The organism is Sulfitobacter sp. CB2047 (genome assembly GCF_000735125.2).
Classification (GTDB): domain Bacteria; phylum Pseudomonadota; class Alphaproteobacteria; order Rhodobacterales; family Rhodobacteraceae; genus Sulfitobacter; species Sulfitobacter pontiacus.
Genome location: NZ_CP072613.1, coordinates 457,989 through 515,659, shown reverse-complemented (window position 1 = coordinate 515,659; position 57,671 = coordinate 457,989). Strand labels below are relative to the sequence as shown.

At 59.4% G+C, this 57,671-nt stretch carries 52 protein-coding genes (1 of these 52 only partly in view); 25 read left to right on the top strand and 27 right to left on the bottom strand.

Annotated features, from left to right (window positions below):
• Nucleotides 1-520: the 3' portion of a TIGR00730 family Rossman fold protein gene (locus IV89_RS02440; RefSeq protein WP_037942873.1), read on the top strand. It extends 329 nt beyond the left edge of the window; the window shows 520 of its 849 coding nt (coding positions 330-849); its start codon lies off the left edge, out of view; it ends in the stop codon at nt 518-520.
• A gap of 15 nt (nt 521-535) precedes the next feature.
• On the opposite strand, the gene IV89_RS02435 is transcribed toward IV89_RS02440, so the two are convergent.
• The 3 genes from IV89_RS02435 to IV89_RS02425 all read right to left on the bottom strand — a co-directional run bounded on the left by IV89_RS02435 (nt 536) and on the right by IV89_RS02425 (nt 2,837).
• The gene (locus IV89_RS02435) at nt 536-748 is read right to left on the bottom strand and encodes a hypothetical protein (protein WP_005850541.1); all 213 of its coding nucleotides are present in this window, start codon (nt 746-748) and stop codon (nt 536-538) included.
• 190 nt (nt 749-938) lie between these two features.
• A complete protein-coding gene (rlmN, locus tag IV89_RS02430; protein WP_037942562.1) occupies nt 939-2,114 on the bottom strand; it encodes a 23S rRNA (adenine(2503)-C(2))-methyltransferase RlmN in 1,176 nt (391 codons plus the stop codon).
• A gap of 192 nt (nt 2,115-2,306) precedes the next feature.
• The gene (locus IV89_RS02425; protein ID WP_005850544.1) at nt 2,307-2,837 is read right to left on the bottom strand and encodes an invasion associated locus B family protein; all 531 of its coding nucleotides are present in this window, start codon (nt 2,835-2,837) and stop codon (nt 2,307-2,309) included.
• A 179-nt stretch (nt 2,838-3,016) separates the two neighbouring features.
• On the opposite strand from IV89_RS02425, the gene IV89_RS02420 reads away from it, so the two are divergent.
• Nucleotides 3,017-3,997, top strand: a complete 981-nt coding sequence (locus tag IV89_RS02420; RefSeq protein ID WP_037942559.1) for an asparaginase — start codon at nt 3,017-3,019, stop codon at nt 3,995-3,997.
• Between the two features lie 62 nt (nt 3,998-4,059).
• Here the strand turns inward: IV89_RS02420 and serB are convergent, their stop codons facing one another.
• Entirely contained in the window at nt 4,060-4,935 is an 876-nt protein-coding gene (serB, locus tag IV89_RS02415; RefSeq protein WP_005850546.1) for a phosphoserine phosphatase SerB, read from the bottom strand.
• Nucleotides 4,936-5,187: 252 nt separating this feature from the next.
• Here serB and pcaF point away from each other — a divergent pair, with 252 nt between their 5' ends.
• From pcaF to IV89_RS02340, 15 genes are all read left to right on the top strand, one after another.
• Nucleotides 5,188-6,390, top strand: coding sequence for a 3-oxoadipyl-CoA thiolase (gene pcaF, locus IV89_RS02410; protein ID WP_037942557.1), 1,203 nt, complete (start codon nt 5,188-5,190; stop codon nt 6,388-6,390).
• Between the two features lie 30 nt (nt 6,391-6,420).
• A complete protein-coding gene (gene paaA, locus IV89_RS02405) occupies nt 6,421-7,413 on the top strand; it encodes a 1,2-phenylacetyl-CoA epoxidase subunit PaaA (protein WP_037942555.1) in 993 nt (330 codons plus the stop codon).
• Nucleotides 7,414-7,418: 5 nt separating this feature from the next.
• Nucleotides 7,419-7,763, top strand: coding sequence for a 1,2-phenylacetyl-CoA epoxidase subunit PaaB (paaB, locus tag IV89_RS02400; RefSeq protein ID WP_005850550.1), 345 nt, complete (start codon nt 7,419-7,421; stop codon nt 7,761-7,763).
• 53 nt (nt 7,764-7,816) lie between these two features.
• Entirely contained in the window at nt 7,817-8,539 is a 723-nt protein-coding gene (gene paaC / locus IV89_RS02395; RefSeq protein WP_037942553.1) for a 1,2-phenylacetyl-CoA epoxidase subunit PaaC, read from the top strand.
• Nucleotides 8,533-9,000 (top strand): 1,2-phenylacetyl-CoA epoxidase subunit PaaD, encoded by a 468-nt coding sequence (gene paaD, locus IV89_RS02390; RefSeq protein WP_037942552.1) that lies wholly within the window; start codon nt 8,533-8,535, stop codon nt 8,998-9,000. Before paaC ends, paaD begins: the two co-directional genes overlap by 7 nt.
• A gap of 3 nt (nt 9,001-9,003) precedes the next feature.
• Nucleotides 9,004-10,068, top strand: coding sequence for a 2Fe-2S iron-sulfur cluster-binding protein (locus IV89_RS02385; RefSeq protein WP_037942551.1), 1,065 nt, complete (start codon nt 9,004-9,006; stop codon nt 10,066-10,068).
• 10 nt (nt 10,069-10,078) lie between these two features.
• On the top strand, nt 10,079-12,103 hold the full coding sequence (gene paaZ, locus IV89_RS02380) for a phenylacetic acid degradation bifunctional protein PaaZ (protein WP_037942549.1): 2,025 nt from the start codon (nt 10,079-10,081) through the stop codon (nt 12,101-12,103).
• Nucleotides 12,093-12,863 (top strand): PaaX family transcriptional regulator C-terminal domain-containing protein, encoded by a 771-nt coding sequence (locus IV89_RS02375; protein WP_037942547.1) that lies wholly within the window; start codon nt 12,093-12,095, stop codon nt 12,861-12,863. Before paaZ ends, IV89_RS02375 begins: the two co-directional genes overlap by 11 nt.
• 55 nt (nt 12,864-12,918) lie before the next feature.
• Nucleotides 12,919-13,533: a ribonuclease D gene (locus IV89_RS02370; protein WP_005850559.1), complete on the top strand. Its 615-nt coding sequence runs from the start codon at nt 12,919-12,921 to the stop codon at nt 13,531-13,533.
• Nucleotides 13,530-14,492: a KpsF/GutQ family sugar-phosphate isomerase gene (locus IV89_RS02365; protein WP_037942545.1), complete on the top strand. Its 963-nt coding sequence runs from the start codon at nt 13,530-13,532 to the stop codon at nt 14,490-14,492. Before IV89_RS02370 ends, IV89_RS02365 begins: the two co-directional genes overlap by 4 nt.
• A 6-nt stretch (nt 14,493-14,498) precedes the next feature.
• Nucleotides 14,499-15,107 (top strand): hypothetical protein, encoded by a 609-nt coding sequence (locus IV89_RS02360; RefSeq protein WP_037942544.1) that lies wholly within the window; start codon nt 14,499-14,501, stop codon nt 15,105-15,107.
• Nucleotides 15,104-15,598, top strand: a complete 495-nt coding sequence (locus IV89_RS02355) for an LptA/OstA family protein (protein ID WP_005850563.1) — start codon at nt 15,104-15,106, stop codon at nt 15,596-15,598. Before IV89_RS02360 ends, IV89_RS02355 begins: the two co-directional genes overlap by 4 nt.
• Complete coding sequence (gene lptB, locus IV89_RS02350; protein ID WP_005850564.1) at nt 15,598-16,356, top strand: LPS export ABC transporter ATP-binding protein; 759 nt, start codon at nt 15,598-15,600, stop codon at nt 16,354-16,356. The genes IV89_RS02355 and lptB overlap by 1 nt, the downstream gene beginning before the upstream one ends.
• Nucleotides 16,357-16,605: 249 nt before the next feature.
• Entirely contained in the window at nt 16,606-17,172 is a 567-nt protein-coding gene (gene raiA, locus IV89_RS02345) for a ribosome-associated translation inhibitor RaiA (protein WP_005850565.1), read from the top strand.
• Nucleotides 17,173-17,214: 42 nt separating this feature from the next.
• Nucleotides 17,215-17,679: a PTS sugar transporter subunit IIA gene (locus tag IV89_RS02340; protein ID WP_005850566.1), complete on the top strand. Its 465-nt coding sequence runs from the start codon at nt 17,215-17,217 to the stop codon at nt 17,677-17,679.
• A gap of 6 nt (nt 17,680-17,685) precedes the next feature.
• On the opposite strand, the gene IV89_RS02335 is transcribed toward IV89_RS02340, so the two are convergent.
• The 8 genes from IV89_RS02335 to cysQ form a co-directional block, all read right to left on the bottom strand.
• Entirely contained in the window at nt 17,686-19,113 is a 1,428-nt protein-coding gene (locus IV89_RS02335; protein WP_037942543.1) for a nodulation protein NodH, read from the bottom strand.
• 2 nt (nt 19,114-19,115) lie between these two features.
• Nucleotides 19,116-20,813 carry a beta-1,6-N-acetylglucosaminyltransferase gene (locus IV89_RS02330; RefSeq protein WP_005850570.1) on the bottom strand — a complete coding sequence of 566 codons (1,698 nt, stop codon included), beginning with the start codon at nt 20,811-20,813 and terminating at the stop codon, nt 19,116-19,118.
• Entirely contained in the window at nt 20,810-21,796 is a 987-nt protein-coding gene (locus IV89_RS02325; protein ID WP_037942542.1) for a glycosyltransferase family 2 protein, read from the bottom strand. The genes IV89_RS02330 and IV89_RS02325 overlap by 4 nt, the downstream gene beginning before the upstream one ends.
• A 172-nt stretch (nt 21,797-21,968) precedes the next feature.
• A complete protein-coding gene (locus tag IV89_RS02320; RefSeq protein WP_037942539.1) occupies nt 21,969-23,006 on the bottom strand; it encodes a glycosyltransferase family 2 protein in 1,038 nt (345 codons plus the stop codon).
• Nucleotides 23,003-23,986, bottom strand: a complete 984-nt coding sequence (gene galE, locus IV89_RS02315; protein ID WP_037942536.1) for a UDP-glucose 4-epimerase GalE — start codon at nt 23,984-23,986, stop codon at nt 23,003-23,005. The genes IV89_RS02320 and galE overlap by 4 nt, the downstream gene beginning before the upstream one ends.
• A 24-nt stretch (nt 23,987-24,010) precedes the next feature.
• Nucleotides 24,011-24,910 carry a UTP--glucose-1-phosphate uridylyltransferase GalU gene (gene galU / locus IV89_RS02310; RefSeq protein ID WP_037942532.1) on the bottom strand — a complete coding sequence of 300 codons (900 nt, stop codon included), beginning with the start codon at nt 24,908-24,910 and terminating at the stop codon, nt 24,011-24,013.
• Nucleotides 24,911-25,191: 281 nt separating this feature from the next.
• Complete coding sequence (locus tag IV89_RS02305) at nt 25,192-25,992, bottom strand: manno-octulosonate cytidylyltransferase (RefSeq protein WP_005850579.1); 801 nt, start codon at nt 25,990-25,992, stop codon at nt 25,192-25,194.
• The gene (cysQ, locus tag IV89_RS02300; RefSeq protein ID WP_037942530.1) at nt 25,992-26,789 is read right to left on the bottom strand and encodes a 3'(2'),5'-bisphosphate nucleotidase CysQ; all 798 of its coding nucleotides are present in this window, start codon (nt 26,787-26,789) and stop codon (nt 25,992-25,994) included. Before cysQ ends, IV89_RS02305 begins: the two co-directional genes overlap by 1 nt.
• A gap of 112 nt (nt 26,790-26,901) precedes the next feature.
• Here cysQ and IV89_RS02295 point away from each other — a divergent pair, with 112 nt between their 5' ends.
• A complete protein-coding gene (locus IV89_RS02295; protein WP_005850582.1) occupies nt 26,902-27,726 on the top strand; it encodes an ABC transporter permease in 825 nt (274 codons plus the stop codon).
• A 2-nt stretch (nt 27,727-27,728) separates the two neighbouring features.
• Here IV89_RS02295 and IV89_RS02290 read toward each other — a convergent pair whose 3' ends face one another.
• Nucleotides 27,729-28,331 (bottom strand): alpha-ketoglutarate-dependent dioxygenase AlkB, encoded by a 603-nt coding sequence (locus tag IV89_RS02290; protein WP_037942528.1) that lies wholly within the window; start codon nt 28,329-28,331, stop codon nt 27,729-27,731.
• A gap of 208 nt (nt 28,332-28,539) precedes the next feature.
• Here IV89_RS02290 and dnaK point away from each other — a divergent pair, with 208 nt between their 5' ends.
• From dnaK to IV89_RS02270, 4 genes are all read left to right on the top strand, one after another.
• Nucleotides 28,540-30,447 (top strand): molecular chaperone DnaK, encoded by a 1,908-nt coding sequence (gene dnaK / locus IV89_RS02285; protein WP_005850585.1) that lies wholly within the window; start codon nt 28,540-28,542, stop codon nt 30,445-30,447.
• Nucleotides 30,448-30,524: 77 nt separating this feature from the next.
• A complete protein-coding gene (dnaJ, locus tag IV89_RS02280; RefSeq protein WP_005850586.1) occupies nt 30,525-31,682 on the top strand; it encodes a molecular chaperone DnaJ in 1,158 nt (385 codons plus the stop codon).
• A 105-nt stretch (nt 31,683-31,787) separates the two neighbouring features.
• The gene (gene radC / locus IV89_RS02275; RefSeq protein ID WP_005850587.1) at nt 31,788-32,549 is read left to right on the top strand and encodes a DNA repair protein RadC; all 762 of its coding nucleotides are present in this window, start codon (nt 31,788-31,790) and stop codon (nt 32,547-32,549) included.
• Between the two features lie 64 nt (nt 32,550-32,613).
• Nucleotides 32,614-33,201 (top strand): hemerythrin domain-containing protein, encoded by a 588-nt coding sequence (locus tag IV89_RS02270; RefSeq protein ID WP_037942526.1) that lies wholly within the window; start codon nt 32,614-32,616, stop codon nt 33,199-33,201.
• 3 nt (nt 33,202-33,204) lie between these two features.
• On the opposite strand, the gene IV89_RS02265 is transcribed toward IV89_RS02270, so the two are convergent.
• The 7 genes from IV89_RS02265 to IV89_RS02235 form a co-directional block, all read right to left on the bottom strand.
• Nucleotides 33,205-34,767: a phosphate ABC transporter substrate-binding/OmpA family protein gene (locus tag IV89_RS02265; RefSeq protein WP_037942523.1), complete on the bottom strand. Its 1,563-nt coding sequence runs from the start codon at nt 34,765-34,767 to the stop codon at nt 33,205-33,207.
• An 18-nt stretch (nt 34,768-34,785) separates the two neighbouring features.
• Nucleotides 34,786-35,799 (bottom strand): hypothetical protein, encoded by a 1,014-nt coding sequence (locus IV89_RS02260; RefSeq protein ID WP_009825634.1) that lies wholly within the window; start codon nt 35,797-35,799, stop codon nt 34,786-34,788.
• Between the two features lie 112 nt (nt 35,800-35,911).
• Entirely contained in the window at nt 35,912-38,044 is a 2,133-nt protein-coding gene (locus IV89_RS02255; RefSeq protein WP_181358623.1) for a polysaccharide biosynthesis tyrosine autokinase, read from the bottom strand.
• Nucleotides 38,045-38,269: 225 nt separating this feature from the next.
• Complete coding sequence (locus IV89_RS02250) at nt 38,270-38,833, bottom strand: PqiC family protein (protein WP_005850596.1); 564 nt, start codon at nt 38,831-38,833, stop codon at nt 38,270-38,272.
• A 3-nt stretch (nt 38,834-38,836) separates the two neighbouring features.
• Nucleotides 38,837-40,921: an MlaD family protein gene (locus IV89_RS02245; protein ID WP_235183731.1), complete on the bottom strand. Its 2,085-nt coding sequence runs from the start codon at nt 40,919-40,921 to the stop codon at nt 38,837-38,839.
• Nucleotides 40,914-41,519, bottom strand: coding sequence for a paraquat-inducible protein A (locus IV89_RS02240; protein WP_009825638.1), 606 nt, complete (start codon nt 41,517-41,519; stop codon nt 40,914-40,916). Before IV89_RS02240 ends, IV89_RS02245 begins: the two co-directional genes overlap by 8 nt.
• Nucleotides 41,520-41,530: 11 nt before the next feature.
• Nucleotides 41,531-42,178, bottom strand: a complete 648-nt coding sequence (locus IV89_RS02235) for a paraquat-inducible protein A (RefSeq protein WP_005850602.1) — start codon at nt 42,176-42,178, stop codon at nt 41,531-41,533.
• Nucleotides 42,179-42,344: 166 nt separating this feature from the next.
• On the opposite strand from IV89_RS02235, the gene IV89_RS02230 reads away from it, so the two are divergent.
• The gene (locus IV89_RS02230) at nt 42,345-42,905 is read left to right on the top strand and encodes a type 1 glutamine amidotransferase domain-containing protein (protein ID WP_037942519.1); all 561 of its coding nucleotides are present in this window, start codon (nt 42,345-42,347) and stop codon (nt 42,903-42,905) included.
• Nucleotides 42,906-42,970: 65 nt separating this feature from the next.
• On the opposite strand, the gene IV89_RS02225 is transcribed toward IV89_RS02230, so the two are convergent.
• The 6 genes from IV89_RS02225 to IV89_RS02200 all read right to left on the bottom strand — a co-directional run bounded on the left by IV89_RS02225 (nt 42,971) and on the right by IV89_RS02200 (nt 53,395).
• The gene (locus tag IV89_RS02225; RefSeq protein ID WP_037942517.1) at nt 42,971-43,945 is read right to left on the bottom strand and encodes a C45 family peptidase; all 975 of its coding nucleotides are present in this window, start codon (nt 43,943-43,945) and stop codon (nt 42,971-42,973) included.
• Nucleotides 43,946-43,963: 18 nt separating this feature from the next.
• Nucleotides 43,964-45,424 carry a biotin carboxylase gene (locus IV89_RS02220; protein ID WP_005850608.1) on the bottom strand — a complete coding sequence of 487 codons (1,461 nt, stop codon included), beginning with the start codon at nt 45,422-45,424 and terminating at the stop codon, nt 43,964-43,966.
• Between the two features lie 23 nt (nt 45,425-45,447).
• Nucleotides 45,448-48,186 carry an aminotransferase class I/II-fold pyridoxal phosphate-dependent enzyme gene (locus IV89_RS02215; protein WP_005850610.1) on the bottom strand — a complete coding sequence of 913 codons (2,739 nt, stop codon included), beginning with the start codon at nt 48,184-48,186 and terminating at the stop codon, nt 45,448-45,450.
• An 83-nt stretch (nt 48,187-48,269) separates the two neighbouring features.
• Nucleotides 48,270-49,376, bottom strand: coding sequence for a carbon-nitrogen hydrolase family protein (locus tag IV89_RS02210; protein WP_009825643.1), 1,107 nt, complete (start codon nt 49,374-49,376; stop codon nt 48,270-48,272).
• A 167-nt stretch (nt 49,377-49,543) separates the two neighbouring features.
• The gene (locus IV89_RS02205; protein ID WP_005850614.1) at nt 49,544-52,312 is read right to left on the bottom strand and encodes a TRAP transporter permease; all 2,769 of its coding nucleotides are present in this window, start codon (nt 52,310-52,312) and stop codon (nt 49,544-49,546) included.
• Between the two features lie 123 nt (nt 52,313-52,435).
• Entirely contained in the window at nt 52,436-53,395 is a 960-nt protein-coding gene (locus IV89_RS02200) for a TAXI family TRAP transporter solute-binding subunit (protein WP_005850616.1), read from the bottom strand.
• A gap of 445 nt (nt 53,396-53,840) precedes the next feature.
• Between IV89_RS02200 and IV89_RS02195 the strand changes: the two genes are divergently transcribed.
• A complete protein-coding gene (locus IV89_RS02195; protein WP_037942513.1) occupies nt 53,841-55,457 on the top strand; it encodes an FMN-binding glutamate synthase family protein in 1,617 nt (538 codons plus the stop codon).
• Nucleotides 55,458-55,527: 70 nt separating this feature from the next.
• Here IV89_RS02195 and gabT read toward each other — a convergent pair whose 3' ends face one another.
• Nucleotides 55,528-56,922, bottom strand: coding sequence for a 4-aminobutyrate--2-oxoglutarate transaminase (gene gabT, locus IV89_RS02190; protein ID WP_200875465.1), 1,395 nt, complete (start codon nt 56,920-56,922; stop codon nt 55,528-55,530).
• A gap of 178 nt (nt 56,923-57,100) precedes the next feature.
• Here gabT and IV89_RS02185 point away from each other — a divergent pair, with 178 nt between their 5' ends.
• On the top strand, nt 57,101-57,652 hold the full coding sequence (locus IV89_RS02185; RefSeq protein ID WP_009825647.1) for a cupin domain-containing protein: 552 nt from the start codon (nt 57,101-57,103) through the stop codon (nt 57,650-57,652).
• The last annotated feature ends 19 nt before the right edge of the window (nt 57,653-57,671 follow it).

The following is a 57,671-nucleotide window of genomic DNA, read 5'->3' as shown; positions in this document are numbered from 1 at the left end:
GCTGATGACGCTGAAATCGATGGAGAGTGACGGGCAAGATAACGTGATCGTCACTGGCGGTGGCCCCGGCGTGATGGAGGCAGGCAACCGCGGTGCCGTCGACGCCGGCGGGCAATCGATCGGGCTGAACATCGTTCTACCCTTCGAACAGGCCCCGAATGAATATGTCACACCGGAGCTGTGCTTTAACTTTCACTACTTCGCGATCCGCAAGATGCATTTCCTGATGCGCGCACGGGCGATCTGTGTCTTCCCCGGCGGCTTTGGCACGCTGGACGAGATGTTCGAAACGCTGACCCTGATCCAGACAGGCCGGATGAGCCGTGTGCCGTTCCTGCTGTTCGGCCGTGCCTTCTGGGAAAAGATCATCAACTGGGATGCGCTGGCAGACGCGGGCACGATCTCTGATCAGGATCTGGACCTGTTCCAATTCGTTGAAACCGCCGACGAGGCGATGAAGCTGATCGAGAACTGGGATACAGCCCCCGCCCGAGAGGAAGTCCCCGGGCGTTCAAAATAAAAGGTTCCGGTCAGATCAGGCGCAAAGATCGGCCGGAAGCACACAGACCTCAACGTGATGCGGCAGCGTTTCCAGAACGGACCCGTGGTCCGTGTCACGCACCCCATAGCCATAGCCGGCCAGACGATGTTTCCATTCGCGGTAGGACAAGGCGCTTTCGCGTTCGCGGGTCACAAGCGCCAGTACATCGGCAGTGATAAAGGCGTCGTTCTTGATAATAACAGTCATCGCAGTATCGCTCCTGATTGTGTTGTCGATGGAAACAATATTCTGGGCGATCATGACTTAATTTCTGCTTAAATGTGGCGGGCCCAAGGTCATTTCAGGGTGACCCCGCCACAATCAAACCCCTTCAAATGCAAACAGCCGCCCCAATCGGGACGGCTGCATCGTGGATTTCACGTTGAATTGAGGGCGGTTACATCCCCGCGTCAGCCTCGATCTGCTTGCGGGACTTGCGTTCGCGTTCTGTCGCCGATTTCAACTGACCGCAGGCCGCCATGATATCTTCACCCCGCGGTTTACGCACGGGCGAGGCGTAGCCTGCCTGGTACACGATCTCGGAGAACGCGCGAATGCGGTTGTTCGACGACCGCTTATACGGCGCGCCGGGCCATTCGTTGAACGGGATCAGGTTGATCTTGGCGGGGATACCGCGGATCAATTCAATCAGACGATGCGCATCGGCGTCTGAATCGTTCACACCATCCAGCATGACATATTCAAACGTGATCCGTTCAGAGTTGCTGACCTTGGGGTAGGCCCGCAGCGCCTCGATCAGCTCGGCGATGTTCCAGCGCTTGTTGATCGGCACCAGCTTGTTGCGCACCTCGTCCGTGGTGGCGTGGAAAGATACAGCCAGCTGGCAGCCAATCTCTTCGGCGGTGCGCGCGATCTCTGGCACAACACCGGAGGTCGACAAGGTGATCCGGCGGCGCGACAGCTGGATCCCCTCGGGGTCCATCGCGATCTTCATCGCGTCGCGCACATTCTCGAAGTTATAAAGCGGCTCGCCCATGCCCATCAGCACGATGTTGGACAACAGCCGCGGCGCATCGGTCAGCGTACCGGGCACGGGCCATTCGCCCAGATCATCCCGCGCCACCATCACCTGCCCGATAATCTCGGCCGCGGTCAGGTTGCGCACCAGCTTTTGCGTGCCAGTGTGACAGAAGGAACAGGTCAGCGTGCAGCCGACCTGAGAGCTGACGCACAAGGTGCCGCGCCCCTCTTCGGGGATATACACCACCTCGACCTCATGGCCGCCCGCAATACGCACCAGATATTTGCGCGTGCCGTCTTCGGACACCTGTTTGGTCACGACCTCGGGCACCTCGATCACGAACTTCTCGGCCAGCTCGGCACGGAAGGCTTTCGACAGGTTGGTCATATCGGCAAAATCGCGGGTGCCCCATTGATAGATCCATTGCCAGATCTGACCCACACGCATCTTCGCCTGTTTCTCCGGCGTGCCTTCCGCGATCAACGCGGCGCGCATGGCATCACGGGTCAACCCGACAAGGTTCACCGGCCCCTCCGCCTGCTTACGCGGAATGGTCATGACATCTTGAGTAATCGGCGCGGTCGCAGACATGGGGATTCTCCGGTGTGCAGGGGTTTGAGCGCTCTATATAGGGATTTTTCCCTAAATCAAAAGGAAACGCCGCATTGCTGGGCCGGGCTGAGTGCATAGCTTCGCCCGTCATGGCCGATTTATCGACCAAACCCTTGGTGTGAAAAAGCCCCGCCAATGGCAGGGCTTTGCGATCAGTTCAGGCGGAAAAACCTAGCCGCCGCAGCGTTTGGCCGCATCTTCAACCGCAGCTGTGAACCCCAGAAGCGAGAACGTGTCCTCGGTCTGCGTCCCACGCCCGGAACGGCCCGTCAGCTTGGCATCCGCGCCACGTTTCATCGCGGCGATGATCTTGTTGTCGTCCTCGGTGGTCGCAGGCCAAGCCCATTCGCCTTCGGTGAACAGCTCGAACGTGGTGCCGCCGATGTTCATGTTGACCGTCGACCCCGAAGCAAAGGGATAGCCGCCGGTAAAGGCCACCTGCCCCTTGGCCCCCGCGCTTGGACGGTAAAAGACCATCAGCAGGGTCTGGCCACGGTTCACCGCCACAACGCGACCATCACGGGAGTTTACGGATTCTTTCGGCGTGGACACGCCCCAGCATTCGGTCGGGTTGTCTTCGACGAATACGCTCCAGTCCGTCTCTGCTGCCACGCGGTTCGTGCTTTGCGCTTGCGCGAAAACGCTGCCTGCGCTCAGACCCGCCAGCGCCGCCGCAAAACCAATCGTCCTAAAGTTCATCATCTACCTGGGCCTCCAGCCGCCATTAACCTCAACATCACCACAATTCCCCAATGGCAGCCCTTCGGGAGGCGCTCTTGATCAAAGGAACTGTATTTCTCTCGTCAACAAGCATAATAACGGCAAACAGGCGACACACGAAACCCTGATTGGCAGGAATTCGCCAACGAAAAGGATAATTCATGACCCAAGCAGCCCCCTTTGCTGAAATCTGGCGTGGCCCGTTTCTGGAAAGCGTGCATTCGGGTCATGCGGTGGTCTGTGACAGCAGCGGTCAGATCCTGCAGGCTTGGGGCGATCCCGACACGGTGATCCTGCCGCGCTCCTCTGCCAAGATGATCCAAGCGCTGCCCCTGATCCAGTCCGGTGCCGCCGATGCCTATGGCCTTGGGCCCCAACATCTGGCGCTGGCCTGCGCGTCCCATCAGGCGGCGGATTTGCATGTGGGCATCATCTCTGACTGGCTCAAGACGTTGGGGCTGGACGACAGCGCCTTTCGCTGCGGCACGGCACTTCCCGGTGACGAGGCCGCCCGCAATGCACTGGTGTGTTCCGGCACGCAGCCTTGCCAGATCCACCATGAATGTTCCGGCAAACACGCAGGGTTCCTGACCGTAAACACCCATATGGGCGGCGGTGCGGATTACGAAAAGCCGGACCACCCCGTGCAACGCGCCTGTCTCGAGGCGTTCGAGCGTGTGACCGGCACCACCTCGCCCGGCTTCGGGATCGACGGCTGCTCTGTCCCGAATTTTGCAACTACGCTACATGGTATGGCCCGCGCCATGGCGCATTTCGCCGCTGCTCCTGATGGGTCGGCCGAGGCGCGGCTGCATCAGGCCATGCGCCTGCACCCCGACCTTGTCGCCGGCGAGACCCGCGCCTGCACCAATCTGATGCGCGCGATGAACGGCAAGGTCGCGCTCAAAACCGGGGCCGAGGGGTTCTTCATCGCGATCCTGCCGGATCAGAACATCGGCGTGGCTCTCAAGGCGGCCTGTGGCACCAAACGCGCGGCCGAATGCGCGATCACCTCGATCCTGGTCAAACTCGGCGCGCTCGATCCGAACCACCCCGAAGCGTTGAAATACCGCAATGCCCCGATAGAAAACCGGCGCGGCATCATCACGGGCACGCTCAAACCTGCCGCTGGCTTTGCGTAACGTCGTTTCCAAATGGTTAAAAATCCCGGGGTATGGGGCAGCGCCCCATGCAGTTTGCGCGCCTAGATGACGAATTCGTCCTTGGCGTACCCCTGCACATAAAGCAGCGCCGTCAGGTCGCCAAAGTTGATCCGCACGTCACATTCCGCCGCCACGGCGGGCTTGGCGTGCAGCGCCACCCCCATGCCCGCGCGCGCCAGCATGCCCAGATCGTTTGCCCCGTCTCCCACGGCAATCACGTCATCCTCTGACAGCCCCAGGCGCGCGGTGATCTGTTCCAGCGCATCGACCTTGGCCTGTTTGCCCAATATCGGCACGCCAACGTCGCCCGTCAGCACGCCATCCGATGCGATCAGCGTATTCGCGCGGTTCTCGTCAAAGCCAAGCGCCTCTGCCACGGCGGCGGTGAACGCCGTGAAACCGCCCGACACAAGCGCCGCATAGGCCCCATTTGCCTTCATCGTGGCGATCAGGGTCTTGCCGCCGGGCATATGGGTGATCCGTTCGGCCAGCACGCGGGTGATCACCGCCTCGTCCAGCCCCTTTAACAGACCAACCCGTTCGCGCAGGGCAGCGTTGAAATCAAGCTCTCCGTTCATGGCGCGGGCGGTGATATCTTTGACGCGGTCCCCGACCCCGGCTTCATCTGCCAGCTCGTCGATACACTCCTGCTGGATCATGGTGCTGTCCATGTCCGCCAGCAGCATCTTCTTGCGGCGGCCTTCCGACGGGGTGATCACCAGATCGACCCCCATCCCCTGACATTCGGCCCAGACATCCCAGCGATTGCCCGGCATCCGCTTCATGTCAAAGCCCGCCGCCTCGTCCGGAGCAAGCCAGACAGCATCCCCGCCGCCCCATGCGTTGCGCACAGCATCGACCAGCGACGCCTCAAGCTGCGGGCGTTGAGGGGAGGTTAGCAGGGTCACACTATGCATGGGTCAGGTCCGTTCGGGTCAAATCAGTCTGGGGCGCATCTTGCGCATTGTTTTAACGGGGTTTCCACCCCTGTTCCAGCGCTCCTGCGGGGGAAGGTTGCGCGCCTTGCCAAAGCGGCCCGAACAGACCTCCTTGCGCGTTATCCTGTCCGCCCTTATGTTACAAAATATGAAAACTGAAAAATGTCAGGTAACATTTAAGTTGCGTCGAATCGCGACTATCCCTACGCTCGTCAACCAAGGGAGACTTTCATGGACGCTTTTATTTGTGACGCGCAGCGCACACCCATCGGCCGCTTTGGCGGCGCATTGTCATCGGTCCGCGCCGATGATCTGGCAGCGGCACCGATTGCCGCACTGATGGCCCGCAATCCTGATCTGGATTGGTCCAAAATCGATGACGTGATCTTTGGCTGTGCCAACCAGGCCGGCGAAGACAATCGTAACGTGGCCCGTATGGCGGCCCTGCTGGCCGGCCTGCCGGTCGATGTGCCCGGTGCAACGATCAACCGTCTGTGTGCCTCTGGCATGGATGCGGTCGGCGTCGCGGCCCGCGCGATCAAGGCCGGCGACATGGATCTGGCGATTGCCGGCGGTGTCGAAAGCATGACTCGCGCGCCCTTCGTGATGCCCAAGGCGGAAACCGCCTTCTCGCGCAACAACGCTGTCTATGATACCACCATTGGCTGGCGCTTTGTGAACCCCAAGATGAAGGCGCAATACGGCGTCGAATCCATGCCTGAAACCGGCGATAACGTGGCTACGGATTATGATATCAGCCGCGAAGATCAGGACGCCTTTGCCAAGCGCAGTCAGGACCGCTGGGAAGCCGCGGACAAGGCCGGTGTTTTCGCCGACGAGATCACCCCCGTGTCGATCCCGCAGCGCAAGGGCGACCCGATTGTCTTTGACCGCGACGAACACCCGCGCCCCGGCACCACGATGGAAGCGCTGACCAAGCTGCGCCCGATCAACGGCCCCGACCTGACCGTGACTGCGGGCAATGCCTCTGGCGTCAACGACGGCGCGGCGGCGATACTGATGGCCTCTGAAGCGGCGGCGTCGCAGCACGGGTTGACCCCGATTGCACGCGTTGTCGGGATCTCTGCCGCCGGTGTTGAACCGCGCGTCATGGGCATCGGCCCTGTTCCTGCCAGCCAGAAAGTTCTGGCCCGCGCAGGTCTGACCATCGACCAGATGGATGTGATCGAACTGAACGAAGCATTCGCGTCGCAAGGGATCGCCACATTGCGCGCGCTTGGCGTGGCGGATGATGCGCCTCATGTGAATGCCAACGGCGGCGCGATTGCCATCGGTCACCCGCTGGGGATGTCCGGTGCCCGTCTGGTCATGACCGCAGCCCTGCAGTTGAAACGCACAGGCGGCCGCTATGCGCTGTGCACCATGTGTGTCGGCGTCGGCCAAGGCGTCGCCATCATCCTCGAACGCGCTTAACGCAATTATCCCCCTGAAAGGATCTGAACGATGTATGCACAGATGATCAAATCCACCGGCCAAGGTGTCAAATCTCTCGAAGAGATGGATCCGCAGGAACGCGCCTTTCAGGAACGGATAAATGCGGGCGGCAAGATCGAACCGAAAGACTGGATGCCGGAGGGGTATCGCAAGAACCTGATCCGGCAGATCGGCCAGCACGCGCATTCGGAAATCGTGGGCCAGTTGCCAGAAGGCAACTGGATCACCCGCGCCCCGACGCTGGAGCGTAAGGCGATCCTGCTCGCCAAGGTGCAGGACGAGGCAGGCCACGGTCTGTATCTCTATTGTGCCGCCGAAACACTGGGGGTCAGCCGTGACCAGCTGACCCGCGACCTTCTGTCGGGCAAAATGAAATACAGCTCTATCTTCAATTATCCGACCCTGACATGGGCCGATATGGGGGCTGTCGGCTGGCTCGTGGATGGGGCCGCGATCATGAACCAAGTGCCGTTGCAACGCACATCCTACGGCCCCTATGCCCGCGCGATGGTGCGTATCTGCAAAGAGGAATCGTTCCACCAGCGCCAGGGCTACGACATCATGATGAAGATGGCGAAGGGCACAGACGCGCAGCGCAAGATGGCGCAGGACGCGCTCAACCGCTTCTGGGGTCCCGCGCTGATGATGTTCGGCCCGTCGGACGAAAACTCTGTCCATTCGGCGCAATCGATGGCGTGGAAGATCAAGATGAACTCCAACGACGAACTGCGTCAGAAGTTCGTCGATGAATGTGTCCCGCAGGCCGAATATCTGGGCCTCAGCGTTCCCGACCCCGATCTGAAGTGGAACGAGGAACGCGGGCATTACGACTTTACCCAGCCCGATTGGGACGAATTCTTTGACGTGCTCAAGGGCAATGGCCCCTGCAATACCGAACGGCTCGCCGCGCGCAACAAGGCGTGGGACGACGGCGCGTGGGTGCGGGACGGTTTGATGGCACATGCGGCGAAGAAACGCGCCGCGAAACTGGCAGCGGAGTAAGCAAGATGAGCAGCCCAGAAGCAAAACCCTACCCCGGCACCCAAGCGGTCGACCACGGCAAGGCGCGCGCCGATGAATGGCCCCTGTTCGAGATTTTCATTCGCGGCCAGCACGGGCTGAGCCATCGCCACGTCGGGTCGCTTCACGCCGCTGACGCCGAAATGGCGATCAAGAATGCCCGCGATGTTTATACGCGCCGCAACGAAGGCGTGAGCATCTGGGTCGTCGAGGCCGCCCATATCGCCGCCTCCTCGCCCGAGGAAAAAGGCCCGCTGTACGAGCCCGCCAACGACAAAGTCTACCGCCACCCCACCTTCTTTGACATTCCAGACGAAGTGGGGGCGATGTGAGCACGGCAAATATAGACCCTAACAAAGGCGATTTGTTCGAATTTTTATGCCGGATGGGGGATAACACCCTTGTTCTGGGACACCGCGTCTCGGAATGGTGCGGCCACGCCCCCGTGCTGGAGGAAGACATCGCGCTGGCGAATACCGCGCTGGATCTGATCGGCCAGACCACGCTTTGGCTGGATCTGGCGGGTAAGGTCGAAGACGCGGGTCGCGATGCGGATCGGCTTGCCTTTCACCGTGACGTCTGGGATTTCCGCAATCTGTTGTTGGTCGAACAGCCCAACGGCGATTTCGGCCAGACGATCATGCGCCAGTTCCTGTTTGACGCATGGCACCTGTCGCAGCTGACCGCCCTGATGGAAAGCAGCGATGCACAGATCGCCGCCATCGCGGAAAAGTCGAGCAAAGAGGTGACCTACCATCTGGAGCGCGCGACAGACACGGTGATCGGCCTTGGCGACGGCACCGAGGAAAGCCACCGCCGCATGCAGAACGCGCTGGACCTGTTGTGGCCCTATGTCGGGGAAATGTTCGTTGCAGACGCCGTGGACGAGGCTATGGTCGCAGCAGGCATTGCACCCGATCCTGCCTCCCTGCGCCCCGCCTATGATACCTTGGTGAACGATGTCTTCACCGCCGCCACGCTGACACGGCCCGAAAGCGACTTCGGGCATCGTGGCGGCAAATCCGGTAAGCGCCATTCGGAACATCTGGGGCATATGCTGACGCAGATGCAATGGCTGCAACGCGCCTACCCGGATGCGACATGGTAGTCGAAAAGCCTTCGTTAGAGACGGTTTGGGGCTGGCTTCACGCCGTGCCGGACCCCGAGATTCCGGTAATCTCGCTGACCGATCTGGGGATCATCCGCGATGTGCAATGGCAGGATGACACGCTAGAGGTCACAGTGACGCCGACCTACTCCGGCTGCCCCGCGACGACGATTATCAACCTTGATATCGAAGCGGCATTGCGCGGGCATGGGATCGAAAAACTGGCTCTAAAGCGGCAACTTTCGCCTGCCTGGACCTCTGACTGGATGACCGACGCAGGCCGCGCCAAGCTGGAAAGCTACGGCATCGCCCCGCCCCAACCCGCAGGTGGCCCCGAACGCTGCCCCCGGTGCCAATCGACGCATCTGGAAAAGATCAGCCAGTTCGGATCGACCCCCTGCAAGGCGCAATGGCGCTGCACCGACTGTCTGGAACCCTTCGATTATTTTAAGTGTATCTGACCCATGAGCCAATTTCTCCCCTTATTAGTGACTGATATTCACCGCACCATCCGTGACGCGGTGGTATTGACCCTACAACCCGAAGACCCACAGGCGTTTGCCTTCAAACAGGGTCAGTATCTGACCTTCAAACAGGATTTCGACGGGACCGAGCTGCGCCGCAACTATTCGATTTGCGCCGGTCTGGACGACGGCGTGCTGCAAGTGGGGATCAAGCGGGTCGATGGCGGTGCCTTCTCTACTTTTGCGAACGAGGTATTGAAGGTCGGGGATACGCTGCATGCCATGCCCCCCCAAGGCACGTTTTCCGCCGTGTTAGAACCTAATCGCGCGCGGAATTACCTTGGCTTTGCCGGCGGGTCGGGGATCACGCCCGTGCTGTCGATCCTCAAGACGGTGCTGAAACGCGAGCCCAAATCGACCTTTACGCTGGTCTATGCCAACCGCGCTGTGAACACGATCATGTTCCGCGAAGAGCTGGAGGATCTCAAGAACCGCTATATGGGCCGGTTGAGCGTCATTCACATGCTGGAAAGCGGGCAGGACATCGACCTGTTCACCGGCCGTGTAGACCAGAATAAATGCGCCGAGTTGTTCAAGACCTGGATCGACGTGTCGGACATGGACATGGCCTTTATCTGCGGGCCGGAGCCGATGATGCTGGCCATCGCGGATGCCCTGAAAACCCACGGGTTAGAGCCTGATCAGATCAAGTTCGAACTGTTCAGCGAAAGCCAGCAGGGCCGTCTGGCGAAACAGGAAATGGCCAAGCGCAGCGAAGGTCAGGCGCAAACGCAGGTGACCGTGAAAATCGACGGCGCGCAGCACAGCTTTACCATGGCCAAGGGGCAGTCGGTGCTGGATGCCGCGCTAGAGAATAACCTTGATGCGCCCTTTGCCTGCAAGGCGGGGGTCTGTTCGACCTGCATGTGCAAGGTCACCGAAGGCGAGGTCGAAATGCTGTCGAACCACGCGCTGGAGGACTACGAAGTCGAACGCGGATACCGGCTGAGCTGCCAAAGCTATCCGCTGAGCGACACGCTTTTCATTGACTACGACCATCACTAAGGGGCCCAATATGCGCGATATCCAAAGCTTTGCCGCCGGACAATGGATCAACCCCGGTGCCGGTGCACGCAACATCGCAAGTGCGATCACCGGCGATGTGATCGCCCAAGCCGGCAATGACGCGCTGCAGGTTCAGAAGATGCTGGCCTATGCCCGTGACATCGGCGGCCCTGCCCTACGCAAGCTGACCTTTCACGACCGTGCCCGGATGCTCAAGTCCGTCGCGCTCTACCTCAATGACCATAAACAGAGCCTGTACGAGCTGTCGTTCGACACAGGTGGCACACAGGCTGACCACATGATCGATGTGGATGGCGGGATCGGCACGATGCAGGTCTACGCCGCCAAAGGTCGCCGCGAAATGCCGGATGATCAGGTCTATCTTGACGGTCCCGTCGAACAGCTGGGCCGCGCGGGTCAGTTCATGGGCCGCCACATCTGCACACCGCTGCAGGGCGTTGCGGTGCATATCAACGCTTTCAACTTCCCCGTTTGGGGCATGTTGGAAAAGCTCGCCCCGACGCTGCTGGCCGGGGTGCCTGCCATCGTCAAACCCGCCACCGCCACCTGTCAGGTGACCGAGGCCTGTTTCCGCCTGATGATCCAATCCGGTATTCTGCCAGACGGCGCGATCCAATTGGTGACGGGGGGCTTGGGCGATATGCTGGACCACCTCGATTGTCAGGATGTCGTCAGCTTTACCGGCTCTGCCGAAACCGCGCTGAAACTGCGCAGCAACCCTGTGTTGGTCGAACGCTCCGTCCGGTTCGCGTCTGAACAGGATAGCCTCAATGCCTCTGTGTTAGGGTCTGATGCGGGCCCCGGCACGCCCGAGTTTGATCTGTTTGTGAAAGAGGTCCAGCGCGAGATGACGGCCAAGGCGGGGCAGAAATGTACCGCCATCCGCCGGATCATGGTACCGCAACCCCATGTGGACGCGCTGATCGCCGCGCTGTCGGACCGGCTGGCCAAAGTCACCATTGGCGATCCCCGTCTTGAAGGCACGAAAATGGGCGCGCTTGTTTCGCAATCGCAGCGCCGCGACGTGCTGGAGAAAGCCGCCCTGATCGGGACAGAGGCGACGCGAGTCTTTGGCGACCCCGATGCCTTTGCGGTCGAGGGTGCGGATGCCCAGAAAGGTGCCTTTGTCCCGCCGATGCTGTTCCACTGCGCCGATCCCGATGCCGCCACGCATGTGCACGACACCGAGGCGTTTGGCCCTGTGTCCACCATCATGCCTTACCGCGACACCGATCACGCCATCGCGCTGCTAAACAAAGGCAAAGGGTCGCTGGTCGCCTCCATCATCACCCGCGACGGCAAGACCGCACGCGACATGGTGATGGGCGCAGGCGCGTTTCACGGGCGGCTCTATTTCAACAACCGCGACTCGATGGCCGAGGCGACGGGCCACGGTGCCCCCCTGCCCCATATGGTCCACGGGGGTCCGGGGCGTGCAGGCGGCGGCGAGGAACTGGGCGGCGTGCGCGGTGTCATGCATTACATGCAGCGCACCGCCATTCAGGGCAGCCCCGATATTCTGACCGCCATCGGCAAGCAATGGGTGCCCGGCGCGACCGAGATTTCGGACCGCGACCACCCGTTCACCCGCCGCTTTGGCGCGCTGGATCTGGGCGAGACGTTCAATTCTGCCAGCCGCACCGTGTCGCTGGAGGATATCGAGACGTTCGCCCATTTCACCGGTGATACGTTTTACGCGCATATGGATGACGCCGCCGCCAAGGCGAACCCGTTCTTTCCGGGCCGTGTTGCCCATGGCTATCTGTTGCTGAGCTTTGCCGCAGGGCTGTTCGTGCAGCCTGACCCCGGCCCTGTGCTGGCGAATACCGGGCTGGACAACCTGCGCTTTATGGCACCGGTGCAGGCGGGCGACAGCATCAAGGTCCGGCTCAGCGTCAAGGCAAAGACGCCTCGCAATGACGACTACGGTGAGGTACGCTGGCACGTGACCCTGACCAATCAGGATGATGCCGCCGTGGCCGAGTATGAATTGCTGACGATGAATGCCTATTGACGACTTTGACCTTGCGATCGCCCCTCTGAAAGACCTTGGCGGCCAGCGCGTCTGGTCTTTGATGATCAGTCTCTTTGGTGATCTGGCCCGACAGGAAGGGCAGATCATCGGCGGGCCGGTGCTGTCGGCGATCATGTCGGCGATGGACGTCCGCCCCGAGGCCGCGCGTGTGGCTCTGCATCGTTTGCGCAAGGACAAATGGATCGCCTCCGAGAAACACGGGCGGATCAGCCATCACAGCCTGACACCCCAAGGCCGCGCCCAAAGTCAGGCGGCCAGTGGCCGGATCTACGCCACGCCTGACGATCTGCCCGAGCACTGGCTAATGGTCGTGACAGATGACGCCGAGACCGGCCCGCTGGAAAAGGCGGGATTCACCACGTTGATGCCGCGCCTATATGTCGGGGACGCCGCCCTGCCTGTGCCGAAAGATGCCGCCACGCTGCCCGGTCAGGCTGCCCCCGACTGGATGAAACGCCAGCTAGAGCCTGCCTCCCTTGCCGAAAGCTATGCGCAGCTGTCAGACGCCTTGCACCATGTCGCGCGCGATCTTGCTGGTGCCGACACGCTAACGCCGTTGCAAATTGCGACCCTGCGCTGCCTGATCGTGCATAATTGGCGCCGCCTTGCGCTGAAGCACCCCGCGCTGCCGCGTCCGCTGATCCGCGATGATTGGGCCGGTCTGGTCGCGCATCAAAGGGTTGCTGCCCTGCTCGCGGCCTATCCACGCCCCGACCTGCCGGAAATCGCCACCGCCTGAGGCCGCGCAGAAAGCGATGCTTTCCCAACGCGCGCCGTCGGGATATAGGGAGGGCATGACAAATACAGTTTACCAAAATGACCTGCCCGACGGGCTGAACCTTGGACCGATGGTCGCGATCGATTGCGAAACCATGGGGCTGCATCCGCACCGTGACCGGCTGTGTGTGGTGCAGTTGTCCGGCGGTGACGGGAACGCGCATCTGGTCCAGATCGCCAAGGGCCAGACCGAGGCCCCTAATCTTTGTGCCCTGCTTGAAGACCCGCATGTGCTCAAGCTGTTCCACTATGGCCGGTTTGACATCGCGGCTTTGCTGAACACCTTTGGGGCCAAGGCCGCGCCGGTCTATTGCACCAAGATCGCCAGCCGCCTTGTGCGCACCTATACCGACCGCCACGGGCTTGCCAAACTCTGCCAAGAACTGCTGAGCGTCGATATCTCCAAACAGCAGCAATCCAGCGATTGGGGTGCCGAGACGCTGACCAAAGCGCAGATCGACTATGCCGCCTCGGACGTGCTGCACCTGCACAAGCTGCGCGACGTGCTGAACCAGATGTTGATCCGCGAAGGACGCATCGAGCTCGCGCAAGCGTGCTTTGAATTTTTGCCAACCCGTGCCCAACTTGATTTGGATGGCTGGCCCGAAACGGATATTTTTGCACACGCATGACCACACCTTTCCTAGATACCGCCCGCCGCGTCATCCGCACCGAAGCCCAAGCGCTTGAACAACTGGCCGACAGTCTGGACGACCGTTTTCGTCAGGCGATCGACCTGCTGGTCGCGACCCGTGGGCGGGTGATTGTCACCGGCATCGGCAAGTCCGGCCATATCGCCAAAAAGATCGCCGCGACGTTGGCAAGCACCGGCACGCCCGCGCAGTTCGTCCACCCTGCCGAGGCAAGCCACGGCGATCTGGGGATGATCACCGGCGATGATGTGGTGCTTGCGATTTCGAACTCGGGCGAAGCGCCGGAGCTTGCCAATCTGATCGCCTATTCGCGCCGCTTTTCCATCCCGCTGATCGGCATCACCAGCCGCGCGCAAAGCAGCCTTGGCGCGCAATGCGACGTGGTGCTGGAACTGCCGCAACTGGCAGAGGCCTGCGGGACCGGCGTGGTGCCGTCGACATCGACCACGATGACACTGGCGATGGGGGATGCTGTGGCGATTGCCCTGATGGAAAACCGCGCCTTCACCGCCGAACACTTCCGCGAATTCCACCCCGGTGGCAAACTTGGCGCACGGCTTAGCCGCGTCGCTGATCTGATGCACACGGGCGATGCGCTTCCGCTGGTGCAGGTCGATGCCCCGATGTCCGACGCGCTGATGGCGATGAGCAGTAAATCCTTTGGCGTGGTGATTGTCACCGACAGCAACGGCGCGCTGGCCGGTATCATCACCAGCGGCGATTTGGGGCGTCACCTTGACGGGCTGATGTCCAAAACCGCGCGCGAGGTCATGACGCCGACCCCTGTCACCGTCGCACCCGACGCGCTGGCGGAAAAGGCCGTGGGCATCATGAACGCCCGCAAGATCACCTGTCTGCTGGTGCTGGACCCCGCCCAAGGGGACATCCCCGCGGGTCTGCTGCATATTCACGACTGCCTACGCGTCGGTCTGGGCTAGGGCGCGATGCAGGGGGACCGTTACACAAGGCTGATCTCTTGGCTCAAGGTGCTGTTCCCCTTGGCAGCGCTTGGCCTGCTGTCGACCCTGTTCCTGCTGTCGCGCGCGATTGATCCCGGGCAGGCCATCCCCTTTGCCGAGAAAGAGGTGCAAGATCGCCTGCGCGACCAGCAGATCACCGGCCCCTTCTTTACCGGCGCAACGTCAGAGGGGGACGAGCTGTCGTTCTATGCCGATGTGCTCACCCGCCCCGACGGGCAGACCGGCATGAACCACGCCGAAAACCTGCGTGCGACGATCAACACCCCCGAGGGATCGACCTTTCGCCTGCAATCGGATCTCGCCGATTTTGACATCGCCGAGGACGTGGCCGATCTGCTGGGCAAGGTGATCCTGACGACCTCGACCGGATACCGGTTGCAAAGCGAAAAGATCACGTCAGAACTGTCGGGGCTGAATATCCAGTCGCCGGGCGCGGTCCACGGCACTACTCCAGGTGGTACGCTGGAGGCTGGTGCCATGTCGATAACGCAAACAGATGAACAAACCGCCCCCCAATTGGTTTTCACAAACCGGGTGAAGCTGATATACAAACCGAAATCCAAATCAGAGTGACGCACGTGAAACACCTACTGCTGCCCGTTTTCCTGCTCCTTTCCGCGATGCCAATCGCCGCACAAGGGACCAATGTGGCCTTTGGGTCGATCCGTCAGGATACCGGCCTGCCCGTCGAGGTGACCGCCGACAATCTTTCAGTCGATCAAGGGGACGGATCGGCTGTTTTCACTGGGAATGTGCTGATCGGTCAGGGCGAGATGCGCCTGTCCGCCGCACGCGTTCTGGTTGTGTACCGTGCAGAGGCCGAAGGCATCGCGCGGCTTGAAGCGACGGGCGGTGTGACCCTTGTCTCGGGCAAGGACGCCGCCGAATCAGAGCGCGCGGATTACGACATCGACACAGGCACGATCGTGATGTCGGGGAACGTGCTGCTGACCCAAGGGCGCAATGCGCTCAGCTCTGACACGATGAGCGTCAAGCTGTCGGACGGCACGGCGCAGATGTCCGGCCGCGTGAAAACGATCCTGCAAACGGGTAGCAACAACTGATGTCTTCCCCGAATTTGACGGTCACGGATGGCGCAAGCGGTCTGCGCATCGAACACCTGCGTAAATCCTACCGCAAGAAAACTGTGATCCGCGACTTCTCGATGGAGCTGAACCGGGGCGAGGTTGTTGCCCTGCTGGGGCCGAACGGGTCCGGCAAGACGACCACGTTTTACGCCGTGGCCGGGCTGGTCATGCCCGAAGGCGGCACTGTCACGATTGATGGCAAGAACGTCACCACCCTGCCGATGTATCGCCGCGCACAACTTGGCATCGGCTACCTCCCGCAAGAGATGAGCATCTTTCGCGGGCTGAGCGTGCAAGACAATATCTCGGCGATTCTGGATATCTCTATCTCTGACGCGCGCGGGCGACGTGAACGGCTTGAAGCCTTGCTGTCGGAATTTTCCATCGAACACCTGCGCCGTGCGCCTGCCTTGGCCCTGTCAGGCGGGGAGCGTCGCCGCGTGGAAATCGCCCGCTGTCTGGCGGCTGATCCCAAATACCTGCTGCTCGACGAGCCCTTTGCGGGCGTGGACCCGATTTCGGTGGATGACATCCGCCATCTGGTTGCCGATCTGAAAAAGCGCGGCATCGGCGTGCTGATCACCGACCATAACGTGCGGGAAACATTGGATATTGTGGACCGTGCTTACATCTTGCACGAAGGTACTGTGTTGATGTCCGGCACCCCCGAAGAGGTCGTGCAGAACGAGAATGTGCGCCGGGTCTACCTGGGCGATAACTTCCGCATTTCCTAATCAACTACAGACATATTGCGCTAGTTTCCGCACATCCATGCGCCGGATTCATTTGACAACGCGGCCCAATCACGCGCTCAATAGGACTATGGCGAGACGGCGTATCATGTTTGTGCTGCATCCCCCCCTTCCCAAAGGGATGGTGTCTCTCAAACTCGTCGCATCGTCATTCACCCGCATCTGACCCCGCCTTTACCGCATTTTATGCGGCCTATGGTGTTGTCCGGATCATAAGAACAAGGAGAATTTATGCGGTACCAAATCAGTGGCAAACAAATCGACATCGGCGAAGCCCTGCAAACGCATGTGAAAACGGAATTGGGCGAAGCTGTCCAGAAGTATGCTGAGCGTCCGACGGACGCGAATGTCATCTTTTCCAAATCCGGTCACGAGTTCGTCTGCGAAACGACGGTGCACCTATCGACTGGCCTTACGGCGTCAGCGAAAGCGCATGCTACTGATATCTATGGATCTTTCGATTCATGTGCAGCAAAGATGGAAAAGCAGCTAAGGCGCTACAAGCGACGGTTGAAAGATCACCATCGCGAGCGTGCGCAACCGGTTGAACTTTTCGGTGCATCCTCGTATATCCTCGCCTCAGAAAGCGATTCAGACGCGCAGGAACCCGAAACACTCCAACCCATGATCATCGCGGAAATGCAGACCAAGATCGCGACCTTGTCTGTGGGTGAAGCTGTGATGCAGATGGAAATTTCGGGAACGCCTGTCGTGGTCTTCCGCAAAGACGGTCAAGAAGGCGTAAACGTTGTCTACCGTCGCGATGACGGCAACATCGGCTGGATCGATCCGTCGTAACACAAACCGGACCCATCAGCGGCCGAGAACAGAGCGAGCAGAATGAATTTTGCGAAACTCCTAAAGCCGGGGGCTGTCAAAGTCCTCACATCGGCCTCAAGCAAGAAACGCCTGCTCCACGATATCGGGGAGCTGGCGCATAATGCTTACGGCTTGAAAGCCGCCGCGGTGGTCGAAGCCTTGATGACGCGCGAATCCCTTGGTCCGACAGGCGTAGGCCACGGGGTCGCGCTGCCCCACGCGCGGCTTGAAGGTCTGGACAATGTGCTGGGGGCCTTTGTGCTTCTCGACAAGCCGATCGATTTCAACGCGGTCGACCGCCAGCCGGTCGATATCGCCTTTGCCCTGTTTGCCCCTGAAAGCGCGGGTGTCGAACACCTCAAGGCGCTGGCGCTGGTGTCGCGTACACTGCGCAATGCCTCTGTCTGCTCTAAGCTGCGGGCCAACCCGGACCCTGCCACGCTTTACGCGATCCTGACCGAAGCACAGGCAACGCAGGCCGCCTAAGCGGCGCTACCCCCAGCTTTTGAACCCGAACATCATATAGTCCCGCTGGTACGCGTCGGATGCGCGATTTTCGATGTCGGCATCATAGATGTCGGCCAGCGCATAGGGGTGGGTTGCGGGTCGTGCGGGCAAGGCTGCGGGCGGTTGCACCCCGACGCTTTGCGCCAAGGCTGACAGCTCTGCGGCCAGCTCATCCTCGCGGATGATCCGGTCGGGCAAGGCGAATTCGCCGAAACCCTGTACCGCCTGCGCCTGCGTGCACCACGCCTGATCCACACGGATTGCTGTCTGCCCGTTCAGATTCCCCTTGAGGAAGGTCAGAAACGCCTTGAACGCCGCGCGATGCGCTTCGGCGTCATAGCTGTTGTCCGGTTCGCCTTTCGGCAACGGCAGCTTGTAGCGGTTGATCAACGTCGTGCGCAGCTGCGGGTAGCTGCCTTTGTCCGTGGTCACGATGTGCCGGCAGAACGCGTCATGCGCACGGTCCACCGGATGCCGCAGCACAGTGAAACTGCGGTGACCGGGATGCCGGCGCTTCCATTGGCGCAACTGCTTCTGGTTCAACTTGGTTTGCAGCTTGTCCCGCCCGACACCATCCAGCGCCGCCATCCAGTCCAGCACCTGCGGCTCTGGCCCGCTGCGCAAGGGCAAATAAAGCAACGGAGCTTCGGCCGCCGCGACATAGGACGGCACCACCGGCCCGCGTCGGGGTTCGAAATTCGGGGTGCGGGTCAGGTCGAAGCGATCCATCCGGCCAAGCGCATCCAGCATATCGTCATAATTGCTGACCTTGGCCGAGATCGGGTCGGGGTTCTGCTTTTTCAGACTTTTATCCAACGCCTCTAGCGGATGATCCACGCCCAGATATCGCGCCAGACCGTTCATCACCTCGACGCTTTGCAGATCCTCATAGGCCACGTAAAACGCCGTCTGCCCCAGCTTCTGCAACCGGTTCAACAGTGTCAGCTGGAACGCCTGAAGCGCCTCTAGGTGGTCCGAGAATTCTTCTTCGTCAAACACGGCTTGCGCCTTTTTCCGCGCTTTTACATCTGTCAGTTTCCACTGACCGGTGCTGCGCGCGATCTTCCAGCTGACGTAGCTTTCGACAGGGTTGCGCGTCAGGATGATCTTGGCGCAGGTAGCGTCCTCCAACAGCGGGTCCAGCACGCGCGGGTCGTGGTTGTGGAAATAGCGAAACCCGCCGATGCCCTTGGTCTTGTCGCGTATCGCAACCAGCAGCTTTGTCGGGTCGTCGTCCCGTGTTTGCTGGTCTATGCCCAAAATCTCGGTGCTTTTGGGGTAGCCGATAAAATGCGGGTTGAAGGCCTCGCCGTGGCAGGTGATCCCGTCAAAGGCGTTCAGGTTACTCTCCAGAAAGTTGGAGCCCGTGCGCATTTCAGCAAAGACGACAAAGCTTTTGAATTTAGAACTCATATTTACTGCACCAGATAGGGTTTGCGCGGCGGTTTCTGGGGGGCCGACATGCCACGTTCAACAGGAAAGTCGCCCATCAGATAGGGGTGCATCCCCTGGTTCTTGAGGTTCTGCAGGAATTGGCCAAAGCCGGTGAGATCCGCCATCTTTGGCACCTCGGACAGACGACCGGTTTTGACCTGCCCGATCTCGTCCAGAATGCTTTGCAGCGGCTCCATCGGGGCTTCGATGAATTCGGCCATCGTCCAGATACGCACCCGCGCCTTGGCGTAATGCGACCGCAGCACCTTCATGTGTTCGCTTTCGATCTTTTGCAGCGCGGCGGCGGTGCGGCGAATGTCGGCGAAATCCTGATTGGACCGGAACAGCGGCACAGCCCAAGCCCCGGTGATCACCGACACCTGCGCATTCGGATCCTTGGCGATGTTCCAGACGATATCCTGATTGTCCTGTGGGCCGAACTGGAAGCATTGACGTTCGCCACGGGTGTTCCAGATCAGATTGGTCAGAAACGCCTTGGGGTCGTAGTCGCGTATCTTGGCGCTATTGCTCAGCGCCCCGTTGATCGAGTTCTGCCCATCGGCAAAATGCACGCGATCCGGTGCGAACAGATGGCCATGCACCCGCGCGCCGGTGGATTTGGTGAGCCAGGGTTCAAAGTTCTCGAACAGCTCGACAAATCCCTGAAAGACGGAATAGGGCGCGGCAGTGACGCCGTTTTCCCAATCTTCATTGGGGAAGCGGCTTTGCATATAGAGCCCCGCCCGCCCCCGCGTGCGCCGTTCAACCGCTTTGGCAAAGACACGGTCAATCTTGCCGGGGTTCGGCTCTGTCCGCTTCATGGCACCCGCCTCATCGGTGAGGAACGCCTCGTAGAGCCTATCCGCTTTGGGCCATATCTTGCGCGCGACAAAGCAATCGGATCGCCGCAGAAGCTGGAGGTGATCGTCGTAAAAGATATGCGGCTTGCCCTGAAAATCGAACTTGGACAGGGTCAGCGACCGGCTTTCGATCTGGGTCGAGTACAGCCGCGCGAGCGTCTGGAAGTAGCTTTCATCCGGTATCCAGACGTGGCGGAAATAAGCGTCGTATGCCGCGCGTTTCGGGTCTTGCAGGATTGCCGACAGGGTTTGCCGCGTCAGGCACCACCATTGCGACCCCATATGCGGCACGACCCCCTTGGGGATACGCCGCTTGAGCCCGATAAAGCGCTGCACAGCCACCGCCTTGTCGAACAGATAGCGCCGCCGTTTCCACGAGAAGGGAAAACGCATGGTAAAACGTTCTTCGTCCAGCCCGCCGACGGTCCAGGGCACATCGGCTGTGGTGGCGCTTTCGATAAAATCGGTGCGCGGGCGGGCGGCAAGATAGTCGATCAGCTCTTTCACCGGACGCAGCGGCAGGCATGACCCCGATGCCAGATACACATGGCGCACATCCGGAAAGCGGTTCAGCATCATCTCGGACGCGGTTTGCGAGGCGGCCACCAGCCCCCATGTCCCCCATTCGCAACGGTATCTTTTGCTGAACACCAGCGCGGGCACATCCGCCAGCGCCTGCACAAAAGCATCATGGGTCTGGCGTGGCACCGATTTATCGACGTGGATCACCACCGGACAGCCCGCCGCCGCCCAATGTCGCGCGACCTGTTCAGCGCGGCCAAGCGCGGTGTGCACCAGCATGACGATCCCGACGCTCATGCCCAGTTCCCCTTGGACATGAGCCCGAGAATCTCGAGCTGGCGCCAGTTGATATATTTTTCGGACCACTTGCCCCACAGCTGCGGGTTCTGGTCGGGGTTGTTGGCATAGGTCTTGTATTCGATGGATTTGGCATAGTGCTGGCCGCGCACAAGTTCCTCTGCCGCCTTGGCGCTAAAGGTATCCAGGAATTTGGCATGAAGCAGCACGCCTGATGCTTTCTCTCCGCCCCATTCGTCATAGACACGGTTCAACCCGCGCGGCAGCAGCATATGGGTGGAACTGACATAGGCATAGCGCCGGTCCCATTTGACCAGGGGCACCTTGTTCAGCGCGGGGGCCTTGGCGGGCTTGTGCTTGAAAAATACCCGCGCACGCGGCCCGCCCTGTATCCACAGGTTTCCATATTTGGCATTGCGCGAGATTGCGTAGTTGCCGCTGTCGAACCAGGATGCGATCTCCATCGGGTTCTGTCCCTCTTGATAGGGTTCATCCCCCAGCCGTCCCTTGGGGTAGACATCCAGCAGCATCGCGCCAAAGCTGCGTATCTCGCAGTTGTCCAGCCAGTCGGTCAGCGCCTGAACCGGCCGCGTATCGCAAAACGGATAGACAAAGAATTCATCCGGATCGACAACCAGCACCCAATGCCCATGCGCGTATTTGCGTTTGAGGTAGTTCATCCAGTCGACACCGAACCCCGACCGCCGATAGCTGGCATCGGTATGCCAGACAGAGACATCCTTCATCCCGCGCAGGTAATCGGCACTGCCATCGTCGGACCCGTTATCGACAAAGAGAAAGTGGTTGATCCCCAGCTCTCGATAATACTCCAGGAAATACGGGAGCCGGATTTTCTCGTTCCGCATGGTGCAGACAAGCAAGACATCATCGGGACGGATGGCGCTGGTGTTGTCCTGAACCTGTGTCAGCTCGGACGACTTGCGCAGCGCCCGGATCAACCGCCGCTTGCGCCGCACGCGCATTCTGTAAGAATCCCAAAGGCTCACGTGTTCTCCATACCCTGCGCGGAATGCCCCGCCGGCCTAGGGCCCTCATCCCATCAGGTTCCAAGCCAATATGTCATGGGCCGTGTTCATAAACAACGTACTTTGAAACAGTTACGCGTTGCCGGAATGACGGTCAGGCCGGGGAATATCAGGCCCAGGGGCTGCGCATCAGGTCACAGTCTTCCAGATCCGCCGGCCCGGTATAGCGCCGCGCATCTGCGTGCCACAGATCGGGGGAGTCAGCGATCTGGTCATAGTAACCGTCAAACTGTGCTGGGTTGTGAAAATGCTGCCCCCGTGCCTTTTCCTGACGGGACTTCGCAATGATCTCTGGCAGGAACTTACTGTGCAGCAACACCCCCGAGGCCGTCTTCCCCCCCGGCCCATCGTAGATGTCATTCAGCGCGGGCGGCAGGAGGGAGTGGGTCGAATTCACATAGACATAGCGCCGATGCCAGTGGATCAGCGGTATCTTGTTCAGCGTCGGTGACTGGCTGGGACGATCGGCAAAGAAAACCCGTTCGCGGGCACCACCCTGCACCCAAAGGTTGTTCATCGGCCACTGACGTACCGCCCGATAGGGAGCGGGGTCGAACCAATCCAGCACCTGCGCCGGGTCTTGGCCGGGGGCATAGAACTGCGCACCCAATGGGCCCTTCGGGAACATATCCAGCATCAGCGTGCCGAACCCTTTGCGCGCTTTACGCTCAAGTTGATCGGTCAATGCGGGCAGTTTCCGCGTCTCCATCTGGTCATAGACCAGCAGCTCGTCCGCATCGACGGTCAGACACCAGCGCCCGTGCCCATGCCGCCACAGCAGCCAGTTCAGCCAGTCCAGCCCGAACCGCGACGCGCGATAGCTGGCAGAGGTTTGCCACAGGGTCACATCGGGCTGTGCCGCCAGCATTTCGGTACTGCCATCGTCACTGCCATTGTCGATCATCAGAAAATGCGCAACGCCAAGATCGCGGTAGTGATCCAGAAAATATGGAAGCCGCGCGGCCTCGTTGCGCAGCACGACAAAGGCGAGCACGCCGTCGCGCGGAATGGCGGGCCGCGTGGGTGCCTTCAACTGATGCCGCGACCGCAACGCACGCCACAGCAGCCGCCGCCGTTTCAACCGCATCCGATAGGCACCCCATAGCCGGGCCCCTCGCGACGCGGGAACAGCGGCGCTGTCGGTCATGCGCTAAAGTGGCCGGTCTGGTGCCATCTCCACGCGTCGGTGATCATCTGCTGCAGGGTCGACCGTGTGGGCCGCCAGCCCAGCTCTGTCTCGGCGCGGACCGAGCCCGAGACCAGTTTGGTGCAATCGCCCGGTCGCCGGTCGCCTTCGGTCATGGGGACGGCGCGGTTGGTAACCTCGCGGCTGTGTTCCACAACCTCGCGCACAGAAAACCCGGTGCCGGTGCCCAGATTGAACACGCGACTGCCCTTATCCTCTCGCAGCCAGTTCAGCCCCAGAACATGGGCATCGACCAGATCGCAGACATGCACATAATCACGAATGCAGGTGCCATCGGGCGTATCGTAATCGGTGCCAAAGATCGTCAGCGCATCCCGTTTGCCGTCGATAGCGTCCAGCATCAGCGGGATCAAATGTGTCTCGGGCTGGTGGAATTCGCCGACCTCCCCTTCGGGGTCGGCACCGGCCACGTTGAAATAGCGGAAGATCACGCTTTGCAGACCATAAGCCGCCTCGAAATCGCGCAGGATATCTTCGATCGCGCGTTTGGAGGCCCCGTAAGCGTTGATCGGGTGTTGCGCGCTATTTTCATCCAGCACGACATTATCCTGATCGCCATAGGTCGCACAGGTGGACGAAAAGACGAAGTGTTTGCAGCCTGCGGCGACCGTCGCCTCGATCAGGTTCAGCGACCCTTCAACGTTGTTGCGCCAATAGGTGCCGGGCTGTTTCATGCTATCGCCCACTTGGCTAAGCGCGGCAAAATGCATGACGGCGACCGGCTGGTATTTTTCAAACGCGGCGTCAATCTCGGCGCGGTTCAGCAGGTCACCCTGCACGAACGGGCCGAATTTTACTGCGTCACGCCAGCCGGTGACCAGATTATCGAAGGTGACGGGGGTATGCCCTGCGGCGGCCAGTGCCTTGCACGCGTGCGACCCGATATAGCCCGCACCGCCGGTGACCAAGATATTCGCCATACGCCCGTCCCTATCGTCCTGCGCTTATTGCGCTGCGGTTTCACCCTGCATGATGTCTTGCAGATACGCACGCAGATCATCGCGCAGCTCTTCACGTGCCAGCCCGAAGGACACGGTCGCCTGCAGGAAACCGGATTTGGAACCGCAGTCGAAACGCTGCCCCTTGAAGCGGTAACCATAGACATCGTTGCCTTGGGTCAGCTCTGCTGCGATGGCGTCGGTCAGCTGGATTTCCCCGCCCGAGCCGGACTTCAGCTGGTTCAGGTTCTTCAGCACGTTCGGCGACAGAATATAGCGGCCGATTACGGCAAGGTTCGACGGCGCGTCTTCGGCTTTGGGCTTTTCGACCATGCCCTTCACCTTGACCAGCTCGCCATCGGTTTGGTCCTCGTCGATGTCCAGCATCCCGTAGGAGGAGGATTTTTCAGGGTTCACTTCCATCGCCGCAACCATGTTGCCGCCGGTCTCGTTATAGGCTTCGATCATCTGCTGCAGGCAGGGTTTGTCGGCAGCAATCACGTCATCGGGCAGCATCACCGCGAAGGGTTCGTTGCCGATCAGACGACGGGCGCACCATACCGCGTGGCCCAGACCAAGCGCTTTGTGCTGGCGGATATAGGCGATGGCACCGCTGTCCATATTGGTGCTTTTCAGGATCTCCATCAGCTCTGTCTTGCCTTTGGAGCGTAGTTCCTGTTCCAGCACGGGAGAGTGGTCAAAGTAATCTTCCAGCGCGCCCTTGCCGCGGGAGGTGACAAAGATAAATTCCTTGATGCCCGCCGCGCGGGCCTCGTCGATGGCGTATTGCACCAGCGGGCGATCGACCAAGGTCATGATCTCTTTGGGGACAGATTTCGTCGCGGGCAAAAACCGCGTTCCCAAACCTGCCACCGGAAAAATCGCTTTTGTTACTTTCTTAGCCATGTGAAATCGTCGCCTTTATACATTTACGTGCGGATAACCGAGTTAGCGCTCATTGAATTGCAAACCACCATGCTGCCAGCCCTAAATATGGGCAGCGCCTAAAATATGGCGGCTTCTTGCTGATTTTGCGGTCAAAAGCTCCTTTATGCCGCAGCTTGCACATCTTTGCGCCTTATCCGTCGTTTTCGTTAAATAAATCAAAACGTCGGATCGCCGTGGCTATATTCATTACAGGTTGCACGCCCCACCGCAATATTGGCGATGGCGGTGGGGCGGTGCGATTACGCCAACCCCATCTCGGCCATCATCGCTTCGATCTTTGGCACATCTTCGGGGTTGTTCAGCTCCCAGAACTGGCGGCCCTTGGCCTCGACCTCGACGCAAAGCACCTTGTGGCTGTTTTCCATGAAGCGCAGCTGCTCCAACCCTTCAAGCTGTTCAAGCGGACCGACCTTCCATGAGGGATAGGCCGCCAGCGCGTCGGGGCGATAGGCATAGACGCCCACGTGGTGAAACACCGGCGTGGCATCGGTATCCTCATAGGTTTTCGACGTGAACGGCACGACTTCCTTTGAAAAATACATCGCCGCATGATCCGCTGCGAAAACGGCGGTGGTGCCCCCCACCCGACCCGCTTTGCGGTCGGCCAGCAGCCCGTTCAGCGCCGCGCCATCGCAGCGCAATACCGGCGTCGCGATCCCCGCATTAGGGTCGCCTTGCAGACCCTGCACAAGGCTTTCGACAAACCAATGTGGTGTCAGCGGCGCGTCGCCTTGCAGATTCACCACAATGTCATAGCCACCGCCCAGAACCGCATGGGCTTCGGCGCAACGCTCTGTCCCGTTGGCACAGTCGACCGAGGTCATCACCACCTCGGCCCCGAAGGCTTCGGCGGCGTCCTTGATGCGATCATCATCGGTGGCCACAACAACCTTGTCGACGCCCTGAACCTCGCAGGCAGCACGCCAGCTGCGTTCGATCAGGCTGCGTGCCGTACCGCTCGCCCCTGTCAACAGCGCCAGCGGTTTCGCCGGATAGCGGGTGGATGCATATCGGGCGGGAATGACAATAAGAACCGACATCAGGAGGCTTTCAGGTCAACGCCCGGCGCATGGGCGATAAAGAAGGGGTTGGCGAAATCGGCTTTGCCGTAGGTCAGCGGGGTCAGGTCGTCAAAGCGCACAACGGCCCCACCAGCGCCGGTCAGAACCGCGTGGCCTGCAGCCGTGTCCCATTCCATCGTGCGCCCGACGCGAGGGTACAGATCCGCCTCGCCCGTGGCGATCAGGCAGAACTTCAGCGACGATCCCGCGCTTTTCATGTCGCGCACATTGTATTTCGCGATGTAGTCATCGGTCGCGTGATCGCGGTGCGACTTGGACGCAACTACCATCAGCGCGGCATTATCCGGCGTAGAGACTGATATCGGCTGCACAGGGCCCATGCTGTCTTTTGGGAAATCGCCGGTTTCCTCGACCGCGCTGCCATCGGCCAGCGTGAAGAACATGCGCGAACGGGCGGGGGCATAGACAACACCGCGTGTCGGCACGCCGCCTTCGACCAGCGCGATGTTCACGGTGAAATCGCCCCGACGGTTGATGAACTCTTTCGTGCCGTCCAGCGGGTCCACGATCAGGAACGTATCGCCCGACGCCGAATGGGTGGCCGACTGCTCTTCCGTGACAAGCATCACATCAGGGAACGCCGCGCGCAGCCCGTCCGAGATGATCTTGTCCGCCGCTTCGTCGGCAATGGTCACGGGGCTTTCGTCGGATTTGGTTTTGACCTCGAAATCATCCGCGCCGTAAATCTCCATGATCTTGTCGCCTGCTTCGATCGACAAACGGCGCATCACCGTTACCAGTTGCTCATAATCCATAATGTCGCGGCCTTTTCAGTTTCGTTGATTACTTTGCGCAAACCCCTTATGATTGCGCCTTGACGGAACAGCAAGAATTCCGTGCGAGGGTACGTCACAAAGAGGCTTTACGATGTTTCAACCAAGGCGCACCAACACGGGCAATTTCCGCTCGGCCGTTAACTTCTTTGAACTCGTCTACCACTCCGTCGTGCGCTCTGTGCGCAAGCAGCACAACAATGCCTTTGCCGCCATCGGGATCAACATACTGCAAGCGGTGATCTTTGTTGGCGTGTTCTATGTCATGTTCTCGGTTCTGGGGATGCGCGGGGCGGCCATTCGGGGCGATTTCGTGATCTATATCATGACCGGCATCTTTCTGTTCATGGTGCACACCAAAACGGTTGCCGCCGTCGCCGCTGCCGAGGGACCGGCGAGCGCGATGATGAAACACGCGCCGATGACCACGATGATCGCACTGGCTGCGGCGGCCTTGGGCGCGCTGTATATTCAGATGCTATCGCTGATCCTGATCATGTCGGTCTATCACCTCGCTTTCAATCCGGTAGTAATTTACGACCCGTCGGGCGTGATGTTCATGCTGATGATCGCGTGGTTTACGGGCGTGGCCGTGGGGATGGTGCTGCTGGCCATCAAACCCTGGGCACCGGCCTTTACGCAGATCTTCACGACGATTTACCAGCGGGCGAATATGATCGCCTCGGGCAAGATGTTTCTGGCCAATTCGCTGCCGTCCTTCATGCTGGCCATGTTCGACTGGAACCCCTTGTTCCACGTCATCGACCAGGCGCGCGGATATGCGTTTATCAACTACAACCCGCGCTACAGTAACTGGGAATATGCGGTTTGGGTCGGTGTGGTCCTGATGGTGATCGGGCTGATGGGTGAATTCTACACCCGTAAACATGCCTCCGCGAGCTGGAGCGCGCGGCGCTAGGCTCAGGTCACGACCCGCAGCGTGATGTTGATCCGCCCGCCCTTGGGCAACAGCGTCGAAGACCCCGCACGAATGCGGTCGATCCCGTGATAGTTCAGCCGTGCCTCGCCGCCCATGACGACGACATCGCCCGATTGCAGCCAAAGGCTGTCGGTCTTGCCGCCGCGCTTTTGACCGCCGACGCGCAGCATTCCTTCGTCGCCAAGCGAGATAGACACGACCGGCCAGCGGAAATCCGTCTCGTTCTTGTCCTGATGCAGGCCCATCTTCGCGTCTGACGCGTAATAGTTGATAAGGCAGGACTCCGGCTGCCGCTCTAGCCCCGTCAGGTCATTCCAGATCGCCAACACCTCGGGCGGGATCGCAGGCCACGGGGTGCCGTTGGGGTGGGTTGGCGCATAGCGATAGCCCTGCGTATCGGACAGCCAGCCGTAGTCCCCCGCGGAGGTCATACGCACCGACATCTGCTGCCCGCTTGGCATGACCGGGCGGAAGAACGGCACCTGTTTGACCACCCCGCGCACGGCATCCAACAGCCCGCGCTGCGCCGACAACGTAAGGTAAGATTTGTGAATTTCGAAGCCGCGTAACCGCAATATCGTCATCTAAACGCCCTTCTTGCCTGCTTTCGCGAAAAATCCACGCAGAATCCGCCTCTCCTTTCTCATGCAACGGTTGCAGGGTCCATATCTGCTCCTTATATACGCCGAGAACCGCTAAAGGCATCCGGCCTTTGGTGAAAAAGATCGGGGCAAAGGTGCCACAACGGGCCTGCGCTTCGTGTCATCGCCTTGAGTAAAAGAGGGATCAAACATGGCCAAAGTTATTGGTATCGACCTAGGAACGACAAACAGCTGTATCGCCATCATGGACGGCAGCCAGCCTCGCGTTATCGAAAACGCCGAAGGCGCGCGCACCACGCCCTCCATCGTTGCGTTCACAGACGACGAACGTCTGGTTGGACAGCCTGCCAAACGGCAAGCGGTTACCAACCCCGACAACACAATTTTCGGCGTGAAACGCCTGATCGGCCGTCGCAATGACGACGCGGATCTGGCCAAGGACAAAAAGAACCTGCCCTTCACCGTCATGGACGGTGGGAACGGTGACGCATGGGTACAAGCCAAGGGCGAGAAATACTCCCCCTCGCAAATCTCTGCGTTCATCCTTGGCAAAATGAAGGAAACAGCGGAATCCTATCTGGGCGAAGAAGTCACCCAGGCCGTGATCACTGTGCCTGCCTACTTTAACGACGCTCAGCGTCAGGCGACCAAAGACGCGGGCAAGATTGCCGGTCTGGAAGTGCTGCGGATCATCAACGAACCGACAGCGGCGGCCCTGGCCTATGGTCTGGACAAGAAAGACACGCAAACCATCGCGGTCTATGACCTTGGCGGCGGTACGTTCGACGTGACCATCCTTGAAATCGACGATGGCCTGTTCGAAGTGAAATCCACCAACGGTGACACGTTCCTCGGCGGTGAAGACTTCGACATGCGCATCGTGAACTACCTTGCGGATGAATTCAAAAAGACCAACGGCGTCGACCTGACGCAAGACAAGATGGCGCTTCAGCGTCTGAAAGAAGCGGCAGAGAAGGCCAAGATCGAACTGTCCAGCGCAAGCCAGACAGAGATCAACCAGCCGTTCATCTCGATGGGCAAAGATGGCTCGCCACTGCACATGGTGATGAAGCTGACCCGCTCCAAGCTGGAGCAATTGGTTGGTGACCTGATCAAAGCGTCGATGAAGCCCTGCGCAGCCGCGTTGAAAGATGCCGGTGTATCCGCATCCGAGATCGACGAAGTCGTTCTGGTCGGCGGTATGACCCGTATGCCGCGCGTCATCGAGGAAGTGACCAAGTTCTTCGGCAAAGAGCCCCATAAGGGTGTGAACCCTGACGAGGTTGTTGCCTTGGGTGCGGCCATTCAGGCCGGTGTTCTGCAAGGCGACGTCAAAGACGTTGTTCTGCTGGACGTGACACCGCTGAGCCTTGGTATCGAAACGCTGGGTGGCGTGTTCACCCGTCTGATCGACCGCAACACCACGATCCCGACGAAGAAGTCGCAGGTCTTCTCGACCGCCGAGGATAACCAAAGCGCCGTGACCATCCGCGTCTTCCAAGGGGAGCGTGAAATGGCTGCGGACAACAAGATCCTTGGCGCGTTCAATCTGGAAAGCATCCCACCCGCACCCCGCGGTATGCCCCAGATCGAAGTGACCTTTGACATCGACGCAAACGGTATCGTTGCCGTAGGCGCGCTGGATAAAGGCACAGGCAAAGAGCAGAAGATCACGATCCAAGCATCCGGCGGTCTGTCCGATGCGGATATCGAAAAGATGGTGAAAGACGCCGAAGAAAATGCCGACGCCGACAAAGAGCGCCGCGCATTGATCGAGGCGAAAAACCAGGCGGAATCGCTGATCCACTCGACCGAGAAGTCGCTGGAAGAGCATTCTGACAAGGTTGACCCGACCACCGTCGAAGCGATCGAACTGGCCATTGCTGCACTGAACGACGAACTGGCGACTGACAATGTTGATAAGATCAACAACGGTATCCAGAACGTTACCGAAGCAGCGATGAAACTGGGCGAAGCCATCTACAAGGCGGCTCAGGACGAAAACGAAGACGTTGCCCCGGCTGCGGATGCACCCGAAGGTGACGACGATATCGTCGATGCCGATTTCGAAGATCTGGACGATAACAAGCGCGCGTAAGCACGCCCACGGAACCACTGAAGGGGCCGGTCCGCTTGCCGGGCCGGCCCGTCACGTTCCAGCGTAGGAGCTAATTCATGGCCAAACGTGATTACTACGAGACGCTCGGCGTCGCTAAAGGTGCCTCTGCCGACGAGATCAAAAAGGGCTACCGCACCAAAGCCAAGGAATTGCACCCCGATCGCAATGCCGACAACCCCAATGCCGAAGCCCAGTTCAAAGAAGCGAACGAAGCTTACGAAGTCCTGAAAGACCCCGAAAAGAAAGCTGCCTATGACCGGTATGGTCATGCGGCCTTTGAAGGGGGTATGGGCGGTGGCGGTGGCCATCGTGGCGGCGGCTTCGGCGGCGGTGGTCAGGGCGACTTCTCTTCGGCGTTCTCTGACGTGTTTGACGACCTGTTCGGCGACTTCATGGGTGGCCAGCGGGGCGGCGGCGGACGCCGTGCCGCGCGCGGTGCCGATCTGCGCTATAACCTCGGGATTACGCTCGAAGACGCGTATCGGGGCATGCAGAAGTCGATCAACGTGCCCACCTCTGTGGCCTGCGATTCCTGTAACGGTTCCGGGTCAGAAGGCGGCGCAGAGCCGACCACCTGCCCCACCTGTTCCGGTATGGGCAAGGTCCGTGCTCAACAGGGCTTTTTCACGGTCGAACGCACCTGTCCGACCTGTTCGGGAATGGGCCAGATCGTCAAGAACCCCTGTAAATCCTGCCGCGGTGCCGGGCGTGTTGAAAAAGACCGTGCGCTGTCGGTGAACATCCCTGCGGGCGTTGAAACCGGCACACGTATCCGTCTGGCCGGCGAAGGCGAAGCAGGCATGCGCGGCGGGCCGTCGGGTGATCTGTACATCTTTATCGAGGTGCAGGACCACAAGCTGTTCGAACGCGACGGGCCAAACCTGTTCTGCCGCGTTCCCGTGTCGATGAGCACCGCCGCCCTTGGGGGCAGCATCGAGGTGCCAACGATCGACGGTGGCCGTGGCCGCGTGCAAATCCCGGCGGGCAGCCAGTCCGGTCGCCAGATGCGCCTGCGCGGCAAGGGTATGCCCCCGCTGCGTGGGGGTGGTACGGGCGATATGATCATCGAACTGGCAGTCGAGACGCCGGTGAACCTGACCAGCCGCCAAAAGGAATTGTTGCAGGAGTTCGAAAAGGAATCCTCCAACAACAATCCTGAAAGCAGCAGCTTCTTTTCGTCGGTGAAATCCTTCTGGGATTCGATGAAAGGGTAAGACCTGAGCATACAAAACATCGGGCGGGGGCGCAGGCTCCGCCCTTTTTTTTTGCCCCTGCCCACGTTAACGGGATGATAACCTCTTTGGCCGCAAGCTGGGCCAATGGGACGCAACAACGCTCACTTCTCTGACCCGCGCCTGCCCTTTCTGGGGGACGAAGCGGTGCCCGCACCGCCCGCATCGGGCAAACAGCCTTCGTATATAGCGGATCACCGACAACGTTTGCGCGCACGCTTTATGCAGGGCGGTGCCGCCGCAATCCCGGACTATGAACTGCTTGAACTGGTGCTCTTCCGCGCCATCCCGCGCCGTGATGTCAAACCGCTGGCCCGCGCGCTGATGGACAGGTTCGGCGACTTCAACCGCGTGATCACCGCGCCTGAACCACGGCTTAGGGATATCTCGGGCGTGGGCGACGCGGTGATTGTCGAGCTTAAGGTGATTGAAGCCGCAGCCCACCGTATGGCGCGCTCTAGGGTGATGCGACAGCATGTGCTATCAGGCTGGGACGCTCTGCTTGATTATTGTCACACTACGATGGCGCACCGCGAAACCGAACAGTTCCGCGTCATTTATCTGGACCGCAAGAACGTCGTCATCGGCGATGAGGAACAGGGCAAGGGCACTGTCGATCACGTCCCCGTCTACCCGCGAGAGGTCGCCAAACGCGCGCTTGAGCTGAACGCCAGCGCGCTTATTCTGGTGCATAACCACCCCTCGGGCGACCCTACCCCATCACAAGCCGACATCGACATGACGCAGCAGATTTTCGCAGCCTGCAGCGCCCTTGGGCTGACCCTGCATGACCATCTGATCATCGGCAAATCACGCGAGCTTAGTTTTCGCAGCGAAGGGTACTTATAAGCGCAACTGTCGTGTTCGAATTTGTGGAGTTTACCGGATCACCCCTCGGCACTAGCTTTGGCCTATGTCCAATACGCCGCCCCCCGACCCGCTTTCCCTGATGCAGCGCGATGGCTTGCCCGATCCGCTGCGTGCGTTGATCAAAGCCTTCCCGCGCGACGGTTGGGAGGAGAACCCGAATTACTCCCGCCTGATCGCGTTCTGGTTGGATCGTCATATGATGTTCCGCCGTCTGCTGGACCAGATGGAGGGGGACGCACAACTGGCGATGGACCGCGTCGAGCCGCCCGAGACCTACAAACGCAAACTATCGCGTTTCGGCGGGATGTTGATCAACGAGCTGCACGGTCACCACCATATCGAGGATGCCCAGTATTTTCCGGTGATGGCACAGCTTGACCGAGGTGCGGCGCAAGGGTTCGAGATCTTGGATCGCGACCACCACAGTCTTGATGGGATTTTGAACGATCTGGCCGAGACGGCGAATACCGTCCTGCGCCATGAGGGGGACGCGGCAGGTTTCCTCGACAGTACCGCGGCCATGAAACAGCGGCTGGATGCGTTCAAACCCATGCTGAAACGCCATCTGATCGACGAGGAAGAACTGGTCGTGCCGGTGCTGCTGAAATGCGCCCCGCCCCAGTTTCGCTAGGGGTTAGCGCACCCAGACCTCTACCCGCCGGTTGGCCTGACGCCCCCATGCGGTATCATCACAGGCCATTGGCATCGCCTCGCCAAAGGCGTCCAGATCCAGCGTCACACGTTCCAGATTGGCGGTCACCGCCGCGGTGATCACCGCTTGCCGCACGGCTTCTGCCCGACGCAGCGCGATGTCACGGTTGGCGAAAGACGCGCCCTGCCCGTCACTGAACCCCACGAACAACAAACGGCGCGCGTCGTACTGCCCCACCTCGAGCGCGCGGGCGAGTTGCTGCACGTTTGACCGCGATTGCGCATCCAGACGCACCGATCCCGCCTCGAACCGGAAAGAGGTCGACAGCCGCGCCATGGGCTTCAATGCCGCATTCATCCGCTGTAGTTCCTCAAGCGTGATTTCGGGCCCCGCAACGGCAATCGCATTTGTAAATCGGTTGCCCTGATCCTCGACGGGGATCTCCTCGGGCGTCTGATCCACAAACCCCGCGCGCCGGATCACGATCTGCGCCGCAGGGCTGCGGGTAAAGGCCAGAAACTCACGCGCCACCTGCGGCAGACGGCGGGCCGGAAAGTACAGAAACATCGGCGCGGTCAGCGGGTAATCTTCGGTCTTGATGGTGCGGCGCGAGGCGTCCAGCGCAAAGCCACAGCTGCCAGAGAGCGTCAACACATCGGTATCACGTTGTTCGGCATAGCTGGTGATGCCAAGCGCGAAACTGTCGTTTGCCACCGCTTCCGCCAGATCGGCAGGGCGGGCATGGCGGGTGATATCGTCGGTGAACTTGAGCGTCGCGGGCCGCATCACCTGATCACTGATCGCTTGTGCCAGCCCGCTGCTGGTGTCAGGCAGATGCAGATCAATGGGTGCGTCCGGCCCGCCAAGCGCCTGCCAGTTGGTCACCTTCCCCGCAAAGGCCCGCGCCAGCATCAACGGAGAGATCTGCTTGACCGGGTTCGAGGCCGACACCACCGGCACAACAGCATCAAGCGACAGCACGCGACTGCGGTTCAGGCCCGTCATATCACCCAACCCCGCCTCGCGCGCGCGGACCCGCTCTTCGGGGCGCATTTCGCGCAGGGACATCACGATATCCGCCTCATCCGCCAGAAGATCGGCAAAGCCTTCGTCACTGTTGCTTGCCCGAAACATGAACAGTGCAACGGTTTGTTCGTTTTTTTCGTCGATCAACCGGTAGGTAAAGCGGTGTTCGTCTTCATCCTCGCGCACAGCGGCATAGCCGTTGCGCTGCGCAAACCCGTCGATCAGGGCAGGCATCAACACTTCGCCCATCGTGGCCGAACCCGAAAGCTGCAGCTCGGCGACGAAAGGGTCCAGATTGGGGCAACCCGGCCCTTCGCATTGAACGCCGGTGCTGTCGACCGTCAGCTCGCCATATTCGGTTTCGACGCGGTAGAACTCGCCATCAAAGCCCAGCAAGGTGCCGCTTAGTTCAATCTTGCCATCGCGGGAGGACAGCGCGACATCCTGCGCCCATGCGGACAGCGTCGCCGAACATAAGAAAAGTGCGGCGAGAACCGCCGCACGTATAATCGTGATCATAAGACCCCAAGCGTTGCGTTAGTGTCCCGCAACCTTCATGTCTTGGAGCAGATTATTCAACACAAGAAAGCTGCCGACCGCATCACAATCCGGCACTGCGACGCTTAGGTCGCGCGTTCTGAGCGTGGCATCGCCAAGCAGTTCGATCGATTGCGCCTCTATCTCTTGGCCGCAGTTCGCCTGGATCACTTCGGCTTCCACGGTCAGCGCAACGCGGGCATCGGCGTTTTCCATCGCAGCGGGGAATGTGTACACCTCGGCCACCAGTGGCTCTGCCGCGCTGAGGTCGCCGTTCACGGTCATAAATCCGCCTTCACCGGTGATCGCGGAGGCAACGCTGCGCGGCTTGCCAGCCCAGACATGGCCCGAACCATCATAGTCGGACCCGAATTCGCGGGCGTGCATCTGGAAACCCGTGTCGCCCTTCCATTGCAGAACCACGCGGTCAAATTCGGCCAGATCATCAATCTTCGCATCCGCAATCGCGCCTTCGCCGTTTCCGAAAGCAATGACGAAGGTCGCATCTTGCGCAAGCGCCGGAACGGTAATGTCCAGCGCGCCGGTGTCAGATGTGGTTTGGGTAAAGATCATGCCGCTGTGATGCACTGTGATCCGTTCGTTTGGCATGCAGGGTGCCGCCAGTGTCAGGTTCACCATAGCTGCCGCGACGGGGCGCGCGTTTGCGGTGATATCGCAGGTCTGTGTGGCCGCTGGTTCCGTCGCAATTGGGGCGGAAACTGGGCGAGAGATCGGTTCGTCCGCGCTTGCAGCGGCCAACATGACGGGGGCAGAATCGGGCAGCTCCACCGTGGGCTCCAGCGGGGCTGCATTGAACTCGGCCGAGGTGAGGACGATGTCTTCGACCTCGAGCACGGCATTCTCGTTGCTTAGCCGGCGTAGCTCTTGCTCTTTCACAGCGGCGTCAGAGCCATAGCGGGCTGTCGCAGCGTCAGAACTTTGCATCACGTAGCCGATGCCCAAAGCGCAGGCGAGCGTGCCAGCAGCTGTTGCGATCTCTTTCATACGTGCCATCTGGGGGTCCTCACTGGGATAACTTCCCAATGAATATCGCCCAGCAGAGCGGCCCTGTTATGACCCTTGAGGGGAAAGATTTGGGCAGTTTTGAGGCATGCCCAAGCCTTGCTTAGCTGTCGTAATAGCCCTTGCCGTAGGCCCCATAGGCACCGTATTCGCCGCCATAGCCATAACGTTTCATGCCCTTCTCATCGATCTGGCTCAGCACAAGACCGGTGATCCGCTGGTTCGAGTTGTGGAAGAAGCGCATGGATTCCTCGACCAGACCCTTGTTCGTGCTGTCCCATTTTACAGAGAACAGGATCGCATCGGCATTCTGCGAGATGATACGTGCATCCGGCACAACCAACACAGGCGGCGTGTCGATGATGATGAAGTCATACTGATCGCGCATCTCGGAGATGAAGGATTTGAACCGATCGGAGGAGAAGATATCCGCCGCGTTCACATTGGTCTTTTCGCCGCCCAGAACATCCGCGCCAAAACCGTCTGGCGTATGGATGGCATCGGCGAATTTCACATCGCCGTTCAGGACAGACGCGATACCGTTGCGCGGCATATCGGGGAAGTATTCGTTCAGCGTGCGGCGGCGAATATCGCCTTCGACCAGCAGGACGGATTTGCCCAGACCGGACAGGAATTTCGCCAGCGACAGCGAGACAGTGGTCTTCCCCTCCCCCGGGATGGACGAGGTCGATACGATGACCTGCGGCTTTTTGTCGAGGTTCGACAGCATCAGCGAGGTGCGCAGGTTACGGATCGCTTCGGCGGCGGCAGACGTCGGCTTGTCCGACAGATACTTGAGCGTGTCCTTGCGGTGACGCGAAGGGATCAGCGGGATCTGCCCGATCACGGTATAGCCGGTGTGTTGCTCAAGCTCGTTCGCGGTGCGGAACGTGCGAGTTCTGAATTCGCGCAGCAGTACGAGCCCCGAGCCGACCATCGCCCCAAGGATCATCGCCAGCGCAATGATCTGCGATTTCTTCGGCGCGCTTGGGGAATTTGGCACGACCGAGCTGGACAGCATGCGGCTGTCGGCCTTCTGAATGCCTTCTTGGGCAGAGGTCTCTTTAAGGCGGGTCAGGAAATATTCATACAGCAGACGCGTTGCTTCGGATTCACGGGTCAGCTGTTGCAACTCGATCAGGTCTTGCCCTTGCGAGGCCAGCTGCTCCCCAAGCTCTTTTTCCGAGTTGCGCAGCGCTTCGAGTTGTTGCGTGCTGCGCACAAGATCAGCCCGAACCCGTGTCATCACCGTGTCAAATCGCAGGTCAAATGCCGTCTGGTTCGTTTCGGACGACAGCCCGTTGCTAAAGATACGCGTCAGTGCGGCGTCTTGCGCCGCGTCGAGCTTTTCATCGGGCGTTTGCGCGGCCTCTAAGTCAGCAAGGCGTGTTTGAAGCGCCTCGCGGGTCAGGGCGGCACCATCAATGCGGTCACGGAGCTCTTTGATCTGACGCTCAAGCGCTTGCAGGCCCTCGATCGAAACCAGTTGGGTGCGCGCTGTAAATTCGGATACTTTCTTCTCGGCATTCTCAAGCTCGATCTGAAGCTCGGACACACGGTTGCTTAGCCATTCAGTCGCTTTTTCCGTCGCCTCGAATTTCACTTCGATCTGGTTCAAGATGTACAGTTCGACAATCGTATTCGCGATCTGGGCAGATTTCACCGGAGATTCCGTTTCAGCCGTGACGTTGAACACAAGGCTTTGGCGGATATTAGAAACCGAGACCTTGTTCAGCAAAGATTGAATCACACTGTCCCGAACCTTTGCCCTATGAAGTTCAGTCTCTGGTACTTCCGGGGAGGGAGTACTGGAAGTTAGCAGCGACCGTATCCCAGATATCACGCGTCTGCGCATGGACGGTTCTCTCAACCGTCCATTGAATTCTGGATCGTCGATCAGATTCAACCGGTCTACGACCTTGCCGGCTAAACCCCGCGATTTCAAAACTTCAATTTCCGTGTTGATCTCCGTTGAATCGCCCGAGAACCCGCCAACCACGGCCTGCAGGTCCACGATGCTGTCTTCTTTGGTGTCCAGAACCACAACCGCGGTGGACCGATAGGTCGGCACAGCCACGCCATAGGCATAGTACCCCGCCAGCAGCATGAAAATCAGTGTGACAGCAGCGATAATCAGTTTGCCGCGCCACAACGTACCAATCAGCGCGCCAAGATCGATGGTGTCGTCATCTTCGTCCCTGGGCCCGGAAAAGTTCGATTGGCTTTGGTTCATCATATGCATGTGGTCCGTTGATCATGGCCAGAACTGGCTAAAAGTAATGTATCAGGCAAGATGCCCGCGGTATCGCAGGTAGCGTCAACGGGCATGAGATGAAGAAGGTCTGCCTGTTATGCGATTGCGCCCAAAGGGTGATGGCGGCCTTGCTAAATCCTTATGAAAAAAATTCAATCAAAAGTCGTGTAAAATTGTCCCCTATCGGGAAATCGCGCTGGAATTACGTCACTTTAGTCCATTCTTGGCGATGTAGCTGGCCAAATCAAGGATCAGTTGCCCCCGTGCCGCTGCAATGGCGGCCGGTCCCCCCTTGGGGTCGAAAGCCACGGTCAGGTCAAACAACCCCGATCGTTCGCTACCACCGGTGGATACGGCGACGAAATACTGCCCCGAGGCGCGGAACTGGCCTGTTTCAGCGGCCAGCAATTCGCTGAACCGCAGCTCAAGCCGGGCATCGGGGTAGGCTTCGAATGGCCAAGGCTCGGATGCGATCCGGCGGTTGGTGAGGCGCGACAGGTTCTCGCTCAATTCCAAGGCGACGGCCCGTTCGGGCGAATCCGCCCAAAGTTCGTCGGAAGAGCTCACCAACGTGCCGTTCGATTTGCGCACATGGATTTCGTCGGCGGCCGCATAGCTGGGCAGCGATACGTCACGCACTTCGACAGAGTTGAAGCGGATGCTCACCTGCTCTGTGACCGGGGGCATGTCCACGGCATAGCGATCTGCGGATCCACAAGCGGCAAGAAAGGCCACCAGACCAAGGCTTGCGATACTTTTTACAACGTTCATATTTTACCGTCCCAGCAACAATGAATTGGGGTTACGTTCAATGGTGCGCGCCAAGGATGCAAGCGCATCGGCTGCTTTTTGGATATCACGCATGGTTTCTTGTGCGGTACGGCTGATCTGATCACCCTTGTTGTACCCTTCAATTGTACGCTCTGCCTGCGTGAACAGGGTCGATAGACGGTTCACGATCTGTGGCAGGTCTTGTGCCGACACCGCGATATTATCCGCCGCGTTACGCGCTGATGCCAGCGTCTGGTTCACGTTCTCGACCGCGCCGCCTTCGCGCAGTTCTTGCAGGGTATAGTTCAGCTCGTCCAAGGCGTTTTTCAGCGATCCGGGCAGCGCCACGGCGTCCGGTGTACCAATCACCTGATCGGCAGAGCGGGTCAGCGCGGTCAACTCGTCCACCAGCTGTTGCAGTTCCAGCTCGCTTGCCTTGGCGGCGACGGCCTGCATCTCTTCGACCAGTTCGGGCACGCCCTCGGTCGAGGTGCTGAAGGATGTGGCGGCTTCCGAGACGGAGTCGACCGCATCCAGCAGACGTTTCGCCATCTGCTCTTCCTCGAGTGTCGCGACCAGCGTCTCGACACGCAGCAGCGTGGCGTTCAGCGATACGGGGATATTCTGCACCGAGTCCGACGATACCAGCCCCGTGACCTCGTTGATCAACGTGCGGACATCGCGCGGGGTCTGTTGCAGCTCGTCACTGCCAACAAAAGCCTGTAGCGAATTCATCAGACCGATGGCGCTGTTCAACAGCTCTTCGATGGGCAGGTTGTTGATGCGGCTAAAGACACCTTCGACGGTGGCAGCGGCATCTGATGTTTCGTTCTTGGTCGTTGGCATAACAGGGAAGTTTTCGCCCGCGGCCACCAGACGCCCGCTTGGCGCGTCCTCGACCACCACAAGTTCAACCTTCAAACCACCGGTCAACAGGCTGGCAGAGGCAAGCCGCGCGCGCAGACCGTTCACAACACGGTCCTGCAAGAACGCCAGCGCGCTTTCGGCAGATACATCCCCCGGCAGACCAAGCCGCGCGGGCTGGATGGCCAGCGTCACGTTCAACCGCACGCGGCTGTCACCAAACTGGTCGTAATCCACGATACCGGCAAGGGAGTCGACCTCGCCGATGTTCAGACCGCTCAGCTCGACAGGGGCGCCGACGGCCAGACCGGAAACGTTTTCATCAAAGATCACGTTAATCAGCAGCGGCTCGACTTCCGAGGCGTTGAAAACCGCGCTGCGGGCGTCTTCCTTGCTTGGGAAAATGTCGAATACGGTGCCGTCTTGCACGCGGTCGCCGCCGGAAACGAATGTATCAAACGTCACCCCGCCCCCGATAAGCGTCGCAATGGACTGAAAGTCGATCTCGGCACCACCTGGCCCGAGGGAGAGGCTGAAACCAGAGCTGTCCCAGAATCGTGTGCTGCTGTTGATCAGGTTGCGGTGCTCTTCGTAAATCAGCGCCTCTACGATGGCAAAGTTCCCGCGTGGGGCGATCTCTGCCTTGCCCAGACGGCCAACCTCGATCCCGCGATAAAGGATCGGGGCATCATCGGTCAGGGTGCCGTTGCCGACGGTGCGAAAGGCGATTTGCAGACCGGATTGCCCGGCGCGGATCAGCGGTGGCGAATCCGACCCGACGAACCGTTCGGCAAAATCGCCCACTTCGTCATTCCAGCTGCCCTCGATATAGACGCCGCTGAGCACCGTACCCAACCCCGAGATCCCCTGCGCCGAAACCTCGGGCTGGACGATCCAGAAGGACGCGCTTGCGTCGATAAAGGGCGCCACATTCTTGTCCACGCGGATCGACGCGACGACCTTGCCCAGACCGGTGGTAAAGCCGACTTCCTCGACCCGGCCAACGGTCACGTCACGGTAACGCAATTCGGTCTCGCCCGCCTTGATGCCGGCGCCTTTGTCAAATTCGACAAAAATCACCGGACCGCGGGAATTATAGCTGCTGAACGCAACGCCCAAAGCCGCAACCAACGCCAGGATCGGAATGATCCAGACGATCGACGCGCCGCTCAGGAACAGTTTGCGCGCGGATTTAACCTTAACCTCGGGTGGCGTGTCAGACATGTTGATCGGGGTCCCCATCGAAAGCATTCGTGTCCCAGATCAGTCTGGAGTCGAAGGCCTGTGCAGAAAGCATGGTAAAAATGACCGACAAGGCGAAAAACATGCTCGCAGGGCCGGGGTTAATGGTCGCAAGGGTTTTGAGTTGCACCAGCGACGAAAGGATCGCAACCACAAAGATATCGATCATAGACCAGCGGCCGATATACTCGACAATTTCATACATCACATGGCGCGACCGATGTGCCGCCGCATTACGCGTCTTAACGCTGACCGCCAGATAAGCGATTGCCCAGAACTTGGCCAGCGGGATCGCGACCGACGCGAGCAGGATGATAAAGGCAATACCGTAAGAGCCGTGATGCGCCAGTTCGACCGCACCGCCGACGATGGTGCTTTCATCCACCTGAAACAGGGTCCGCGTTTTCAGCATCGGGTACATATTGGCGGGGATATAGCACATCAGCCCCACGACCCAGAACGCCCAGACCCGCTGCATACTGCCAAAGTCACGCGACAGCATCTTGTGGCCGCAGCGTTGGCAGACAGGCGTGCCGATAGGCCACGCACGGGTACACCGTGTGCAGGCCACCAACCCCATTTCACGGGCGCTTAGGATTTTTTGGGATTTTCCAGCGAATTCCATACCGACCATTTACACATGAATTTGTCCTGCGCCACAATCAGAACAACCAAACCACAAAACATCCAGAAAGCTGGCCCAAACCCCACAGTTGCCAGATCGGCAATCTTCACCAGCGCCACGGCACAGCCAAGCGCGAAAATCTCGGCCATCGACCACGGTTGCAACGCTTGCGACAGGCGGAACGCCTGCATTGCGTGGCGTGCGGGCGGCAGGTCCAGCACGATGGGCACCAGCACATAAAGCGTCAGCATCACCCGCGCCAAGGGCACCAGCATGATCAAGGCAGCCGTCGCCAGCGACAGCAGCAAAAGCGGCCCGCTGGAAAACGCCAGCGCCGCGTCCATCACAGAGACAGAGTTCTTGTTGCCCGCTGCATCAATATCCAGAAACGGAAAGAACGTCGCGCCAAGGATCAGAACAAAGGTGGCAATGGCGATGGCAATGATCTTCAGCCCCGCCTTTTTGCGCGGTTCGATCAACACGGTGTGGCACCGTTCGCACACCGCCTTCTCGCCAACCTTGGGCACCTTGAGGTGATACACGGCGTCGCATTGGGGGCAGACGATGATCTCCTCCAGATTGACGGATGGTGCAGGGTCGACGGTGTCTTTCATCCCCTCGGTATAAAGGAGATCACAAACCGTGTGTATCGAATTCTGGACACGAAAAGTTCATTCTGGGCATCGGCGGAATCCCGTCAATGCAGGTTCCAGCGCTGGAACATTCGCGCAATGTCTTTGTTGTGTCGGTGAAGATAGCGAACATGAAAGGAGCTTTCTAATGACACAGATCACAGACGCGAAAATTCTGATCCTATCCACCAATGGTTTCGAGCAATCCGAGCTGGAGCGCCCATTGAATGACCTCAAGTCCAAAGGGGCCACCGTGCATGTTGCCACCCCTGATGGCGAAGACATCAAGGGCTGGGACAAAGACGACTGGGGCAACACAGTTGCTGCGGACAAAGCCCTGTCGGATGTCACTGTTGATGACTACGACGCGATTGTCCTGCCCGGCGGTCAGATCAACCCCGACCTGCTGCGCGCCAACAAGGACGCCGTATCGCTGATCAAAAGCTTTGCTGACGCGGGCAAGACCGTTGCCGCGATCTGCCACGCCCCTTGGCTGCTGATCGAAGCAGGCATTATCAAAGGCCGCGCCGCAACCTCCTACGCCTCAATCGCTACGGATGTGAAAAACGCCGGTGCGCATTACGAGGACAGCGAAGTCGTCGTGGACCAAGGCATCATCACCAGCCGCTCTCCCGAAGATCTGGATGCGTTTATCGCCAAGATCGTCGAGGAAGTCGAAGAAGGTGATCACAACCGCAAAGCCGCTTAAATTAGGCTACAGCGAAACACAAAGGCGGGGTATGTGCCCCGCCTTTTTCATGTGCAGGGATAGAGTTACGCCACAACCCCCGGCATCAGGACGTTGCGCGACCCTTCCTCGAACGCATCCAGCTTCTGATGCCAGACGGTTCCGGGCCAGCGATGCTCCATCTCGCGTTTGCGGGGGCGATAGACAGCGGTATAAAGCGTGCCGAAGCCTGCGTTGAACTGGTGCGAATACAGCGGCGGTTTCAGGAACGTGTTGATGAATTTCTCTTCCGGATCACGGTGGAACCGCAACCGTTGCAGCAGATATCTTTCGCGTTCAACCGTCGCCGTAAAGCGCGCATGGCTGATCCATTCGACGTTTTCCTGATGGTTGGTCGCCACCGCTGCCTTGGTGATGATCGCAGGCCGGTCCGGTGCCATCAGCGCCGTCAGATACTTGCGTTTGCGGTCCAGCACCGTGACGTTATAGCTCATGTGGGTCGGCACACGTGCCAGAATTTCGCCCGCTTGCTCGGCAGTCTCGCAGGTTTGCAGCACATAGCGCAGGATCAGCGGCACGCCAAAGCCCACCCCCACCACACGACGGCCCCCAAAGGTAAGCGATATCGACAGCCCCGCGTCGTTCACCCCGTCCACCAGCCCGAACAACCCGTCAGAGGTGCCCATCACGCGACGCCCCTTCCAGCCGGTGTGCAGCACCAGACTGTCGAACGCGTTGGTGTTATAGTCATAGTTCCGCACCATGACAGGTTCCTTGCCGCCCCAAACCGCCTGACTGCATCCCGACAGATAGGGCGGCGGGCAGTAAAAGCTCAGGAACCTTGCCGCCAGATCACCCCCGCCCGCCTGATCACATAGATCTTCGTACAGCGGGATGAGGTCGGGCATATGCGTCTTGAGCGCACGACGACATTCGGCATAGGTCGGGCGCGCGGGCTCGCCCTCCTTCAGCCACCATTTACGGTAGAAGGGCCAATATTCGGCGAAAAGCCCGGCCCATTTGGGACCGGGCAATTCTTCTGAAATGGCACGCCACAGCATGTGCTGCCCTTTCGGTGCTTAGAGGATTTTGAACGCCGGATCAGACATCGCCGGACCCGCCTCTGCGACGGGCAGAGGACGACCGTTCACCGATTGCTTGATCCCGTGGATCCACTTTTTCGCGCGCTCATTCAACTGGAAAGACTTCGTCATCGACCGACCGCGGGTCACAAGGATGCCAATATCGGCCCCTTCATAGCGGTAATCACCCGGTTGCAGGATGCGCAGGAAGAACGCTTCGTTCTCGGATTCCACGGCGCGACGGTGATAATCGAAACGGTCGAACACAACGCGGCCATCTTCCAGCATCTTGTAAATGCCCGTTTCGGGCGCTTCGGTGCAGATATCGACGCTGTCTTCGGTATGTTTGATCACCATCTGGCTCCAACCGTCGATCATCTCGGGGTCGGCCCAACGGTTGTTCAGCTCTTCTACATCCAGATTGAACTTCTTCTTGCTGAATTCCAGCAGGTGGAACAGGAACAAGGGCGCATCCGCATGGGCAAAGGCGGCGTGGTTCGTCATCGACGACGCGCCCGTGATGCGCGGGTTCAACTCGCCCAGCCAGATGTCACCGGTCTTTTTGTCGATCAGGAAGTCGAGCTCGAAATAACCGCGATAACCTTCCTTGCGCAGCTGTTCGCCGAACTTATAGGTCAGCTCGCGCGCTTTCTGGCGGACCTTGGGCGGGAAAGCGGTCGACAGAATTTCATTGCCACACCAGCCCCCGCGATAGGGCGTCAGATCCTTGAAACCGACCAGTTCCGTCATAAGCGGACCAACGATCGTGCCTTCTTTGGTGGCGCAAGCCTCGATCGCGGAACCGCGGCAGTCGATCCGCTTCATGATCTTGATCTCGCCCTCGCCGACGATCTCGGATTCATGACGGCGGAAGTCTGCTTCGGACTTGATAAAGAACGTCGTGTGGCCACTGTCCCCAAAGGCGGATTGCAGCACCAGATCGTGACCGATCCCGGCCTTCTCACAGGTCTTCTTGAGGTCTTCGTAATCCTTGACCTCGGCCAGCACATTCGGCACCGACGGCACACCGGCCTTGTTGCCGATCCGCACGGTTTCGATCTTGTTGTCCATCTTTTGGCGCAGCTTGGCCTTGGGGAACCAGACATCCGCGCCCAGCTCTTTCGACAGGCGTTCGGTTTCCTCGTCGAACATCAAGAAGACGAACTTGGGCTTGCCACCGCGCCGCTTGACGAAATCGATGACTTCTTTGTGCTGCAACAGATAGTTGTTGATGTCTTCGATGCTCTGGAATTCAGCGTGGGGCTGTTCCGAGGGGCAGAACACATTGGGGTGCTTGCCGCCGTAGCAGTCGATGTAGCAGATATACTTAAAGTTTTTCACCCACTCATCGAGACCAAGAAGGTTAAAGTTCGTGGCCGAGATAAAGTAAACAGGGTCTTCGTTACGGTGAAAGAACCGGCGAATTTCCGAGATATTCTTGAGAACAGTCGTTGTCATGATATTTGGTCCTTTGCTTAATCTTAGTCAGGTGAAGACGACAGGTTTTTCTTGCGCACCCGTTTCAGCGCCGCATCCGTAAAGACGCGCAGCCCCAGATCGGGGCGGTAACCGTGGATTTCGCTGACGTCCAAATTCCGCATGAACGACAGGATTTCCTGGCTTACCACCTGTCCGGGGACGAGGATGGGAAAGCCGGGGGGATAGGGGATGATAAAGCTGGCGGACACGACCGTCTGGTTGGCGTCCATCGCCTCTTTCAGCGTGCCGTTCAGCTCCAGGTAATCGGTGTTCTTCTCGTCATAAGCGAGGAAGAACGCCGTGCGGATATCCCCTTCGGAGGTGACATCGTCGTTGCGGAAGGCCTCGTGAAAGCGGCTGAAGTCCGGCAGCGGCGGGTAGTTCTCCATCAGGTTGGCGACGCGGTTGTCGAAAGACCGGCGCTCCATCTTGCTGGCGTCATCCAGACGGTCATCCAGCGATTTCGCGATCTCGACCAGCACCTCGATCAGATAGGCGACGCTGGACCGCGTGGTGCCGATATTGGTCATGAACAAGACCGTGTTGCGCGAGGTCTTGTTGATCTGGATGCCGTATTTATCCATCAGGATATCGGTCTTGAACGTGTCACCGTCCCAGCCCGTCCCACCGACAAGTAACGTCACGCGGCTGGCATCGAGGACGAACTGGTCTTTCTCCCAGCAGTCCCACATATCGGTCCAGCCCTGTTCCTGATGGTAATAGCTGGTCACCCCGCTTTCGCGGTATTCCTCGGGGATCATGTCGCCCGCTGTCAGCACCTTGAAGTATTTGCTCAGCAGCGGGTGGTCGGCAATCGCACGACGCATGGACAAAGCGGCCTCGATCTGGCGCTGCACGAATTCGAAGCCTTCAAGCTCTACCTGTCGTCGCCCCACATCCAGCGACGCGATGATCTGGTAGTTCGGCGAGGTCGAGGTATGGGTCATATAGGCTTCGTGGAAGCTTTGTTCGACCTCGCCCTTAAAGTCCTGATCATTCACGTGAATCATCGACCCCTGCCGGAGCGAGGTCAGCGTTTTATGGGTCGATTGCGTGGTATAGACCCGCACCCGCGAATCCGGCGCAGGGATCAAACGCGTGTTCAGCAGCGTCTCGTCGTCGGCATCCTTCAGTTCAGCCTGCTGCTTTTCATAGGCGATGCGGTGGTCGTCCGACTTGAACCGCGCGCGCAGCGTATTGGCTGCGTTCATGCCCGTACGCTGGCGGTAGGTCGGGTTGAAACGGGCAAAAGCGAACCACGCCTCGTCCCACAGGAAAATGAGGTCGGGCTTGATCGCCAGACATTCCTCCATCACCCGTTCGACGTTATAGACCAGCCCGTCAAAGGTACAGTTTGTCAGCAGCAACATGCGCACCTGATCCAGCTTGCCCGCGGCCTTGAGCGCCAGAAGCTGATGCTTGATTTCGCGCAGGGGCACGGCACCGTACATCGAATATTCATTCAGCGGATAGCTATCAAGATAGCACACCTGCGCCCCCGCCAGCACCATCCCGTAGTGGTGGGATTTGTGGCAATCGCGGTCGACCAGCACGATGTCACCGGGGCGCACCAGAGCCTGCACCACGATCTTGTTACAGGTCGAAGTGCCATTGGTGGCAAAGAACGTCTGCTTGGACCCGAAGGCGCGGCTGGCCAGTTCTTGCGCCTCTTTGATCGGCCCGTGTGGTTCAAGCAAGCTGTCCAGTCCGCCCGAGGTGGCAGAGGTTTCGGCCAAAAAGATGTTCGGCCCGTAGAACGCGCCCATGTCCTGAATCCAATGCGACCGCGTGATCGACTTGCCCCGGCTGATCGGCATCGCGTGGAAAACGCCCGTGGGCTGTTTGGAATATTCGACAAGCGCCGTGAAGAACGGCGATTTGTTCCGCGCCTGCACCCCGCGCAAAATGTTCAGATGCAGCTCCATAAAGTCTTCTTGGTTATAAAAGACCCGACGGCAGATCCCCAGATCCAGACCCGCGATATCCTCGACCGACCGTTCGGTCACCAGATAGGCGTCCAGCTCGGGGCGAACCTTGGCGATCATGCGGCAAAGCTCGGGGCCGTAGTTCTCGGGCTGGAGCTTGTCGATCTCTTCTTGCCCGCCGGCGCGGGCGAGGTAGCGGACCAGTATCGTCTCGTCCATCTTGGACTTGAGCGTCAGGCCCGGGCGCACCACGATGGCCTGGATATTATGGTTGAACAGCACCGCGATCAGCGCGTCTTCGATGGATTTGACCACCACGGCTTCGTAGTGGAACGGGTCTTCGGGGCGGCGCATCCGGCTGACGTTGGATTTCAGCCAGCGCTCTTGCTGGTCGTTCACATCATCGACGATCAGCACCTCGAAATACGGTTTGGTCAGCGCCCGCGCCTCGGGGGACAGCATCGCCTCGTCGTCATGCTCGTCGTGATCGATGCTGTCGCGTTCCAGCGGGATGGTGCGACGGCGATAGGCCCCTGTTGTCAGCGCCCGCGTGATGCGGTTCACCGCAAAGGCCATGTCGTCAAAGCTGTTGTTATTCAGCATCCGTTGCAGGTGTTCGAACGCCGCCATGCCCGGAAAGGCCCAATAGGGTTCGATCAGCGACAGGGAGTCAAACAGCGCGGCGCATTTGCTGCGCAGGGCTTCGATTTCCTTGGCTGTGGTGGCGCGGGTCAGGCCGCTCGCCGCTTCACGCAGCGCGCTCCATCGGTCGGACCTCAGCTGAATTGCCGACGAATAATCGTTCATAGAATGCATCAATCGTACTCCGCTTTGGGCGGTCGACTGCTGCATCCCGGTGTCCGGCACTTTTGAAAAGCGCCGGACCTGAACGCCTCAGCCTAGCCGCTAGATGTCGGCCCGCTGCCCGGCAGATCACCGGGCTTTACGGGTGGATTTGGTGTCGCTGCAGCCGGAGCCACAGGTGTTTCGGCAGGGGCCGTGATATTGGCAGTCCCCGCCGTTGGATTTGGTAGCGGTTCGGGGGCAAAGCCCGGCTGAACCGCAGGTGTCGTTGTTTCATGCCCTTTGAACACGGGCGCGTCCGGCACCCGCTGCGCGGGCACATCGACGTGCAGACCGGCGCGGGTCCCCTGATGGGGCACCTCAAGCGGGCCAAGCGTGTTCAGATAGGCGTCTGTCCCGCTGGAACGGTCATAGATCGAAAAGTCGGTAGACCGGTCGCGGAAGGATTTAAGGACCTGCCCCAGACCCTTCATGCCGGTTTCGCGCTGACGACGCACCATCGACAGATCGACTTCGATCGGGAACATGTCTTCCTGACCGGCGGACTGGTGCAGGACCATCGATGTCGGATCGACGACCAGCGATTTACCGACGCCACCTGCGCCCAGACCGTTGACTGCAAAGACATAGCACTGGAACTGCGCCGCGGTCGCGCGGGCAATCGCCAGCTCTGCGTCACGGTCGGTGGTGCCGGTCAGAACCGGTGTCAGCAGAACCTCGACGCCTTGGCTGGTCAACTGGCGCGTGGTTTCGGGGAACCACATGTCATAGCAGATCGACAAGCCGAAACGCCCGACTTCCGGCACGTCGAACACACAGAATTCGGTGCCCGCCGCGATGCCGGATTCATAGGGCCGGAACGGGAACATCTTGGCGTAGCGGCGGATGATCTCGCCCTCGGGGTTGATCACAACGGCAGTGTTGTACACGCGCCCGTCCTCGGGGTTCTTGAGGAACATGGAGCCGGGGATCAGCCAGACACGGTGCTTGCGTGCAGCGGCCTGAAACACCTCGAGCGTTTCATTCTCGGGGGGCAATGCAAACCGGTCAAGCGGGCCAAAGGGGGCCAGCTCGGAAAACAGGACCATCTGGGTCCAGGGAAAACGCGCCATCAGGATGTCCAGCCGTTGGATCATGCCATCGACGTTGGACTCCAGCGCGTTGACGTACATCTGCACGCCTGCAATCGCAAAAGGTGTCATAACTTGTCACTCCGTCCAAACGGGCGGAAGGGGCCGGAAATACTCCGCCCATACGCCCAAGGTGACAAGTCCATACTCCCATTGTTGGGAATATTAAACACGTGACGTGATGGCGAACCCACCGTCATTTGCATGGCTTCTATGCGTAACATGCACAAACTAATCTGTTACACCACCGCTGCTTTGCGGGCCGCACGTGCATTGCGGCCCCGTTGCATGACGACCACGAGGGCCAGCAACAACAGCGCAGGGATAAACATCCAGTATTTACTTGGGGTTGCGACGGGTTTGAGCACGCGCAGCACCTCTTGGTCCCAATCCAGACCCGCCGATTGCGCGGCAGAGTTGTACAAAACGTCGTCGATGAACATCTGGTCGCCCTCGACACGGGTGATCACGCCGGCAGCCTCCAGCCGTTCTTCGCCCGTGGTGCCTTCTTTGATGGGCAGAAGGGCGACAAATTCGATCGGATCACCCAGATCATTGATACCCGCGACGCGCAGGCGCAGATCCTCCCCAAGCGGTGTGTCGGCCGCGGCCTGCACAATCTCGGCCGGTGCTTCTTCGGTATAGGGCGGAAAGACCATATCCATCCAGAAACCGGGCCGGAACAGGGTAAAGGCGATCAGCAAGAGGGCAATCGTCTCGTAGAAGCGGTTTCGCGCAAGGAACCAGCCCTGGGTCGCTGCTGCAAACAACAGCATCGCAAAGGTCGCGACAATGAAAACGAATATACCCTGCACCATCGTCACATCAATCAGCAGAAGTTCGGTGTTGAAGATGAACAGGAACGGCAGCGCCGCCGTCCGCAAGCTGTAGAAGAACGCGACGACACCGGTCTTGATCGGATCCCCACCGGACACAGCCGCGGCGGCAAAGCTCGCCAGCCCGACCGGAGGCGTCACATCAGCCATGATGCCAAAGTAGAATACGAACAGGTGCACGGCGATCAGCGGCACGATCAGACCGTTCTGCTGCCCCAGTGTCACAATGACAGGTGCCAGCAGGGCCGACACAACGATATAGTTCGCCGTTGTCGGCAACCCCATCCCAAGGATCAGCGACAGGATCGCGGTCAGGAACAGGATCGCAAGGATATTGCCGCCCGACAGAACCTCGACCACATCGGCAAGCGCCGACCCAACGCCGGTCTGGCTGACAACGCCCACGATGATACCCGCGGTCGCGGTGGCGATCCCGATACCGATCATATTGCGCGCCCCGACGACCAAGCCGTCGATCAGGTCACGCACCCCCGCGACCACATCATTGGCAAACTGGCTTTCGCCGCGGAAAATCGCCATCAGCGGACGCTGTGTCACGAGGATAAAGATCATGTAGGTCGTGGCCCAGAACGCTGACAGGCCAGGGGACAGACGATCCACCATCAAGGCCCAGACCAGAACGACAATCGGCAGGATAAAGTGCAGGCCCGACCGCACCGTTGGACCGGGCAAGGGCAAACGTGTCACCGGCTCGTTCGGATCGTCCAGAACCAGCGGCTCTTCCTTCGACCCGATATACAGCAGACCGGCATAGACCGCGGTCAGCAAGGCAAAGATGATATAGCCCGCGCTGTTGGGGAAAGCAGGACGCAGCCAGCCCATGCCATAGTAGACAGCAAAGCTCAGCGCGCAGATACAGGCGATGATAAAGGCGGACACCAGCAAGCGCTGCACAATCGGCTTGGGCGTATAGGGGCGTTCCAACCCGACCATACCGGCCTTCAGCGCTTCGAGGTGCACAATATACACCAGCGCGATGTAAGAGATCACCGCGGGCAGAAACGCGTGTTTCACCACATCGAAATAGGGGATGCCCACATATTCAACCATCAGGAAGGCCGCGGCCCCCATGACGGGCGGCATGATCTGACCATTGACCGAAGACGCAACCTCGACCGCGCCGGCCTTTTCAGAGCTGAACCCCACCTTTTTCATCAGCGGAATGGTAAATGTCCCCGTGGTCACGACGTTGGCGATCGAGGAGCCAGAGATCAGCCCCGTCATGGCAGAGGACACAACAGCAGCCTTCGCAGGCCCGCCTTTCATGTGGCCCATCATGCTGAAGGCGACCTGGATGAAATAGTTACCGGCACCGGCCTTATCCAGCAGCGCGCCGAACAGGACGAAAAGGAATACGAAAGAGGTCGACACACCAAGCGCGATGCCGAACACACCTTCGGTGGTGATCCACTGGTGGTTCACAATCTCGGAAAGCGAGTTACCCTTATGCGCGATGATATCCGGCATCATCGGGCCCAAGACGTTATAGACAAGGAAGACCGACGCAACGATCATCAGCGCAGGCCCAAGGGCGCGGCGCGTTGCCTCTAGCAGGATCATGATGCCGATCACGAAAACAACCGTATCTTGCATGTTCGGCGCACCGACGCGGCCCGAGATTTCGCGATAATACACAAACAGATACAATGCAGCCGCCGCGCCAACCAGCGCCAAGGCCCATTCCCACAGGGGGATACGGTCTTTGGGCGATCCAAGCACGACACATGCGACAATGACGATGGCGACCAGCGGGATCCACCAGGTCGGCGTGCCGTCTTTGGCCGCGACCATGAACAGATAGGCCAGCACGACGGGCACGATAATTCCCAGCCCCAGCTGCACCTTGGTGCGCGCGGCGGGGAAAGCGGCGATGCCAAGGAAGATAGCAAAGGCCAGATGGATTGACCGGGCTTCGGTGTCGTTAAAAACACCCCAGCCGAAAACAAAGGGAAGTGGGGAGGCAATCCACAGCTGGAACAGCGACCACGCCAGCGCGGTCAACGCCAGAAAGACGCCAACGCTTCCGGTCGCTGACCTGCCGCCCGTGTCCGAAGACGCGACAAGTTCGTCCAGTTCGCTTTGGCTCAGCCCGCCTTTTCCGGCGGCTTCGGCTTCTACAGCGGCGGCTTGGTGTTGATCGTTCTGTGACATCTTCGTCCCCTTGGTGGCCCCGTATCAGGACAGGTGCACGTTTATTGTCGGTCGACTGCGGTCGTTGCCGCAGGATGCGAACGCGAGGCTGTCCTCGCGTTCGCGAATAGTCAATCGGCGGGCTTATTCAATCCAGCCACGCTCTTTGTAGTACTTCGCCGCACCATCATGCAGAGGGGCGGACAGACCGTCTTTGATCATCTCTTCTTCTTTGAGGTTCTCAAACGCGGGGTGCAGCTTTTTGAAGCGGTCAAAGTTGTCGAACACAGCTTTTACAACTTCATACACAACTTCTTCGTCCACATCAGCGGAGGTCACAAAGGTCGCTTTCACGCCGAATGTTTTCACATCCGCGTCGGTGCCTTTGTACATGCCACCGGGGATGGTGGAGTATGCGTAGAAGGGGTTATCGGCGACCAGCTTGTCGATCGCTTCGCCTTCAACCGGCACCAGCTTGGCGTCGACGGTAGACACGGCTTCCTGGATCGACCCGTTGGGGTGGCCCACGGTGTAGATGATCGCGTCGACCTTGTTATCGCCCAAAGCGGCGGCCTGCTCGGCTGGCTTCAGCTCGGATGCGAGCGCGAAGTCATCCATGGTCCAGCCTTTGGCATCCAGAACGACTTCCATCGTGGCGCGCTGACCGGAACCGGGGTTGCCGACGTTGACGCGTTTGCCTTTCAGGTCGTCAAAGCTTTCGATGCCGGAATCGGCACGCGCGATGACGTTGAAGGGTTCGGCGTGTACAGAAAAGACCGCGCGCTCTTTGTCGAACTTGTCGCCTTCGAACTGCGAAGACCCGTTGTACGCGTGGAACTGCCAGTCGGACTGGGCAACACCCATGTCCATGTCACCCGCCTTGATGGCGTTGATGTTGGCGATGGAACCACCGGTGGACGGAGCGGTACATTTCAGGCCGGTTTTGGCGCTGTCACGGTTTACCAAGCGGCAGATCGACTGACCCACAACAAAGTAGACGCCGGTCTGGCCGCCGGTCCCGATGGTGATGAATTTCTCCTGCGCGGTGGCGGCGGTACCCGCGACCAGTGCAGAGGCGATGGCGATGGACTTGAAAATAGTCATTTGAAGTCTCCCAACTTAATTGTCTGAACACACGTCATTGATGCGCATGCTCTCCGTCATGGTTGAAATGAGCGCAGATATTCCGAAGCAAAACAAGCTGATTTATTGCGATTTTTCCCCGAAATAATGCTCTGACCCTGTGCGAATCGCGGCGTGAAATCATGAATTATTTTCACTATGCGGTACACATGGCACCCGTCATTTAGGGGACGCGGATGGTAAATCGCAACGCGAAAAACGATGTAATAAACTGATTTTCCATATTTATTTCACTTCCCCCAATCCCGTGCCTAAAAATACTAGCGCGCAGCGGCACAAAATCAAAACTGCGGGCCGGAATATGTGCCGGACATCTGCCTTCGCCGCGCGGTACTTTCGGGTTATTTGTGCTATATAACCGAAAAAGCAGCGATTTTCGAGCCAGACGCGCCAGCAGGAGCCCCACATGAAAGCACTCAAATCCCTCGGCCGCTTTGGCCTTTTTGCGACTGTCGGCGTCCTTTTCGGCGCCTTCGCGATGCTCACAGCGCTGTGGTCGTGGTGGATGGCTTTCCCGTCGGTGATCTTCGGCATCCTCGCGGGTATGGGGGTGTACGACCTGATCCAGACCAAACATTCGATCCTGCGCAACTATCCGGTGCTGGGGCACATGCGGTTTTTCTTTGAAGGTATCCGCCCGGAAATCAGGCAGTATCTGATTGAATCCGATCAGGACGAAGAACCCTTCAGCCGTGATGACCGGTCGCTGGTCTATCAACGCGCCAAAGGCGTGGAAGACGCGCGGCCTTTTGGCACGCGAATGCGGGTCTATGATGCGGGGTATTCATGGGTCACCCATTCGGTCCAGCCGGTCCATATCACCGACACGGATTTTCGCGTGACCATTGGCAACAAGGACTGCAAGCAGCCCTATGACGCGTCGATCTACAATATCTCGGCAATGAGCTTTGGGTCGCTGTCGGCCAATGCGATCAGCGCCCTGAACAAGGGCGCCAAGATGGGCCAGTTCGCCCATGACACCGGCGAAGGCGGGATCAGTCGCTATCACCGCGAGGGGGGCGGCGATCTGATCTATGAAATCGGGTCGGGCTATTTTGGCTGCCGCACAGAAGACGGGCAGTTCGACCCCGACAAATTCAAGGAGCAGGCCGCAAGCGACCAGATCAAGATGATCGAGCTGAAGCTGAGCCAGGGTGCCAAACCCGGTCATGGTGGCATGCTGCCCGCGTCGAAGATCAGTGCCGAGATCGCGGCGGCACGGGGCATCCCGATGGGGCACGATTGCATCTCGCCCGCCGCCCATTCGGCGTTCACCTCTCCTGTTCAGATGATGGAGTTTCTGGGCAAGCTGCGCGATCTGTCGGGCGGCAAGCCTGTGGGGTTCAAGCTGTGCATCGGCCACCAGCGTGAATTCATGTGTATGGTCAAGGCGATGCTGGATACGGGGATCGTGCCTGACTTTATCGTCGTCGACGGCACCGAAGGCGGCACGGGCGCTGCCCCGCTTGAATTCGCCAACCACGTCGGCATGCCGATGGTCGAGGGGCTGACCTTTGTGCACAACACCCTGCGCGGTGCCGGTATTCGCGATCAGGTGAAACTGGGCGCGGCGGGCAAAGTCGTATCAGCCTTTGATATCGCCCGTGCGCTGGCTTTGGGCGCGGATTGGTGCAACTCCGCCCGCGGGTTCATGTTTGCGGTGGGCTGTATCCAGGCGCAAGCGTGCCACACCAATCACTGCCCCGTCGGCGTCGCGACCCAAGACCCCACGCGCCAGCGCGCCTTGGATGTGGATGACAAAAGCCAGCGTGTCGCGCGGTTTCACCGCAATACGCTGATGGCCTTGGGCGAGATGACAGGCGCCGCCGGCCTAGAGCACCCCAGCGATTTCCTGCCCCGCCATATGATGATGCGGCAAAGCGATAACAGCATGGTGCAGGGTGATCAGGTCTATGGCTACCTGCCCGAAGGCTATCTGCTGGATGATCAATCGCCCGACTATAACGGCAATAAAACCCGTTGGGCGCGGGCGCAGGCCGACAGCTTTGTACCGTTTGATTAAACGCGCCCAAGACCGGAAGCACAAAAGGCGCGCAGGTTTCCCGGCGCGCCTTTCATTTTGATTACAGAGCTTACTTTGTTTCTTCGGCGACCGCGGCAGCGACGGAGGCTTCGAAAATCCCGAGCCCCTCTTCGATGATCGCATCCGACGCGGTCAGCGGCACCATCACACGCACGGCGTTGCCCTGCATGCCACAGCTCAGCAGCAGCAGACCGCGCTTGAGCGCGTGTGCAATAACACGTTTAGTGAAATCACCGTCCGGTGTCGCGGTGTCAAAGTCGGTTACAAACTCGACCGCGACCATCGCACCCAGACCGCGGATATCCCACATACGGAAAGGTGCAGAGCGTGCGCCGATCTCGGCAAAGCGCGCCTTGAGGTGTTCCCCCATGTCCAGCGACCGCTGCAGCAGGCCTTCTTCCTCGATCGCCTCGATCGCGGCAAGCGCTGCGGCACAGGCGACGGGGTTGCCGCCGTACGTGCCACCCAACCCGCCGGGGATCATCGCGTCCATCACATCAGCGCGGCCAATGACACCCGCCAGTGGATAGCCACCCGCCATCGACTTTGCCACGGTGATCAGATCGGGGGTAACGCCGGAGTGTTCGATGGCAAACCATTTGCCGGTCCGACCAAAGCCCGCCTGCACTTCGTCGGCGATCAGCATGATACCGTGCTGGTCACAGATCTCGCGGAGCTGGTGCATCATCTCGAACGGCACGGGGGTATAACCACCCTCGCCCAAGACGGGCTCGATGATGATGGCGGCCACACGTTCGGGCTGGGCATCGGTCAGGAAGAGGTTCTTCAGGCCGGTGATCGCATCCTCGACCGTGATCCCGTCGCGAGGTGACGGGAAAGGCGCGCGGAAGATATCGGACGGGAAGGGACCAACGTCTTTTTTGTAAGGAGAGATTTTACCCGTCATCCCCAGCGTCAGCAGCGTGCGCCCGTGGTAGCCGCCGGTAAAGGCGATCACACCGGGGCGGCCGGTTGCAGCCCGCGCGATCTTGACCGCGTTTTCCACCGCCTCGGCACCGGTTGTGACCAGCAGCGTTTTCTTGGGCGCATCACCGGGGGCCAGCGCGTTCAGCTTTTCCGCCAGTTCGATATAGGGGGCGTAGGGCACAACCTGAAAGCTGGTGTGCGTATATTGGTCTTCTTGCGCCTTGGCTGCCGCGATCACCTTGGGGTGACGGTGGCCGGTGTTCAGCACGCCGATGCCGCCGACAAAGTCGATGTAGCGGTTGCCATCCACGTCCCAAAGTTCCGCGTTCTCCGCGTATTTCGCATAGATCGGCGCCGCAGAGGCAACGCCGCGTGGAACAGCCTGTTCACGGCGGGCGATCAACTGAGCGTTGGTTTCGACAGATACGTTTGCATCAAGCATGTCGGGCACGACGCTGCTTTTTGCCGGTTTCTTTGCAGCGGCCTTGTGCGGCTGCTTTTTGACAGTACTAGGCATATACAAATCCTCTTGTTGAAACGCGACCCGCGTTTAAAATCCTCTTATTGCGTTTAATTTAATTGTCAATATAGATTTACCTCAGCGCGCGTCAGTTGAATCGCATGCGCCAAAATTTGCCTGTGATCGCACCAAGATACGGGTTAGGTAGCTGACAGAAATAATCCGGGGACCGGACGTGGACATAGGTCAAAGACTAAGATCGATTCGAGAAGAACGCGGCCTGTCTCAGCGCGAACTGGCGACAAAGGCAGGGCTGACCAACGGCACCATCTCCCTGATCGAGAAGAACAAGACGAGCCCCTCGGTCGCGTCTTTGAAAAGCCTGCTGGACGCGATCCCGATCAGCATGGCTGAATTCTTTTCAACGCTGGAAGATACGCAATCGCCCAAGGTCTTCTATCGCGAGAGTGAGTTTACCAAAGTCTCCCCCACCTATGACGGTCAGGTGTCGTTGCGCCAGCTTGGCAACGCTGAGCAACACTCCTTGCAGGTGCTGCACGAAACCTACCCGCCCGGCGCGGACACAGGCCCCGAACTGCTGGTGCATGAGGGCGAAGAAGCTGGTGTGGTTATTTCCGGAGAGATCGAGGTGACGGTCGATGATGCCGTCGCCGTGCTTGCACCGGGGGATGGCTATCTTTTTGACAGCCGCTTGCCGCACCGGTTCAGAAACATCGGCGACGTACAATGCATTGTTGTAAGTGCATGTACGCCGCCGAGTTTTTGATTTCGTTTTCTTGACGTGC

Bases quoted from the DNA above. Each gene is read 5' to 3' on its own strand.
- IV89_RS02435 (WP_005850541.1), bottom strand. From the start codon at position 748: ATGACTGTTATTATCAAGAACGACGCCTTTATCACTGCCGATGTACTG.
- rlmN (WP_037942562.1), bottom strand. From the start codon at position 2,114: ATGTCTGCGACCGCGCCGATTACTCAAGATGTCATGACCATTCCGCGT.
- IV89_RS02425 (WP_005850544.1), bottom strand. From the start codon at position 2,837: ATGATGAACTTTAGGACGATTGGTTTTGCGGCGGCGCTGGCGGGTCTG.
- IV89_RS02420 (WP_037942559.1), top strand. From the start codon at position 3,017: ATGACCCAAGCAGCCCCCTTTGCTGAAATCTGGCGTGGCCCGTTTCTG.
- serB (WP_005850546.1), bottom strand. From the start codon at position 4,935: ATGCATAGTGTGACCCTGCTAACCTCCCCTCAACGCCCGCAGCTTGAG.
- pcaF (WP_037942557.1), top strand. From the start codon at position 5,188: ATGGACGCTTTTATTTGTGACGCGCAGCGCACACCCATCGGCCGCTTT.
- paaA (WP_037942555.1), top strand. From the start codon at position 6,421: ATGTATGCACAGATGATCAAATCCACCGGCCAAGGTGTCAAATCTCTC.
- paaB (WP_005850550.1), top strand. From the start codon at position 7,419: ATGAGCAGCCCAGAAGCAAAACCCTACCCCGGCACCCAAGCGGTCGAC.
- paaC (WP_037942553.1), top strand. From the start codon at position 7,817: ATGGGGGATAACACCCTTGTTCTGGGACACCGCGTCTCGGAATGGTGC.
- paaD (WP_037942552.1), top strand. From the start codon at position 8,533: ATGGTAGTCGAAAAGCCTTCGTTAGAGACGGTTTGGGGCTGGCTTCAC.
- IV89_RS02385 (WP_037942551.1), top strand. From the start codon at position 9,004: ATGAGCCAATTTCTCCCCTTATTAGTGACTGATATTCACCGCACCATC.
- paaZ (WP_037942549.1), top strand. From the start codon at position 10,079: ATGCGCGATATCCAAAGCTTTGCCGCCGGACAATGGATCAACCCCGGT.
- IV89_RS02375 (WP_037942547.1), top strand. From the start codon at position 12,093: ATGCCTATTGACGACTTTGACCTTGCGATCGCCCCTCTGAAAGACCTT.
- IV89_RS02370 (WP_005850559.1), top strand. From the start codon at position 12,919: ATGACAAATACAGTTTACCAAAATGACCTGCCCGACGGGCTGAACCTT.
- IV89_RS02365 (WP_037942545.1), top strand. From the start codon at position 13,530: ATGACCACACCTTTCCTAGATACCGCCCGCCGCGTCATCCGCACCGAA.
- IV89_RS02360 (WP_037942544.1), top strand. From the start codon at position 14,499: ATGCAGGGGGACCGTTACACAAGGCTGATCTCTTGGCTCAAGGTGCTG.
- lptB (WP_005850564.1), top strand. From the start codon at position 15,598: ATGTCTTCCCCGAATTTGACGGTCACGGATGGCGCAAGCGGTCTGCGC.
- raiA (WP_005850565.1), top strand. From the start codon at position 16,606: ATGCGGTACCAAATCAGTGGCAAACAAATCGACATCGGCGAAGCCCTG.
- IV89_RS02340 (WP_005850566.1), top strand. From the start codon at position 17,215: ATGAATTTTGCGAAACTCCTAAAGCCGGGGGCTGTCAAAGTCCTCACA.
- IV89_RS02335 (WP_037942543.1), bottom strand. From the start codon at position 19,113: ATGAGTTCTAAATTCAAAAGCTTTGTCGTCTTTGCTGAAATGCGCACG.
- IV89_RS02330 (WP_005850570.1), bottom strand. From the start codon at position 20,813: ATGAGCGTCGGGATCGTCATGCTGGTGCACACCGCGCTTGGCCGCGCT.
- IV89_RS02325 (WP_037942542.1), bottom strand. From the start codon at position 21,796: ATGCGCGTGCGGCGCAAGCGGCGGTTGATCCGGGCGCTGCGCAAGTCG.
- IV89_RS02320 (WP_037942539.1), bottom strand. From the start codon at position 23,006: ATGACCGACAGCGCCGCTGTTCCCGCGTCGCGAGGGGCCCGGCTATGG.
- galE (WP_037942536.1), bottom strand. From the start codon at position 23,986: ATGGCGAATATCTTGGTCACCGGCGGTGCGGGCTATATCGGGTCGCAC.
- galU (WP_037942532.1), bottom strand. From the start codon at position 24,910: ATGGCTAAGAAAGTAACAAAAGCGATTTTTCCGGTGGCAGGTTTGGGA.
- IV89_RS02305 (WP_005850579.1), bottom strand. From the start codon at position 25,992: ATGTCGGTTCTTATTGTCATTCCCGCCCGATATGCATCCACCCGCTAT.
- cysQ (WP_037942530.1), bottom strand. From the start codon at position 26,789: ATGGATTATGAGCAACTGGTAACGGTGATGCGCCGTTTGTCGATCGAA.
- IV89_RS02295 (WP_005850582.1), top strand. From the start codon at position 26,902: ATGTTTCAACCAAGGCGCACCAACACGGGCAATTTCCGCTCGGCCGTT.
- IV89_RS02290 (WP_037942528.1), bottom strand. From the start codon at position 28,331: ATGACGATATTGCGGTTACGCGGCTTCGAAATTCACAAATCTTACCTT.
- dnaK (WP_005850585.1), top strand. From the start codon at position 28,540: ATGGCCAAAGTTATTGGTATCGACCTAGGAACGACAAACAGCTGTATC.
- dnaJ (WP_005850586.1), top strand. From the start codon at position 30,525: ATGGCCAAACGTGATTACTACGAGACGCTCGGCGTCGCTAAAGGTGCC.
- radC (WP_005850587.1), top strand. From the start codon at position 31,788: ATGGGACGCAACAACGCTCACTTCTCTGACCCGCGCCTGCCCTTTCTG.
- IV89_RS02270 (WP_037942526.1), top strand. From the start codon at position 32,614: ATGTCCAATACGCCGCCCCCCGACCCGCTTTCCCTGATGCAGCGCGAT.
- IV89_RS02265 (WP_037942523.1), bottom strand. From the start codon at position 34,767: ATGATCACGATTATACGTGCGGCGGTTCTCGCCGCACTTTTCTTATGT.
- IV89_RS02260 (WP_009825634.1), bottom strand. From the start codon at position 35,799: ATGGCACGTATGAAAGAGATCGCAACAGCTGCTGGCACGCTCGCCTGC.
- IV89_RS02255 (WP_181358623.1), bottom strand. From the start codon at position 38,044: ATGATGAACCAAAGCCAATCGAACTTTTCCGGGCCCAGGGACGAAGAT.
- IV89_RS02250 (WP_005850596.1), bottom strand. From the start codon at position 38,833: ATGAACGTTGTAAAAAGTATCGCAAGCCTTGGTCTGGTGGCCTTTCTT.
- IV89_RS02245 (WP_235183731.1), bottom strand. From the start codon at position 40,921: ATGTCTGACACGCCACCCGAGGTTAAGGTTAAATCCGCGCGCAAACTG.
- IV89_RS02240 (WP_009825638.1), bottom strand. From the start codon at position 41,519: ATGGGGTTGGTGGCCTGCACACGGTGTACCCGTGCGTGGCCTATCGGC.
- IV89_RS02235 (WP_005850602.1), bottom strand. From the start codon at position 42,178: ATGAAAGACACCGTCGACCCTGCACCATCCGTCAATCTGGAGGAGATC.
- IV89_RS02230 (WP_037942519.1), top strand. From the start codon at position 42,345: ATGACACAGATCACAGACGCGAAAATTCTGATCCTATCCACCAATGGT.
- IV89_RS02225 (WP_037942517.1), bottom strand. From the start codon at position 43,945: ATGCTGTGGCGTGCCATTTCAGAAGAATTGCCCGGTCCCAAATGGGCC.
- IV89_RS02220 (WP_005850608.1), bottom strand. From the start codon at position 45,424: ATGACAACGACTGTTCTCAAGAATATCTCGGAAATTCGCCGGTTCTTT.
- IV89_RS02215 (WP_005850610.1), bottom strand. From the start codon at position 48,186: ATGCATTCTATGAACGATTATTCGTCGGCAATTCAGCTGAGGTCCGAC.
- IV89_RS02210 (WP_009825643.1), bottom strand. From the start codon at position 49,376: ATGACACCTTTTGCGATTGCAGGCGTGCAGATGTACGTCAACGCGCTG.
- IV89_RS02205 (WP_005850614.1), bottom strand. From the start codon at position 52,312: ATGTCACAGAACGATCAACACCAAGCCGCCGCTGTAGAAGCCGAAGCC.
- IV89_RS02200 (WP_005850616.1), bottom strand. From the start codon at position 53,395: ATGACTATTTTCAAGTCCATCGCCATCGCCTCTGCACTGGTCGCGGGT.
- IV89_RS02195 (WP_037942513.1), top strand. From the start codon at position 53,841: ATGAAAGCACTCAAATCCCTCGGCCGCTTTGGCCTTTTTGCGACTGTC.
- gabT (WP_200875465.1), bottom strand. From the start codon at position 56,922: ATGCCTAGTACTGTCAAAAAGCAGCCGCACAAGGCCGCTGCAAAGAAA.